Source organism: Streptomyces sp. NPDC090499, assembly GCF_044769305.1.
Lineage (GTDB): Bacteria > Actinomycetota > Actinomycetes > Streptomycetales > Streptomycetaceae > Streptomyces.
On record NZ_JBIVXP010000001.1, the window covers coordinates 1,108,127 to 1,165,797 of the forward strand.

Annotated in this window: 49 protein-coding genes and 1 pseudogene (2 of these 50 running past the window's edge); 29 read left to right on the forward strand and 21 right to left on the reverse strand. The window is 66.0% G+C overall.

The genetic code is table 11. From position 1 onward, the window contains the following. The 4 genes in view from ACIQVL_RS05145 to dpdD are tightly spaced (each overlapping or abutting the next) and all read left to right on the forward strand, a layout consistent with a single transcriptional unit that may run on beyond the window. A protein-coding gene (locus ACIQVL_RS05145) for a hypothetical protein (protein ID WP_403474434.1) crosses the window boundary here: on the forward strand, positions 1-495 show its 3' portion. It extends 192 nt beyond the left edge of the window; only the last 495 of its 687 coding nucleotides appear in the window; the start codon falls outside the window, past its left edge; the stop codon is at positions 493-495. Further along, positions 492-4,991 (forward strand): protein DpdJ, encoded by a 4,500-nt coding sequence (gene dpdJ / locus ACIQVL_RS05150; protein WP_403474435.1) that lies wholly within the window; start codon positions 492-494, stop codon positions 4,989-4,991. Before ACIQVL_RS05145 ends, dpdJ begins: the two co-directional genes overlap by 4 nt. Next, positions 4,988-5,506, forward strand: coding sequence for a phospholipase D-like domain-containing protein DpdK (gene dpdK / locus ACIQVL_RS05155; protein ID WP_403474436.1), 519 nt, complete (start codon positions 4,988-4,990; stop codon positions 5,504-5,506). The genes dpdJ and dpdK overlap by 4 nt, the downstream gene beginning before the upstream one ends. Then, positions 5,503-7,545 carry a protein DpdD gene (gene dpdD / locus ACIQVL_RS05160; protein ID WP_403474437.1) on the forward strand — a complete coding sequence of 681 codons (2,043 nt, stop codon included), beginning with the start codon at positions 5,503-5,505 and terminating at the stop codon, positions 7,543-7,545. Before dpdK ends, dpdD begins: the two co-directional genes overlap by 4 nt. A 56-nt stretch (positions 7,546-7,601) precedes the next feature. Here the strand turns inward: dpdD and dbpB (ACIQVL_RS05165) are convergent, their stop codons facing one another. From dbpB (ACIQVL_RS05165) to ACIQVL_RS05180, 4 genes are read right to left on the reverse strand one after another with little or no spacing between them, the layout of a single operon-like run. Then, entirely contained in the window at positions 7,602-8,696 is a 1,095-nt protein-coding gene (gene dbpB / locus ACIQVL_RS05165; protein ID WP_390696976.1) for a DGQHR domain-containing protein DpdB, read from the reverse strand. Positions 8,697-8,744: 48 nt separating this feature from the next. Further along, positions 8,745-9,989 (reverse strand): tRNA-guanine transglycosylase DpdA, encoded by a 1,245-nt coding sequence (gene dpdA / locus ACIQVL_RS05170; protein ID WP_403474438.1) that lies wholly within the window; start codon positions 9,987-9,989, stop codon positions 8,745-8,747. After that, positions 9,986-11,128 carry a DGQHR domain-containing protein DpdB gene (gene dbpB / locus ACIQVL_RS05175; protein WP_403474439.1) on the reverse strand — a complete coding sequence of 381 codons (1,143 nt, stop codon included), beginning with the start codon at positions 11,126-11,128 and terminating at the stop codon, positions 9,986-9,988. The genes dpdA and dbpB (ACIQVL_RS05175) overlap by 4 nt, the downstream gene beginning before the upstream one ends. Further along, the gene (locus ACIQVL_RS05180; RefSeq protein WP_403474440.1) at positions 11,125-11,907 is read right to left on the reverse strand and encodes a hypothetical protein; all 783 of its coding nucleotides are present in this window, start codon (positions 11,905-11,907) and stop codon (positions 11,125-11,127) included. Before ACIQVL_RS05180 ends, dbpB (ACIQVL_RS05175) begins: the two co-directional genes overlap by 4 nt. A gap of 218 nt (positions 11,908-12,125) precedes the next feature. Here ACIQVL_RS05180 and queC point away from each other — a divergent pair, with 218 nt between their 5' ends. From queC to ACIQVL_RS05200, 4 genes are read left to right on the forward strand one after another with little or no spacing between them, the layout of a single operon-like run. Continuing rightward, positions 12,126-12,836, forward strand: a complete 711-nt coding sequence (gene queC / locus ACIQVL_RS05185) for a 7-cyano-7-deazaguanine synthase QueC (protein WP_403474441.1) — start codon at positions 12,126-12,128, stop codon at positions 12,834-12,836. Positions 12,837-12,838: 2 nt separating this feature from the next. After that, positions 12,839-13,474: a 7-carboxy-7-deazaguanine synthase gene (queE, locus tag ACIQVL_RS05190; protein ID WP_403474442.1), complete on the forward strand. Its 636-nt coding sequence runs from the start codon at positions 12,839-12,841 to the stop codon at positions 13,472-13,474. Further along, positions 13,474-13,830, forward strand: a complete 357-nt coding sequence (queD, locus tag ACIQVL_RS05195) for a 6-carboxytetrahydropterin synthase QueD (RefSeq protein ID WP_403474443.1) — start codon at positions 13,474-13,476, stop codon at positions 13,828-13,830. Before queE ends, queD begins: the two co-directional genes overlap by 1 nt. Positions 13,831-13,832: 2 nt before the next feature. After that, positions 13,833-14,600 (forward strand): GTP cyclohydrolase I FolE2, encoded by a 768-nt coding sequence (locus ACIQVL_RS05200; protein WP_403474444.1) that lies wholly within the window; start codon positions 13,833-13,835, stop codon positions 14,598-14,600. Between the two features lie 575 nt (positions 14,601-15,175). Here the strand turns inward: ACIQVL_RS05200 and ACIQVL_RS05205 are convergent. Continuing rightward, positions 15,176-15,478, reverse strand: coding sequence for a helix-turn-helix domain-containing protein (locus ACIQVL_RS05205; protein ID WP_403474445.1), 303 nt, complete (start codon positions 15,476-15,478; stop codon positions 15,176-15,178). Between the two features lie 818 nt (positions 15,479-16,296). Further along, the gene (locus tag ACIQVL_RS05210) at positions 16,297-17,499 is read right to left on the reverse strand and encodes a helix-turn-helix domain-containing protein (protein WP_403474446.1); all 1,203 of its coding nucleotides are present in this window, start codon (positions 17,497-17,499) and stop codon (positions 16,297-16,299) included. 119 nt (positions 17,500-17,618) lie between these two features. Here ACIQVL_RS05210 and ACIQVL_RS05215 point away from each other — a divergent pair, with 119 nt between their 5' ends. Next, positions 17,619-18,095, forward strand: a complete 477-nt coding sequence (locus ACIQVL_RS05215; RefSeq protein WP_403474447.1) for an NUDIX domain-containing protein — start codon at positions 17,619-17,621, stop codon at positions 18,093-18,095. A 23-nt stretch (positions 18,096-18,118) separates the two neighbouring features. On the opposite strand, the gene ACIQVL_RS05220 is transcribed toward ACIQVL_RS05215, so the two are convergent. After that, positions 18,119-19,015: a hypothetical protein gene (locus ACIQVL_RS05220; RefSeq protein ID WP_403474448.1), complete on the reverse strand. Its 897-nt coding sequence runs from the start codon at positions 19,013-19,015 to the stop codon at positions 18,119-18,121. A 766-nt stretch (positions 19,016-19,781) separates the two neighbouring features. Here ACIQVL_RS05220 and aspS point away from each other — a divergent pair. Beyond that, complete coding sequence (aspS, locus tag ACIQVL_RS05225; protein WP_403474449.1) at positions 19,782-21,104, forward strand: aspartate--tRNA(Asn) ligase; 1,323 nt, start codon at positions 19,782-19,784, stop codon at positions 21,102-21,104. A gap of 50 nt (positions 21,105-21,154) precedes the next feature. On the opposite strand, the gene ACIQVL_RS05230 is transcribed toward aspS, so the two are convergent. The 4 genes from ACIQVL_RS05230 to ACIQVL_RS05245 are packed head-to-tail and all read right to left on the reverse strand — an operon-like array spanning position 21,155 to position 24,516. Further along, positions 21,155-21,940 (reverse strand): hypothetical protein, encoded by a 786-nt coding sequence (locus tag ACIQVL_RS05230; RefSeq protein ID WP_403474450.1) that lies wholly within the window; start codon positions 21,938-21,940, stop codon positions 21,155-21,157. A gap of 7 nt (positions 21,941-21,947) precedes the next feature. After that, entirely contained in the window at positions 21,948-22,856 is a 909-nt protein-coding gene (locus ACIQVL_RS05235; protein WP_403474451.1) for a radical SAM protein, read from the reverse strand. Beyond that, positions 22,853-24,154: a radical SAM protein gene (locus tag ACIQVL_RS05240; protein WP_403474452.1), complete on the reverse strand. Its 1,302-nt coding sequence runs from the start codon at positions 24,152-24,154 to the stop codon at positions 22,853-22,855. Before ACIQVL_RS05240 ends, ACIQVL_RS05235 begins: the two co-directional genes overlap by 4 nt. 5 nt (positions 24,155-24,159) lie before the next feature. Next, positions 24,160-24,516: a hypothetical protein gene (locus ACIQVL_RS05245; RefSeq protein ID WP_234543809.1), complete on the reverse strand. Its 357-nt coding sequence runs from the start codon at positions 24,514-24,516 to the stop codon at positions 24,160-24,162. A gap of 292 nt (positions 24,517-24,808) precedes the next feature. On the opposite strand from ACIQVL_RS05245, the gene ACIQVL_RS05250 reads away from it, so the two are divergent. Then, a complete protein-coding gene (locus tag ACIQVL_RS05250; protein WP_403474453.1) occupies positions 24,809-25,483 on the forward strand; it encodes a hypothetical protein in 675 nt (224 codons plus the stop codon). A 172-nt stretch (positions 25,484-25,655) separates the two neighbouring features. Here ACIQVL_RS05250 and ACIQVL_RS05255 read toward each other — a convergent pair whose 3' ends face one another. From ACIQVL_RS05255 to ACIQVL_RS05270, 4 genes are all read right to left on the reverse strand, one after another. After that, complete coding sequence (locus tag ACIQVL_RS05255) at positions 25,656-26,429, reverse strand: phosphotransferase family protein (RefSeq protein ID WP_403474454.1); 774 nt, start codon at positions 26,427-26,429, stop codon at positions 25,656-25,658. Between the two features lie 98 nt (positions 26,430-26,527). Then, positions 26,528-27,958, reverse strand: coding sequence for a helix-turn-helix domain-containing protein (locus ACIQVL_RS05260; protein WP_403474455.1), 1,431 nt, complete (start codon positions 27,956-27,958; stop codon positions 26,528-26,530). A 142-nt stretch (positions 27,959-28,100) separates the two neighbouring features. Further along, on the reverse strand, positions 28,101-28,829 hold the full coding sequence (locus ACIQVL_RS05265; RefSeq protein ID WP_403474456.1) for an HAD family hydrolase: 729 nt from the start codon (positions 28,827-28,829) through the stop codon (positions 28,101-28,103). Further along, positions 28,826-30,232, reverse strand: a complete 1,407-nt coding sequence (locus ACIQVL_RS05270) for a helix-turn-helix domain-containing protein (protein ID WP_403474457.1) — start codon at positions 30,230-30,232, stop codon at positions 28,826-28,828. Before ACIQVL_RS05270 ends, ACIQVL_RS05265 begins: the two co-directional genes overlap by 4 nt. An 855-nt stretch (positions 30,233-31,087) precedes the next feature. Here ACIQVL_RS05270 and ACIQVL_RS05275 point away from each other — a divergent pair. The 14 genes from ACIQVL_RS05275 to ACIQVL_RS05340 all read left to right on the forward strand — a co-directional run bounded on the left by ACIQVL_RS05275 (position 31,088) and on the right by ACIQVL_RS05340 (position 46,146). Beyond that, complete coding sequence (locus tag ACIQVL_RS05275; protein ID WP_362573765.1) at positions 31,088-31,282, forward strand: hypothetical protein; 195 nt, start codon at positions 31,088-31,090, stop codon at positions 31,280-31,282. 116 nt (positions 31,283-31,398) lie between these two features. Beyond that, positions 31,399-32,754: an ATP-binding protein gene (locus ACIQVL_RS05280; protein ID WP_403474458.1), complete on the forward strand. Its 1,356-nt coding sequence runs from the start codon at positions 31,399-31,401 to the stop codon at positions 32,752-32,754. After that, a complete protein-coding gene (locus tag ACIQVL_RS05285) occupies positions 32,741-33,217 on the forward strand; it encodes a roadblock/LC7 domain-containing protein (RefSeq protein WP_403474459.1) in 477 nt (158 codons plus the stop codon). The genes ACIQVL_RS05280 and ACIQVL_RS05285 overlap by 14 nt, the downstream gene beginning before the upstream one ends. Beyond that, on the forward strand, positions 33,214-33,576 hold the full coding sequence (locus ACIQVL_RS05290) for a DUF742 domain-containing protein (RefSeq protein ID WP_403474460.1): 363 nt from the start codon (positions 33,214-33,216) through the stop codon (positions 33,574-33,576). Before ACIQVL_RS05285 ends, ACIQVL_RS05290 begins: the two co-directional genes overlap by 4 nt. A gap of 40 nt (positions 33,577-33,616) precedes the next feature. After that, positions 33,617-34,159, forward strand: coding sequence for a GTP-binding protein (locus tag ACIQVL_RS05295; protein WP_403474461.1), 543 nt, complete (start codon positions 33,617-33,619; stop codon positions 34,157-34,159). Next, the gene (locus ACIQVL_RS05300; protein ID WP_403474462.1) at positions 34,156-35,475 is read left to right on the forward strand and encodes a cytochrome P450; all 1,320 of its coding nucleotides are present in this window, start codon (positions 34,156-34,158) and stop codon (positions 35,473-35,475) included. Before ACIQVL_RS05295 ends, ACIQVL_RS05300 begins: the two co-directional genes overlap by 4 nt. Continuing rightward, complete coding sequence (locus ACIQVL_RS05305; RefSeq protein ID WP_403474463.1) at positions 35,472-36,737, forward strand: cytochrome P450; 1,266 nt, start codon at positions 35,472-35,474, stop codon at positions 36,735-36,737. The genes ACIQVL_RS05300 and ACIQVL_RS05305 overlap by 4 nt, the downstream gene beginning before the upstream one ends. A 134-nt stretch (positions 36,738-36,871) precedes the next feature. Continuing rightward, the gene (locus ACIQVL_RS05310) at positions 36,872-38,161 is read left to right on the forward strand and encodes an SAM-dependent methyltransferase (protein ID WP_403474464.1); all 1,290 of its coding nucleotides are present in this window, start codon (positions 36,872-36,874) and stop codon (positions 38,159-38,161) included. A gap of 593 nt (positions 38,162-38,754) precedes the next feature. Next, entirely contained in the window at positions 38,755-39,180 is a 426-nt protein-coding gene (locus tag ACIQVL_RS05315; protein WP_403474465.1) for a hypothetical protein, read from the forward strand. A 648-nt stretch (positions 39,181-39,828) separates the two neighbouring features. Further along, complete coding sequence (locus tag ACIQVL_RS05320; protein WP_403474466.1) at positions 39,829-40,878, forward strand: phosphotransferase enzyme family protein; 1,050 nt, start codon at positions 39,829-39,831, stop codon at positions 40,876-40,878. Positions 40,879-41,229: 351 nt separating this feature from the next. Continuing rightward, positions 41,230-41,727, forward strand: coding sequence for an NUDIX domain-containing protein (locus ACIQVL_RS05325; RefSeq protein ID WP_403474467.1), 498 nt, complete (start codon positions 41,230-41,232; stop codon positions 41,725-41,727). 91 nt (positions 41,728-41,818) lie between these two features. Next, entirely contained in the window at positions 41,819-43,213 is a 1,395-nt protein-coding gene (locus ACIQVL_RS05330; RefSeq protein WP_403474469.1) for a phosphotransferase, read from the forward strand. Positions 43,214-43,240: 27 nt separating this feature from the next. Further along, the gene (gene fxlM / locus ACIQVL_RS05335; RefSeq protein ID WP_403474470.1) at positions 43,241-45,565 is read left to right on the forward strand and encodes a methyltransferase, FxLD system; all 2,325 of its coding nucleotides are present in this window, start codon (positions 43,241-43,243) and stop codon (positions 45,563-45,565) included. Beyond that, the gene (locus ACIQVL_RS05340) at positions 45,562-46,146 is read left to right on the forward strand and encodes a class I SAM-dependent methyltransferase (RefSeq protein ID WP_403474472.1); all 585 of its coding nucleotides are present in this window, start codon (positions 45,562-45,564) and stop codon (positions 46,144-46,146) included. The genes fxlM and ACIQVL_RS05340 overlap by 4 nt, the downstream gene beginning before the upstream one ends. A gap of 446 nt (positions 46,147-46,592) precedes the next feature. Here ACIQVL_RS05340 and ACIQVL_RS05345 read toward each other — a convergent pair whose 3' ends face one another. Further along, positions 46,593-46,988 (reverse strand): hypothetical protein, encoded by a 396-nt coding sequence (locus tag ACIQVL_RS05345; protein ID WP_403474473.1) that lies wholly within the window; start codon positions 46,986-46,988, stop codon positions 46,593-46,595. A 125-nt stretch (positions 46,989-47,113) separates the two neighbouring features. Here ACIQVL_RS05345 and ACIQVL_RS05350 point away from each other — a divergent pair, with 125 nt between their 5' ends. Further along, complete coding sequence (locus tag ACIQVL_RS05350; RefSeq protein ID WP_403474474.1) at positions 47,114-47,848, forward strand: DUF5677 domain-containing protein; 735 nt, start codon at positions 47,114-47,116, stop codon at positions 47,846-47,848. Between the two features lie 143 nt (positions 47,849-47,991). Here the strand turns inward: ACIQVL_RS05350 and ACIQVL_RS05355 are convergent. Further along, positions 47,992-48,308 (reverse strand): annotated as a pseudogene (locus tag ACIQVL_RS05355) (pyridoxal-phosphate dependent enzyme); the annotation flags it as partial. Positions 48,309-48,433: 125 nt separating this feature from the next. Between ACIQVL_RS05355 and ACIQVL_RS05360 the strand changes: the two are divergent. Together ACIQVL_RS05360 and ACIQVL_RS05365 are read left to right on the forward strand one after the other, a co-directional pair. After that, positions 48,434-49,312, forward strand: coding sequence for a hypothetical protein (locus ACIQVL_RS05360; protein ID WP_403474475.1), 879 nt, complete (start codon positions 48,434-48,436; stop codon positions 49,310-49,312). Beyond that, entirely contained in the window at positions 49,309-53,871 is a 4,563-nt protein-coding gene (locus ACIQVL_RS05365) for an AAA family ATPase (RefSeq protein ID WP_403474477.1), read from the forward strand. Before ACIQVL_RS05360 ends, ACIQVL_RS05365 begins: the two co-directional genes overlap by 4 nt. 468 nt (positions 53,872-54,339) lie before the next feature. Here the strand turns inward: ACIQVL_RS05365 and ACIQVL_RS05370 are convergent, their stop codons facing one another. The 3 genes from ACIQVL_RS05370 to ACIQVL_RS05380 all read right to left on the reverse strand — a co-directional run bounded on the left by ACIQVL_RS05370 (position 54,340) and on the right by ACIQVL_RS05380 (position 56,690). Beyond that, positions 54,340-54,750 (reverse strand): hypothetical protein, encoded by a 411-nt coding sequence (locus ACIQVL_RS05370; protein WP_403474478.1) that lies wholly within the window; start codon positions 54,748-54,750, stop codon positions 54,340-54,342. A 202-nt stretch (positions 54,751-54,952) separates the two neighbouring features. Next, a complete protein-coding gene (locus ACIQVL_RS05375; RefSeq protein ID WP_403474479.1) occupies positions 54,953-56,029 on the reverse strand; it encodes a ParB/RepB/Spo0J family partition protein in 1,077 nt (358 codons plus the stop codon). 487 nt (positions 56,030-56,516) lie between these two features. Next, positions 56,517-56,690, reverse strand: a complete 174-nt coding sequence (locus ACIQVL_RS05380) for a hypothetical protein (RefSeq protein ID WP_403474480.1) — start codon at positions 56,688-56,690, stop codon at positions 56,517-56,519. A gap of 248 nt (positions 56,691-56,938) precedes the next feature. Between ACIQVL_RS05380 and ACIQVL_RS05385 the strand changes: the two genes are divergently transcribed. After that, positions 56,939-57,445 carry a helix-turn-helix domain-containing protein gene (locus ACIQVL_RS05385; protein WP_403474481.1) on the forward strand — a complete coding sequence of 169 codons (507 nt, stop codon included), beginning with the start codon at positions 56,939-56,941 and terminating at the stop codon, positions 57,443-57,445. Positions 57,446-57,596: 151 nt separating this feature from the next. Here the strand turns inward: ACIQVL_RS05385 and ACIQVL_RS05390 are convergent, their stop codons facing one another. Next, a protein-coding gene (locus tag ACIQVL_RS05390; RefSeq protein ID WP_403474482.1) for a hypothetical protein crosses the window boundary here: on the reverse strand, positions 57,597-57,671 show its 3' end. The gene runs 96 nt beyond the window's last position; 75 of the gene's 171 nt are visible here — the last part of the coding sequence; the start codon falls outside the window, past its right edge — the gene reads right to left on this strand; its stop codon occupies positions 57,597-57,599.

The window sequence follows — 57,671 nt, forward strand, 5'->3', positions numbered from 1 at the left end:
AGAGCTGACCTGTCGGGTGTTGATTCCGCACGCAGCGCGTTCGAGCGCAAAGCTCTCAATGGTTTGCCTAGCGACACAGTCTTCAATACGGCCAGGAAGAAGGTCCAGGAGGCTGCGGCCAAGTTCAAAAGCAACAACGGTGAGGCCTGGGTCGCCTGGGCCACAGCACAACTCGCTGCTCTTCCTCTGGCCCGGATTCCGATGCTCTCGAGCGGCGAACGCGAGGGAGCGCGCAACCGGGAGAAGGAACTCCGCCAGGCGGTGACGCCCAAGAACCTGTCAACTTCAGACGTCACCCTCTTCACCAGCACGTTCGCCCTGCTCTCGGAGTCCCTGCGCGACAAGAGCGACCCCCCCAACGAGCTACTGGACCTGTTGGCACTGCTGGAGAAGCGCCCCAGCCCCACTTTGCGCGACCTCTCAGACGCCGACATCGCACTGCTGCGTCAGTTTGAAATGGATCTTCACATCACCCTGCAGAGGACCGGAGCGTGACAGACCAACTCGATATCCGCTTCGCGAACGAACTCCTGAACCGGCTGGAGGATCACGAACTGCCCTTGTTGTCGTGGGGAGTCACGGAGACCGCTCTCTCCGAGAGCGAGGTCATCGAGACTATCGACGATCTCTTGAACAGCCACGAGGCAGCGCCTCAGGCGATGTCTGCTCAGGGTGTGCTGGAGGAGTTCCTGCTCCGAGCCCTGCTGTTCGAGGTCCCCGTCCCAGTAACGTCGCCACCGCGGTACCGAACCCGCTTGGCGGAGTCGTTGAGGCTCTCATCTGGCCTGCGGCAGCTCTTCGCGCGGGGTGGCTGGGCTCATGAGGAGCAGCCTGGGTGGTGGCGGCAGCAGCGCCGGCTCGTCGCCGACTACCGCCTGCATGTGGCACCGCGCCGCTATCCCCGTCGAGACATCCCGGCAGCAGAGGCCATGCAGGAGCTTGAGCGCCTTCCACACTGGGGTGAGGTGCAGCGAAATGTAGCGGAAGCCCAACTACGGGGACGTGAACTGGCACGCTTCCAGTTGGACGCCACTCGGTCTGTTTTCGCCTCACTCAGTTCCGAGCGATCCAGGGGGATCATCGTCGGTGCTGGCACAGGCAGCGGGAAGACGCTCGCGTTCTATCTGCCGGCTTTCGCTGCCATGGCTGAGCAGGCTCATGGGGCAGCACAGCGTGTACACACGCTGGCGCTCTACCCACGCAAGGAACTCCTGCGCGACCAGCTTCGGGAGTCGATCCGAACGGTTAACGCAGTCGAGCAGGCTCTACGCACGAGCAAGCGGCGAACCATCCGTGTGGGCGCACTGTACGGGGACACTCCGTGGCACACCCAGGACAGGCGCCTGGAGGCGAACTCAGGGCTCGACAATGCATGGAAGCGCACTCCTCGGGGCGTCGTGTGCCCGTACTTGCCCTGCCCCGAGCCCGACTGCGGTACCGGGGAACTTGAGTGGAAGGACGAGGACCGCCAGAGGAAGCGCGAGACGCTGACCTGCACTAAGTGCGGCTACACGCTGGCCGAGGGGCGGGTTGCGCTCACTCGCGAGTCACTCAAGAAGAACCCCCCAGATCTGCTCTTCACGACCACAGAGATGCTGAACCGCTGCAGTGGTGACGCTTCCCTGGAACGTCTACTCGGCTGGCGGGGCAGCAGCACAGCCCCGTCACTCGTCCTACTCGACGAGGTGCATACCTACAGCGGTCTTCACGGTGCGCAGGTGGCACTACTGCTCCGCCGGTGGCGAGAGGCAGCACGGCGGCCAATAACGTTCGTTGGGCTGTCGGCTACCCTGCGAGACGCCGACAGATTCTTTGCACAGTTGGTTGGCCTACACCCGGGGGACGTCGACTCGATCGAACCCGCTGACGAGGCCATGAGGTCCGAGGGGCGGGAGTACGCAGTCGCGCTCCGCGGCGACCCCGTCTCCGGCGCGAGCCTGCTGTCCACGTCGATTCAGACGGCCATGCTCTACGGCCGCATACTCGATCTGGACAAGAAGCAGTATCTGTACGGCTCCACGGGCTTCCTGTTCACGGACGACCTCGACGTCACCAACCGCTTCTACAACGACCTGCGGGACGCGGAAGGCGGTCAAAATCGAACTGGCCGCCGAAATGGCGGAGGACGCGTACTAGCGGGTCTTCGCTCGTCCGAACGGAACGAACACGCTGCCCGGTACCTCGACGGACAGTCGTGGGACATCGTGGAGAAGATCGGGCACGACCTTGACCCGACCCTTCAACTCCATCACCTCCAGGTCGGCCGTACATCATCACAAGACGTTGGGGTCGACCACGATGCGAACCTGACGGTAGCCACCGCCTCCCTGGAAGTCGGCTTCAACGACCCACGTGTAGGCCTGGTCCTCCAACACAAAGCACCCCGCGACGCAGCAGCGTTCATTCAGCGCCGGGGCCGCGCAGGCCGAGAGCGCGGCACGAGGCCGATTACGGTCGTCACACTCTCGGACTACGGGCGGGACCGACTCGCCTACCAGGCATACGAAACTCTCTTCGCCCCGGAGGTACCTGCGCGCAGCCTCCCCATCGGTAACCGCTTCGTCCTGAAGATCCAAGCCACCCAAGCTCTCTTGGACTGGGCCAGCCGCAAGCTCCGTTCCCGAAACCAGTGGGCCGACCCCAGGAAGATCCTTCGAGCTCCCAGCGGCCATGTCGTGAAGGACGCCGACCGTCCAGGTCACGAAATGCTGACGTTGCTCCTGCAGGCCATCCTTGATGAGCCCGATCTCCAAGACGACCTTGCTCGGCACTTGATGCGGGCATTGCAGATCAGCGCCGATGAGGTCCAAGCACTGCTGTGGGAGCAGCCACGATCCCTGCTCCTGGCAGTCGTCCCCACCGCCCTGCGGCGGCTGCGTAGCGACTGGTCGTTTCAGCGCATCGACCCGGGCGCAAAGGAAGGCTCTCTGCTTCCCGAGTTCATCACCCGCTCACTCTTCGAGCCGCTGAACCTTCCCGAGGTCGAACTGCTCCTGCCCTTCAACGAAAGGGACACCCTGGAGCAGTTGCCCATCGCCAGGGCACTTCGTGAAGCCGTGCCCGGGCGCGTCAGCCGACGATTCGGGCACCGCCGCGACGAGCACCGCACGTGGCTGCCGGTAGGGCCCGCCGGCAGCAACACTCTGCCGCTGCCCCAGATCGTGCAGCACGCCGATCCTGAAGGAACATGGCACCCCACCGGGCACGACCCGCAGGGCCTTCAGGTCTTCCGGCCCACCCAATTGAAACTGCAGCAGCCGGACACAGAAATCTCTGACCGTTCTCAGGGCTTTCCCTTGTGGCGCACCGAGATCGTCGTGTCTGAGGAAGCACCACCGACCCAAGCGGACATCCCCAATCCATCTCGTTGGAGCGAGCGCGTCAGTAGCGTCAGCTTCGCGACTCACGCTGCCGGCAATCCCATCGAAATGCGGCGTATGACCATCGGTGCCGAATGCCAAGTCGCCTTTGAACGCGGAGGGAGCGAGACGCGCAAGGTCTACTACGAACTGCACGGCAAGCCGGCTGCCCTGGGCTTCAGGCTCGGCGTCGATGCCGTTCGAATCATGCTCCGTCCGCTGAACACCTCAGACCCAGTCATCCGGAAGTACCTGACATCTCCGGAATGGCGATCCCTCGCCTTCTCGTACTCCTTCGCCGAGGACCCCGTTCTCGATGATGTCGCGAACAAGTTCCAGCGCGCGTGGCTCAGTCAGGTCTATCTCACAGCCTTTGCCCTCGAAGGTCTGAAAGATGACTCACGCACCGTTGAAGAAGTGCGGACTTCACTCGCTAACGGCGCATGGTCGGGGGAACTGCCCCGCATCTTGAGCGTCCTATATCGCGACAACAGTGATCCGGACCAGATCGTCGACAATGTCCGGCTGATCGACGGGCTCACCGAACTGCTCCGGGACGGGCGAGTGCTTGCGGCGGTGGACCGGGCAGCGGAGCACCTCTTCGCGCCGGACGTCGCCACCCGAACTGAGGACTTGGCGCAGCGCGCATATCGCGACACGGTGGCCGCCGCCATTCTCGCCGCTGCACAGAGAGCTTGCCCGGACGCACAGGACGGCGACTTGATCGTCGACGTTCTACCCGGCGCTGCTGGCGAACCCACTGCCTTGTGGCTTAGCGAGACCTCAATCGGGGGCCTGGGCATCATCGAAAGTCTCGTCCGCTTCTACGGGGAAGACCCCCGCCGCTTCTGGTCGCTCGTCACCAGCGCAGTCGCGCCCAGTGACTACGAGTACGTTGACGCCACGCTCACCCGTCTGCTGCGTCACCTCGCTGAGGAACCCGGCGGAGATGCCGCCGAAGCCGTGCGCGCTTTGCGCGGATCCCAGGATGCCGAGACAGCGCAAGCCGCCCTGAACGACCTCCTTGCCGCCTGGGAACGGCTGGACGGCCGTCCCCGCCGCACAGCGGTCGCAGCGTTGTCGACCCGTCTCCTTCGCCCTGGCTCCGGCCCTGACACGGACGCACAGGTTCTCGCCATGGCGGATGCCTGGACGAAGTTGGAGGACAGGCTCGGAGTCGAAGTCGACGCGAACGTCATTGCCTTCGCCGTCGGCGACAAGCGACTGAACATCGGCGGGAGCAAGCAGTTGTCGGCTGACCAGGCCTTCAGCCTGCTCTGGCCGCGAGGACGGCAAGCCCGGACGCAGGACCTCCAGCACTACCAGCCCTATGCAGATGCCCCCTTGCTCGATCGGCTCCTCGTACGCCACGCGCACAGCGACCGCCTCCCCGAGGTCCTCGTCACTGCCAGCGACTGGACCACGGAGTACCAGAAAGCCATGGCCGACAGCGGTGCCGTGGAACTCACCTGCCCCGCTGACGAAGCACAGACACTGGCCGAGGCCCTCATCCGAGTGCCGGCGCTGACTGTGTACCGCGACGTGATGAAGGTCCACGGAGAGGTGCGTGGTTATGCCCGACACAGAGACGAACTGCGTGTGCGGGTCGAGTTGCGGGAGGCAACCCAGTGACTGTACTGACCAGAACGGTGCGCACCGGGGCTCGCACAGGCCTGAGTATCGACTCAATGCTTTCCGCCGCCTTGATGGCAGAGATGCTCAACCCCAGCAGTGACCTGTGGCTGGTCTCACCGTGGATCACAGATGTCCAAGTAATCGACAACAGTCACGGCACTTATGACGCCCTCTTCGGTGATGTGCCGCCCAGAGGATGGCGGCTGTCAGACGCACTTCTGCGCATCGCTGGAGCAGGGACCCGCGTCCATGTGGTCACTCGACCTGATCAACACAACGATCCGTTCCTGCGCCGGATCGAAGCTCCAAAACTGGATAATCTGTTCGTCCATCGCGACCCCGATGTTCACGAGAAGACGCTGTGTGGCCAGGACTGGATTCTCACCGGATCGATGAATTACACGGTGCGGGGCATGGCGAAGAATGATGAATTGGTCACCTACAACGTGGGCGGGCCGGATGCTGGCCAGGCACGGCTAGACCTGGCGCAGCGGTGGAGGAATAGCTCGTGACGCAGCCACGGGAAGAAACCCCAGATTCTATCGAGACGTTCTTGCACCGATTCTTCGGTGACGGAAACGCGGTCTGGCCTAACCTTGACCCGGCCTACCCCTACAAGGACAGGACTCTGCCGTTCGTTGAATCCCTTCGACGCGGCGATAACGCGCCCGTAGTCCTTCCGCGCCTGTACGCCGGCAGAGACCGCTTCGTCGTGTACGTCGTTGCGCGGGAACCCGGCGAACGCGCCAAGACGGCCGAGCTGATTCGGGCCTTTGCTGGCCCCACATACATCACGTACGACGAACGGGTAGGTATCCAGCCTGCCTGGCTGGACCCAGACGACCCCGTCGAGCAGGCCATCCGCGAGTTCGCTCATGGTCGCGCCACTTTCCGTCTGGAGACCGGGCGCACTCTTGAGCACCGCAGGAACCTGGCTGGGGCGCTGGAGTTGATGCAGAGGACCGAGGCCCGTCGGCCTCCCAGACTGTGGAAAATGGCCAAGCCAATCGGTCGTCTCCTTGCAGAGTTCGACGCGGCTCTCTCTGCAGGCGCTGAGGCAGCGTCCGAGGCGGTGCTCGATCAGCTCGCAGCGGCAGGCGGTGTAACCGCGGCTAACCTCGCGAATCTGCGGATTAAGCGGCTTGATCGGCTTGGCCGTGGCGAAGAGATCCTCCAACTGCCCGAACTCCCTGATGCTCTCCGGCAAGACCCTCCTCTCCCGGTGAAGGAGGCGGTCCTCAACGCCGTGTACCTGGGCATGGAAGGCCCCCTGGCTGAGGGCAATCTGCCGGATGCCCGGGCAAGCCTCGAGGAGAGGGGACGTTTCGTCCCCGGGCTCCTGGACACCGAAGCCGGCCCACTGGGGGTGCAGGCCATCACGGTGCTGCTGATGGCGGCCGGGGTTCTTGAAGATCTGCCCGCACTTCAGCGTCTGGTAACGAGTCTGGAAGGCGCAGGCCGCATTGGTGAACTGCCCTCACAGGTCTGGGAAGAAGCACAGCGCGTTCTTGGCATACCGGCTCAGGCTGAAGCGGACTCCGCGCCAGCGGAATCCGCTCCGCCTGCTACTGAGAAGACAGATGCTGAGCCAGAGGCATCTTCGGTCATCGACTCCTGGTCGTCCCTCCTCGGAGCACTGAGTATCAGCCCGGGCGAAGCCAAGTCTGCGCTTCTAGAGCGTAGTTGGACATCCTGGGCGTCGCCGGCAGCGCATGACTCTACTCTCGCTGAACTCCTGGACAGCCTCGAAGATCAAGCAGCGGAGGAGGCATGGCGCACAGTCGGTCCATTCATCGACGCAGTCGGCTACGACGCCCCGGCGAGCATGACCGCCCATGCCTTCATCCGGAATGCTGTCACCTTCGACCGGTTCGGCCCGGGGGACCTCGCTGCACTACAGGCGCTGACAGAGATCGCGCTCCGGGGCAATCCCTCAGAACAGGACTACCGAGACCTCCTCGACGAGATTGGGGCCTACCGCAATCGCTGGGTCTCACCCGAGCGGGCGGCAATCGCCCTGGACTTCGTCGACCGGTTGTTCCTGGCTGCGTGCCCGTCCCTTGAAGCCCGCCACACCCTTGCGTACGGGCTCTTGGAGCCGCTATGGCGGCATCAAGGTCGGCTGAACGAAGCCGACCTCGCCTTCGCGAAACGACTCTCGCGGGAACTCGAGGTCGACTTCCCATGGCAGGAGCGAGTGGGCTCTGACGGCGAGCAGGAGGCGCCGCTTGCCGCGCTGCCCTCGACGAATGTGCTGCTGTACTCCTTGGATGAGGCTGTCCTGGCACGTTGCGCGGAGGAGATCGGACGTCTCGCCCCTGCTGTGAACACGGCCATCGCATGCGATAAGGCCGGGAGTACTCAACTCCGCCACAAGGCAAGGACGGCCGACCTGATTGTTCTCGCGACTCGCTGTGCCAAGCACGCAGCAACCGGATTCATCACCCAGCACGCGAACACCAAGTACATCCACTACGCCGACGGAAGCGGATCAGCGTCCATGCTGCGAGCAGCGGTCAACGGCCTTCGCGCCGTAGCAGCAGGTTCTTGACTGAAGGGTGGCCACCCAGATCACTGGGCGGCCACCCTTAAAGGAACGTGTCAGCTCTACTTCGAGACGAGGGCCTGCAGGTGGCTGGTGAGCAGCCGCACGTCATTGGCTGTGTTCTGAAGGCTGTTCCAACGCCGCTCCTGACCGTCCGAGAACCGCCACGTGCCAGAGGTCCAGGCGACGTGGTCCTCCAGCCCGCGCAAGGTGATACGGATCTTGTCCCAGTTGACCTTGTCGTAGGGGACATCCGTGGTGAGTTGGTCCATGACGAAGCCCATGGCCTGGATACCCACGCCATGCGTGAGCCTCGACTCCTTGGGAGGCCTGCCCCACGCGTCTTCGAAGAGGAGCGACACCGGCTTCCAGAAGGCAAGCAGGTGGGCCAGCATCGCCTCTTCGTCCCCAGTGCCGTCGTCGGCGTTCCGGTATTGGTACAGGGCGCCCTCGTAGATGCTGTGCTCCAGCATCCTCAGCACGCTGTTGTCCTTGATGTTGCCGCCCGGCGACGTGGGGCTGGCGATCCTTCCGCCGAAGGGGCCGTCGCTCATATTCAGAAGGACCATGATCTTCGCGGCAAGTTGACGGCGCGCGTACGAGCGCGGCAGCTGGCCGGTCGTCTCCGGCAGAAGTTCGTACACGAGCCCCTTGGGAAGCGGCTTGGTCGAGTTGACCAAGATGAACTGCGACCGCTGCTCTTCCGGGGTGGCGATGAAGCCTACGGCTGCCACGGGGAATTCTCCGAGGTCAGCGTCCCTGATGGCTGCACTGCGCTGCTGTCCGTCCACGAGCCAGGCTGGCTTCTCTTCGTCGGCAAGCGACTCATCCACCGGGATGATCAGTTCGCCGGGGATGGAGTACGTCACGTCTCCGCCGCGGGCCGCCGGCTTAAACGTCACGCGCTCGTCGAACGCGAGAACGACTGCGTTGGGGAGCATCGCCCCCTCTGACTCAAGGTAGCGGCGGATCGAACTGATGTGGCTGAGGACCTCGGGCCGCTGGTACCCCTGCAACCGCTTCTGATCATCGCGGCGGACGCGCGAGACAGAGGCAAAGTCGTGCAGTTTCTTGCCGTCGACAGCGAAGCAGTAGATCTCTTTGCTGCCTTGAAGCACCTTGAGCGCGGGAACCTTCAACACGTAGCGGTCGGCCACATCATCTCCTGTTTGAGTTGCTTTACGTACTATGCGCGGTCTGGGCGATTATGTGAGCGGCAGCTTGCGCATCTTGGCTTCGAGTACCGTCATGTTATGGAACCCGCGGCGCTTGTTTCTCTCTGTTCCACGGAAGATGACTATCTCGATCTTGTGCTTCCTGCAAAGAGCGCAGGGGCAGTCCTTCCACGGCCGGGCGACGAGGGTCTTCCTATACTTCTCGACTTTCTCAAGCTTCTTAGGATCACCTAGAAGTGCTTGATAGGCGCGCAGGGCATCCATGACGGGCTCTACATCAGCACTCTCATCTTCGTCATACTCGCGAAGCAACCTGAGACATTCCCGTTCGGCCTTGATTGCCGCTGACTGGGACACAGTCCCCGCCAAAATCATTTTCTTGAGGGTGAGGTTACCGTCAACCTGGGGAACTCTGATCGCCATGAATGAATCATCGGCAGTATGATAGTTATTCCGCTCATCCATGAAGGCCTGTCGGAATGCCGATGTGCTGTCGAAGCTACTGACGTGATATTTGACGAAGCGTTCCATGCTATCGATGCGTGTAATTCCCAGCAGATGGAAATTAACACCATCCTTGCGCTCTTCAGAGATCCTCTGGAGGCAGGCAATGATCTCCGGGGTCTTGAGCGGGACCATGCCACCGAGAGCGATCCTCTTATATCCCATCTCCTGGAGCCTAGCGACGCTATCCGCGTAACTGTCGGGGCTCCACCCCTGGGCCGCACCAACCGGCTCCAGCCTTCTTCCGCCCACAGGAATGAGTTTATTGCGCCGCTTGACGGCATCGATGAATTTCTCTGCCAACTCAAGCGAAATCTCGCGGCGCTTCACCCATGCCGGATCCGCCTCTTTCTCCGAGTCATTAGGCTGGTACCCAAAAATCACATGGTCGATACTGATGCCAGCGTCAAATCCGCACTCGAAGTAGAATTCGAGAACACTATCGATAGTGTACGGCGGGCGCTCCTCATCGATGTAGTTAAATGCACCACAATCGCCGAGACTCGTCATCGTTTCAGGTAGGCCGAAAAACCTCGAAACACCGTCACGATAAAGTCGATTTCGTTGGGGGGTACTATATTTCCCGGCACCCTTGACTGACCCGTCTACGATCGCCTTACTAACCAGTATCCCGTCGTACGGTGCCGGAGTCACCGCCTGATGGGCATACAAGTCATCCCTCTGCCGGACCCGGTGATCTGGATACTCATCCCTTTTAAAGTCGTACTGTGGACTGATCTGGTCCTGACTGTCCGGAAAGTAGAACTTCACGACGCGCTCATCCTCGACTGAAGGTAAATTCGAATCAAAAGGTTTGACAGGGTACTGATATGGCGAGGCGTGTTCTGCAACTCATTCCAGGGAATGTTGAGCTCTGGCCAGCGGCCCTTTGTCCAATGGCAGTGGGGCTTGACTAGCTCCAACTCGGTCATAGCCTTGTCGTAGGCATCCTTAGACTCGATATCTGCACTCACCAGTACACGGTCCATTATCCGGTCCATGAGGCGCCCCATTGATCGGATTCCCACACCGTGCATGAGGCGACTTTTGGCTGGCGAGAGCCCCCAGGCTTCCGGGAAGGTGTCTCTAACGGCTGTCCAGTAGACGACGAGAATGTCTCTCATCGCTGATGTATCGGTTGTTCCGTTGGAAAGGTTTTTGTATGGAAAGAGAACCCCGGAGGGGGAGAGTGATTCTTCGATGGCAGAGATGAGGCTGTTGTCCTTAACTACTGCCTCAGATTTCCTATCGCCCACGCTTGAAGCCTGCTTGATCATTCCCCTGAACGGCGAATCATTGTCCAGGTTCAGGGCATTAACAAGCGCGGATGGGAGTTTCCGAGCAGACAGCCGGGTTGGTAGCTTTGTGTTGACTTCGGGGAGAAGTTCGGAAACGAGGTTGGTAGGAAGAGGTGACACGGTGTTGACCCGGAGGAACTGGTCGCGCTGGATCTCCAGATCTTCAGCAACAAACCCAGCAACGGTGATGGGGAGCTTCGACCGCTTGGTGCGGGCAAGAGCAAGGCTTCGCTGCTGTCCGTCTACGATCAGGGCCGGCCGAGGAGCGTCGTCGGATTCCGGCAGCGGGATCTCGATGGTCCCGATTGTCGCCAAGCCATCGGTGTTATTGGGCCCTCGGCTGCCCTTCCAACGGACCGAGGCGGGGAGGGCGAGGATGAGACCGTTCGGGAACAGGACGTCTTCGCTGTCCAGGTAGTCAAGGATCTGCTTGACGTGCTGCTTCTTCTCGGGCCGCTGGTAGCCGAGAAGTTTCCCAGCCTCGTCACGGGAGATCCTTGCTACGTCAGCCACACGATCCACCTCTCCGGCCTCCAGGGCGAAGAGGTATAGCGGGATGCTCGGGTTCTGTTCGATGCGTAGAGCTCTGCGTCGAATTGGATTCTCTGTCACGACACCCTCATGGCCTTGATGTACAGGTTGGCGAAGCGACTCTGTTCACAAGCCTGGCCTCCGTCTCTCAGTCGACGCAGCAGCCGTGTCCGCGAGATGCCCGGCTGGGATGCAGTCTGCTGCCGGATGAAGGCGATTACCTCGTCATCCGTCATCGGCTGGCGGTTGTGAATTTCGGGTCTGGATTCGCTCGCCGCCCACTTCTTCCAGGAGTCGGTGGTGGCCGTTGACGTGAGCTGGTTGTCCTGGCAGTGCTGGAGCCACGAGGTGGCCATGCGAACGTTCAAGCTCGTCAGCGTTCCGCCCAGAACCCGTCTCAGTCCGGCGTCCGCTGGGACTCTGTGGATGCCGGCGACCTCGTCGACGCCACCGAAGAGGAGAACGTCGGGCGCGACTTCGGCCAGGGCGCGCAGTTCCACTTCCATGGCCTTCGCGTAGGCCTCGGAGAGAACCATCAGGACAGGGCTTGCCTTACCGAGTTCCTGCAGCGTTGCTCGACCGGTGTCTTCCTGGAGCTGGCCCCACCACTGGGCACTGTCTTCTGTTGTGGCGGCTACCGAGTCCGCGTGTCGGGTGCTGAAGGTCGCGGCGTACGAGGGAGCCGACGCTGATACTGGCTGAAGGCCGAGGCCGGCGGAAGCCACCCAAAGTTCCGCTTTGAACCCGGCTTTGGTGGCTTCGTCACGGAGCCGCTGTGCCTGCGTCCAGTGGTCGCCGCGGTAGAGCCCAGTGAGCGCGTGTGTTGGCGGGGCGTTGTTGACGCGCTCGTTCCAGAGCATCGCGCGCTCCTTCACGGTCCCTGCAGGGAGGGATCTCGCGTGCAGTGCGGCCTCTGGCACGGCAGCCTTGCGGTCTGTGCAGGTGACGACCACCGTTAGTTGCTTCACGCAGCCCCTACTCCCCGGCGAGTATAACTAGCAGTTTGCTGTCGTTACTCTACCTGCCGGTTTCCGCTAGGGTTTCACCCGTACACATAGATCTAAGTAGGGAGCAAGGCATGGCGGAGCGTCCCGCGATCGTTCTACTGAGTGGCGGACTGGACTCGACGACCGTCCTGGCGATCGCCAAGGACCAGGGCTACACGCCGTACGCACTGAGCTTCCGGTACGGCCAGCGACACAGCGTGGAACTTGAGGCTGCGAAGCGCGTGGCTGCGGCGCAAGGGGTCGCACGCCACGTCGTCGCTGACATCGACCTGCGAGTTTTTGGAGGCTCGGCGCTCACGTCGGACATCGACGTTCCGAAGCACGAGTCCCTGGATGACGCCAGCAGCAAGGACTCCGACAGCAGCGTGCCCATCACGTACGTTCCTGCACGCAACACGATCTTCCTGTCCTTCGCGCTGGCCTACGCGGAGACGGTTGGGGCGAGCGACATCTTCACGGGCGTGACAGCCGTCGATTACAGCGGCTACCCGGACTGCCGTCCCGAGTACATGGAGGCCTACGAACGGATGGCCAACCTGGCCACCCGCGCTGGAGTTGAGGGCACGCAGCGGCTCAAGCTGCACTCGCCGCTGATCTCCATGTCGAAGGCGGACATCGTCCGCGAAGGCCTGCGGCTCGGCGTGGACTACTCCCTAACGTCCTCGTGCTACGACCCGGACGAGCAGGGGCGGGCCTGCGGACACTGCGAAACCTGTCTGCTCCGCCTCAAGGGCTTCGCCGAGGCTGGCGTCACCGACCCCGTTCAGTACCAGGGCGCGTGAGAATGACCTACCTGGTCAAAGAGATCTTCTACACCCTGCAAGGTGAAGGGAGCCACGCAGGCCGCCCAGCCGTCTTCTGTCGCTTCTCGCGATGCAATCTGTGGACGGGCCTGGAGAAGGATCGGCACCGTGCGATCTGCCAGTTCTGCGACACAGATTTCGTCGGAACTGACGGAGAAGGTGGCGGCAAGTTTAGGACCCCGGACGACCTCGCTCAGGCAGTCGAAAATGCCTGGCCGTCGTCCTCCAGAGAGCACCGGTTCGTGGTGTGCACAGGCGGGGAGCCGCTCCTGCAACTCGACGAAGCAGCGATCGGCGCCCTGCATGCCCGCGGTTTCGAGGTAGCAGTCGAGACCAACGGCACACGTGTGCCCCCTAAGGGCATCGACTGGCTCTGCGTCAGCCCCAAGATCGGCTCTGAGCTGGTCGTAACCAGCGGTGACGAGTTGAAGTTGGTCTACCCCCAGTTGGGAGGTGACCCCCGTCAGTTCGAGCAGTTGGACTTCCGGTACTTCCGGCTCCAGCCCATGGACAACCCTGACGTTGAAGCCAACACCAGGGCGACGGTCGAGTACTGCATGAAGAACCCGCGCTGGATCCTCTCTCTCCAGACGCACAAGTATCTGGGAATTCAGTAATGGAAATCTTCCGCGAGTTCACGTTCGAAGCCGCGCACCGCCTGCCCAAGGTTCCCGAGGGGCACAAGTGCGCTCGCCTGCACGGCCACTCTTACAAGGTCATCGTCCACGTAGAGGCGCCCGTCGACCCTGAGGCGGGTTGGGTCATGGACTTCGGGGACCTCAAGAAGGCCTTCAAGCCCATCGAAGCGCAGCTCGATCACTACTACCTCAACGACATTGAGGGCCTGGACAACCCGACCAGCGAGGTCCTTGCCCGTTGGATCTGGGATCGGCTGAAGCCTGCTCTGCCCGACCTCTCTGCACTCACTGTCCGCGAGACGTGCACCTCCGGCTGCACCTATCGGGGCGAGTGAGCATGCACGACATCCAGAACGAGACCGATGCCCGCAGCATCGAGATTGACGACGTCGGCATCAGCGGCCTGCGCTACCCGCTCTACTTCGAGGATGGTCACCTCCGCCAGGAGGGCATCGCCGAGATCGAAGTGACCGTGCGGCTCCAACATGACCGCCGCGGCACCCATATGAGCCGCATGGTGGCACTTGCCCACGAGCACCTTCGCCGGTTCGATCCACGCAAGTTGCCGCAGGTCCTGAAAGTCGGTGCGGATCTGCTTGACGCGCCGGCGGTAGCAGTATCGGTCGCCCTCCCCTTGAGTACGACCGTCATCGCGCCCGCGAGTGGTGCCGAGTCGTGCCAAGTTCACGATGTTCGGTTCGACGGTCGCTGGGACGATGGGGGCACGACGGTGGTCACGTCGGTGACCACTGAGGTGACCAGTCTGTGCCCGTGTTCGAAGGCGATCTCCGACTACGGTGCCCACAACCAGCGCAGCCGGGTCACGCTGGCCGTAACGGGACGCGGGGACGCTCCCTACCCCTTCGGGGTGCAACAGGCTGTGCGGCTGTTGGAGCAGTGCGCGTCCGCTCCAGTGGTGCCCTTGGTCAAGCGTCCCGATGAACGCGTTCTGACAATGCAGGCTTACGACCACCCGGTGTTCGTCGAGGACATGGCGCGCGACGTCAGCCGGGCTTGCCGCGACCGAGGACTGGCCCACTCGGTCCGCGTACGCAATCTTGAGAGCATCCACAGTCACGATGCTGTCGCGCATATCTCCGGGTGACGGCCGCTGAGATCCGTTCTGGCGCACTAATCGATGTGCTGCTAGCGCACATACCGCTCCTTCTGGGAAGCGGCAATCGAGTGTCCGCTGCGGTGTGACCGTCACCAGTGTGGTGCAGAGTTGGCCATTGTTTCCTGAATCCCTATGTCCACGGCCATAGGGATTCAGGAAATTAGGTACCGAGATTGAAAGCTCCCAGCCTAACCTCTCTGCCGTCGCGGTGAAGTCACTCAGGCGAGCAGCGAGTACTGGGACCTTGCCGCATTTCAATGACTCGTCCAGCCCGGTATTGCGGTGGTGATATCGCATACCGGCTGATCAGTACGTGACCACGGCCCTGTCGCCTCATCGAGGAGGACGGGACCAAGCGTCGTGGAAGCACAACGTGTCGAAGCGGGCCGACGTCTCGTACGCCGGCTTGGACGTTTCTGGCGGAGCGATGCGCCCAGGCGAAGGTCCGTGCCCGGCGGGCGGGCGGCTGACGAAGATCTTTCGACGAGGTCCGTATAGCCGGGTGAACAGGGCGCCCTCTTCAGGCGTTCCTGAAGACCTTCAGTTCTCGAGAATCTCCCGGCCTAGCTGGCGTGGTAGGCCTCTCCGGCCGACTCGGTCGTTGGCAGGAGCGTGGGGCCAGCGAGGTCGGCCGGGATGTTGAGTCCTGCCAGCAGTTCGACGATCTTGTCGATGTTGGTCAGCCGTCTTCCGCCGGACTCCAGCATGGACAGGAATGCCTGGCTCAGTCCCGTGAGGTCGGCCATGTCACTCTGGCGCAGTCCGGTCGTGATGCGAACGAGGTGACACACCTGGCCGAAGTCCCGCGCGAAGAGCGCCGTCCGAATGTCGGCACGATTCCATACCTCGGCTGGCACAGTTGGCACGACCCGGGGCTTGCTTGGTGCGTTGCGGGCACAACTGCCACAGTATGAACTCTCGTTGTAGCGGCTGAGAAGGCACTGGCAGCGGCGGCAGCGCCGAACGGAGCGTCCACTCGGATCCGTGTCCGTGTCGTGGGCGCGTAAGCCGAACCCCTTCCAGACGCCGGTTTCGCGTTCTTCGCTTCTACCACTGGCGGAAGCGGGTCGAACCGGTATCTCCTCGGCTAGGACGAACAGTTGGTGAGCCGGTCGGTCAGCGGTCATCGCAGGGCCCCCTCCGGAAGTCAGGGGCCAACTCCGCCCAAACGACCAAGCGGTTTCCTGCTCGTTGGGCCGCGCCACAACGGTGGGTCAATGCCTGCAGGAGTTGCGACCCGAACTCGTCCTGCAGAGCGGGCCTTTCAGAAGCCGGTTGGTAGTGGCCCTCAGCGTCGTCGTGGACTTCCAGTCGGAGGCCATCACTGGTGCGTATGTACCGGGACTCGATCTCTCTGCCCGGTGGTACTCGAACGTGGCGTACGACGTCGCTGAAGATCTCCGAAAGCACGAGTACGGCCGTGTCCTCCATGCGGGACAGATCCCACCCACGTAGTGCACGGCGTAGTTCGTTGCGGGCGAGTCCGACGCACCGTGGGTGGCCACTCCAGCGCAGCACCACCGTGTCGTCGATGCCGTCGGATCCATTTTTGTCGTCCAGTCGGCGGACAGACACCCTGTTGCCTCCCGTTCAAGCGACGCTCGGTGGTCAAGACCGTAAGCGCGCACGCGGGAGTGGACCCGGAGGAAAATTCCGGGTCCATCGGTGTGTCTGACCTGGGCCGCTACTTGATGGCCCCAAGGTTCAAGGCGAGATCCTGAACGTCCCGGCGACGTGAGAGCTTGTGCAACCGGCGCGCCAACTCGCGGGCGAACTCGTGGGCCCGCAGTTGCTCGGGCGCGATGCGGAAGGCGCGCTTCAGTTCCTCAGCGGCATCGTCGATACGTCCGGCTTCGGCATACGCGCGGGCTACGTCGAGCCGGGCACGGGCTCGCCGTTCCACAGGAAGTCCGGTGGTTCGGATGTGTGGGGCCATGTCCACGGCCAGCTGGACGTCCTCGAACTCAAGGGCGAGCGCCAACCGATGGATCTCGACGTTGGTGGGGCCGAACGAGGTCCACAGCTCGTTACGGTCACTCCCGAGCCGCTCCGCTGCCTCGTGCGCCTTGCCCATCATGTGATCGGCCAGCGCCCGGTTCCTCATCCTCGCCGCGGCTACCGCTCCGTTGAGGAAGAGGGTCCCGTACAGGGAGAGGGCGGACGGGGCCGATGACCACCACCCGCGTTCGAGGCCGTCGGCTGCGTCCAGCGTGACGTTGACCGCCTCCGCTGGCAATCCGGCGCCGAGCTGCACGTGCGCGATGCCCCTTCGGAGAGCGAGCACGACGGACGGGTCTCCCGACTCCACCGCGGCCATGTCGCCTTGGTCCACTGCGGTCCACGCGAGATTGGTCTCCCCCAACTTCCGCAGGAGTACCGCCGCCACATGACACGTCAACGCGAACAGCCGTAGCGACTCGGATCTCTCACGACCGGACGATCGCTCCCGCGTCGCCAGACGGGCGTCAGCGAGGACCCCGGGCACCCGCTCCGCCAACTTCGCGAACCGCCCACTCTGGTAGAGCTGCCAGGCTTCGTCGACCTCCAAGCGCAGACGTTCCAGACGGACCGATTCACGGTCGTCGTAGAGGGAGCCCGCCAGGTGGCGCGACTGCATCAGCGCCGCCCGGATCGCCGGCACGCTGCCTGTGTCGCGTCCACGGTCTTCCAGCAACCTCGGCGTGCCCTGAAGGTCCTCCAGGTGCACACGCAGAGCCTGGGCCAGGTCCGCCAGCATCTTCACGTTGTTGACCGGGATACGCCCGGACTCAATCCGGTACATCCAGTCTTCGGAACGTCCCAGGAGCTGACCGAGCTGCCGCTGGCTCAGCCCGCGGCGCTGCCGGTAGAACCGCACGCGCTTACCGAAGGGCAGATGATCGGTCATACCTCGCATGGGCTCGCTCCCGTCCCGCCACTGCCGGGAGTATCCACACGCGGTGACCGCCCGCGCCAGGCGAGTAGCCGCGCGAGGACGCAGCGGACCCGGATCGTAGGCTGAGGTCCATGGCCCTCAATGAGCAGGAACAGCGCATGGCGCGGCCCCGTATGGCGGCCGGTGCACTGTTCTTCAACGCCGACGGACAAGTCCTCCTCGTCCAGCCTTCCTACAAGCCCATGTGGGAGATCCCCGGCGGTTACGTCGAGCATGCGGAGTCGCCCTTGGCGGCCTGCCGACGGGAAGTGGAGGAGGAGCTCGGAATCACTCCGCCGATCGGCATTCTCCTCGCTGTGGACTGGGCTCCGAGTGATGCCGAGGGTGACAAGGTTCTGTACGTCTTCGACGGTGGGGAACTCACCCCAGAGGACTTCGCTTCCATCAAGCTCGCTCCCGACGAGCTTCTCGCCGCCGAGTTCTTTCCTTCCGGGCAACTCGACGAGCTCCTGATCCCGAGGCTGTCACGCAGGGTGAAGGCGGCGATTGCATCGCGAGCCAACGGTGGCCCCGTGTACCTGGAACACGGGGAGCAGCCGAGGACTTAGTTCTCCTGCGGCGGGCGATCGGCTCAGCTCATGGTCTCGGCTTGCCCCGTACGGCTGACTGGCGGAGCGAGATCCAGGATCTCCGAACGCAGCTGACCGCAGGCGGCGACCGCCTCGCGCCCGGCGGAAAGGTGGTGCGAGACGACCCAGCCCTCCAGATCGCGGGACAGCGCGGCGATGAATTTCGCTTCCCTGACGCTCGGGCGTAGGGGGCTGCCGTGCACGGGGTTGATACTGGAGAGCCGCAGCAGAGCGAAGCGGCCGGCGTACGGAGCGAGCAGCTGTGTGAGCGCGACCTCGTCCGCCGGCCGCGTGTTGTGCTCGCAGAGGACGTAGTTCACCACCACGGGGCGTTGCTCGGCAACGGCGGCCCACAGCGGTAGGACGGTCGCGGGATCGTCCGCGCGGGGGATGATCGCGCGGCGCTGAGTCCCGGTGGCGCCGTGCAGGGAGAACATGAAGCGATCCGGTAACCAGGCGTCGGCCCGCAGGAGCCTTCGAACCCATGCCTGTGGGGCGATGCTGGTCACCTTCACCTGCTTCGCCAAGCCACGGTCCGCAATGGTTCTCGCCGCTGAGGTGACGTGGGTCCAGTTCGCGGCGGCATCCCCGACTCCGGCGAAGTCGACCCAGACGAGGGGGCCTTGCGGGGTACGAACGGGATCCGCCACCGCTTGCACCGCCGCGGTGATCTCCTCCGGCCGTAGATTCCGCACGAAGGGTGTACGCGCGAAAGTGGTAGCGCAATGAGTACAGCCGTACCTGCATCCCGCCTGGGCGGACATGCACACCGAGTAGGCTTCCCGGTCGCCTTCCCAGAGCCGCACTGCCTCGAAAGTGGACCTGTCGGACGTTCCGAAGACGTACTTGGTGCTCCTGCCGGGCGGCACGTTGAGGGTCGAGAGGATCTCAACGGGCACTCCGGCACGTGAGGTTCCATCCATCGTCAGGATGCCCTTCCGTAAGAAGCACGGCGGAGTTCGGTGATAAGGACGCCAGAATTGCTCGGCGTATCGCTTGATCGCGTTAACCGGCCAAAGGTGTGGGTATCTCCGTCTGAATTTCTTCGAAGCGTAGGATTTTATCGGTGATGGACTCAAATCACACGGGTGATATATCCATCCGATCACGATCAGCCCAGGTGCCCATCCCTCTCCGTCGCCCGTCTTGAGACGATATGAGGCGTTGGCCCGACCTGGGGTCGCACGATGGATGTTCCCTCCACAACCCAGAGTGACGCTTGGCGCGACCACAACGAGACTGGCCTTGGCGACCGCCGTCGGCATGGTGCACGCACCCGCGCATGAACCTGGTCGGCTGGGAATGGGGGTGTCGAGAGGCGATCCGTCGCTGACGCACCGACTCTGGCGTGATCTTGCCTCCCTATCCCTGGGGTTCCCGCTATGCTCATTGGCAACGCGTTGATGGAGACGAGTAGCTTCGGGATCACGTGAGCCGAGAGAATTGCCGGTAGCTGGGAAGGCAATCTCGCGCCCCGATGCGAAGACACTCCTGAGCGCGGGGAGGAACGGTCTTACGACCCAATGCCCCGCCGGCTGGCCCCCGTCACGGGCATGAATGAGGCCGCCGCTCTCCCCGAGTGGCGGTAAAGGCGCGGTGGCACCGCGAGTACCCTTCTCGTCCGCGCCCCCAAGGGATCATGACGACGCCCCTGGGAGGGCTGCGATGATCCACACGACTAGCCGCGTACTGGTCTCTGACCTGCGAGAACACGTCGGGCAGACCGTATCCGTGTCGGGCTGGGTGAACACGCTCCGCCTGCAGAGCAAGATGCAGTTCGCTGTCGTCCGTGACCACACCGGCATGGTGCAGGTCACTCACAAACGCTCGGGTGAAAGCGACGAGGTCGAGGCAGCACTGGAGGGACTGACCACGGAGTCCGCCGTCCGGATCACCGGCCGCGTAGTCGAGAACCCGATCGTGAAGCTCGGCGGCCTTGAGGTCGTTCCCGAGTCGGTCGAGATCCTGAACCGGGCTGAGACGCCGCTGCCCATCGACGAGCACACAGGGCTGGAGCACCGCCTCGACTGGCGGTTCCTGGACGTACGGCGCCGGCCTCAGGCGCAGCTGTTGTTCGCCGTGCAGACCACGTTCGAGCGGGGAATGCGCGAGTACGCCTACACGCAGGGGTGCACCGAGATGCACACGCCGAAGCTGATGGGCACGGCGTCCGAGTCCGGAGCCGAGGTCTTCGAACTCGGCTACTTCGACCGCTCCGCGTATCTGGCACAGTCGCCACAGTTCTTCAAGCAGATGGCCATCGCGGCCGGCATCGACAGGGTCTTCGAGATCGGGCCCGTGTTCCGTGCCGAGCCGTCGTTCACGTCCCGGCATGCGACCGAGTTCACAGGAGTGGACGTCGAGCTTGCCTGGATCAACGGCGTCGAGGACGTGATGACGTTCGAGGAGCAGATGCTCACGCACGGCATCGCCAAGGTCGCCGACTTGCACGGCGACGCGATCAGGGAGACCTTCGGCGTCGAGGTCGTGGTGCCGCAGACGCCGTTCCCGCGCGTCACCATGGCCGAAGCGCAGAAGATCCTGCGGGCGAAGGGCTGGGACCCGGAGGGAGTGAAGGAGGACTTGGACCCGGAAGGCGAGCGAGGTATCGCCTCCTACGTCAAGGAGCAGACCAGGCACGAGTGGGTGTTCATCACCCACTATCCGACGAGCATCCGGCCCTTTTACCACATGAGGCCGGCGGACAACCCGGGCCTGACACTCAGCTTCGACCTGCTGTGGAAGGGGCTGGAGGTCACGACCGGCGCCCAGCGTGAGCACCGCTACGACGTGCTGCTCAAGCAGGCTGCGGAGAAGGGCATGAGCACAGGGCCCATGCAGGACTACCTGAACTGCTTCCGCTACGGTTGCCCGCCCCACGGCGGTCTGGGTATGGGGCTCGGCCGCGTGCTGATGGTGCTGCTCGGCCTCGACTCGCTTCGGGAAGCCACGTTCCTCTTCCGGGGGCCGAACCGGCTGACTCCGTAGAGACAGGGAACCGGGTCAGCCCCTCTAAGAGGCTGACCCGGTTCCTGCTGTCAGTAGCGGACGTTGCGCAGGTCCAGTTTCCACGCCTCTTCGGGATGCCTGTCCCAGTATGCGCGGAGCGCCAGCTCCCGCTCCGAGAAGCGGCCCTGATGGCACAGGCCTCCGTGCGCCAGAGTGACACTCATGGCCACCGGGGATTCGGTGGTGACCCAGTGCGGGGTGAGCACGTGGCTCCACAGCCGGTCGCCTGGGTCCATCCGCACGGACTGGCGATCAGCAGGATCGTGTTCGGGGGGTTCCTCTCCGGTCGTCTCACTCACGACGGCGGCTTCGGCGCTGAGGTGCTTGTCGGGGTCTTGGTAGCTGTGGAACGTCTTGGTGCCCTCGATCTGCCACACGAGTCCGTGCGAGTTGTCGTTGTGATAGGTCGAGGACACCCCGGCCGTGGAGAAGAAAAGGATCGGTGCGCATCGCTGCCATGTGAACCCCCAACTGGACATCTGGGTCCGCCACGGGACCATGACGTGCTGTTGGAACCCGCTCAGGAGGCCGTCGTAGAAGCGGCTGAGGTCGAAGTGAACGAGGCGGAAGCTCCACGAGAGCACTTCTTCGATCGGGGCTGTGCGGAAGGCCGCCGTACGGTCCATACGCACGGACCAGTCCTCGTCACCGAGGATCGTGAACCGTACCTCTTCGTCCCGCCGGATGACGTCGAGGACGTCACGCGCGGGAGGGAAGGCATATCCGGTGCCAGCCAGAGTGCCGCCGACGCGGAGGTTGGGGGGAGTGCGCCATCGCTCGGTGAACTCTCCGACTGTGGTGACGAGCGTCGTCATGGGCCTCTCACCAGGTCTCGTCGGCACGGCAGACGGCCGCGCACTCAGGCGTGGTCCGATCCTGGGGATCGGAGTTGAGGAACTGGGTGATCTCCGCTCGGGGCGCTTGGACGTTCACTCCTGTACTGCCGTACGGGCAGCGGCGGATGTCGCCGCCTGCGGACACGTACAGGGAGGCGGATGAACAGAGGGGGCGGCCCTCGGGATGGAGGTGCATGGTCCGGAGCCCCGTCAGGTACTCCAGGAACCTTGGCGTGAGGTGGAAGTAGCGACGCAGGTGGGTGGTGTCGGCTCTCTGCTGGTCGATGTAGCTGTGGACGGTGTGACCGGCGCGCCGTCGACCCGCGTCATCGAGGGCGACGGGGCTGAGCTGGATCTCGACCCCTGCCGCGGCGGCGCGTTTGTAGATGTCCTGACTCTCCTGGTCGCTGAGCTTCCAGTACGTGAGGTGGAGGACCTGCTGTTGTGCGGGGACCTGCTTCAGGGTCGCTATGGCTGAGCTGACGGACCGGGTCGTGCGGCCGAGTTCCATGGCGCCGGCCGAGTCCGCGGAGACGGTGACGTTCGCGAGCAGGTGGGCCAGGCCGACCAGACGGGCCACGTCCTCGGGATCGCGGGCGGAAGTGACCACGGACACCGGCAGGCCGAACTGGTGGGCAAGTCGAACCAGTTGGCGTAGCTCGGGGTGGTGCGCGGGTTCGCCCCCGGTGAGGCAGATTCCCTCGACGCCGATCTCCCTCAACCGGGACAGGGCCCGGGTGTAGGTGGACACGCCCAGGAACCCATGAGCGCGGTCGGCGCGGAAGCAGAACCCGCAGGCGATCCTGCAGTGGCCGGCGGTGCTGACCAGTGCGGTTCGATACCGCCTGAGAGGTGGCGCGCTCGGCGCTTCGGAGTGCGCAACAACCGCGCTCACTGGAGCCCCGTGCTGTCCCATACGGCGATCTCCACCGTGCCCTGGTAGAAGGCGCACATCTGTGGGTCCGGCCGGTCCCCCGCGATCAGGAGCTGTTCGTTGCGGGAGGGACCGCCGCAGATCGCGAGGGCCGGGCACTCGCCGCACTCGGGGACCGGGGCGATCTCTTTGGCAATGCCGCCCAACAGTGCCGGGTCGGCCCGCAACTCCTCAAGGGTGTACAGGAAGGCCGGCTCGGTGAAGTTGATGTCGCACAGGCTGACGCGGCTTCCGGGGAGCAGGGCGGCGTTGAGCGTGCGGTCGTTCTGCATGTGGTCGAAAAGCATGGGGCGGCGCCTGTCGAGTGCCTGGAACGCCCGGTCGAGGACGGAGAACATCATCCCGCCTCGGCCGAGGGCGACGAGGCGCGCCTGGTACAGCTCCTCGGCGAGTTCCGCGCCGTCGACAGTCCAGCGGCCGCCGGCGGGGATGGGCGTGTTGGCGTAGATGAACTTCAGGCCGAGCTCGTCGATGATCCATTTGACGGTCTCGGCCAGGCGCCCGATGTTCGCGGGCGTGGGGGTGAGGTTGCAGCCCACGTGGATGCCGTCCGCACCGAGGAGCTGGCCTACGTTGCGCCGGATGCGGTCGTCGGCCGACTGGCCGCCCAGCAGTCTCCGGTGCTCGGAGTTGACCGAGGGAGGGCCGTCGACGGATATCCCGACGCCGTAGCGGTAGCGGGAGAAGTGATCGATCATGGCGTCGGTGATTCGGGCGCCGTTGGTGACGACGGTGCGGCGGACGCGCTGTACGCCGTACTGCTCGGCCAGGGCATCCGCGAGTTCGTCCCCGCGTTGCATCAGGTCGAACCGAGTCGTCGGTTCGCCCCCGAACCACTGGACGGCCACCTCGTCTTGGCCGGCGTTGGTCTCGAAGAGATAGGTCAAGCCGTCAGCGAGTTCCTGCTCTGTCATGTCCGGCTTGCCGGTGTTCGTGTCGACGAAGCAGTAGCTGCACTTCATGTTGCAGGCGTCAGTGAGGACGACCCGGAGACCGCTGATCCGTACGGGTAAGGGCTCCAGACCCAGTCTCCGGAGTCGGTTGCGGAGTGCTTCGCGCTGGTCGCGGTCGGGACCGTCCGGCGAGAAGCCGAGCTCGGCGAGAGCTGTGTGCGTCGCGGTCGGGGGAACCGCGGAGAGATCGGTGACCTCCCCGCGGTCGAGGTACACGCTGTCCAGCGTGACCGGGTCGAGGAGGGCGACCTCGCCGTCCCGGTCGTACCGGATGTACTTCCCCCACAGAAGCTGCGAGGAGGCCACTGTTGTTACGCGGCTTCCTCTTCCAGGATGCCGCGCTCGGCCATCAGCTTGCGGACGAGTTCCTCCCCCGTGGCCTGCAGCTGTGCCGAGGCCTCCGGGGAGCCGCCGTCCGCCAGGACGATCACGCCCGGAAGGGTGGGGTTCGCGGCGATGATCGTGATGCCGGCGGGCTCGGTGCTGACCACCATGATCGCGTTCTCGACGGGCACCCAATCGGTGTTGTCCTTCAACGCCTCCAGGATCTCGGCCTGCTTGGCCTGGAAGGCATCGCGCTCGCCCATCCAGACCCCCGCCTTGCTCTTGGAGTCGACGACGTCGGCGTAGATCAGGTGATCGCCCTTGGTGCGCCGGGGAGTCGGCATGACCCTCTCCTTTCCCGTGCTCGGCTTGTGTCGGCTTCGGTGGTGCCATGCACAACGAGAGGTGTGCGGGGAGCAGCCTTCCGCGTCGCTGGGCGGACGGCACATTTCGTGGGTGATATAACCCGAGAGATATACGGTCCGTGCTGGCGGAGGGTAAAAGGGGCAACCCGAGCCTGGGGGGGGCGCTCAGACGTCGCCAGCGGGTCCGCGCCGCTGGTGGTGGGGCCCGCATCTGAGCTGACAGAAAGCGCAAGGCAGAGCTGGTCACGTCGGCCCAGACGGATAGATAAGCATGCGAAGCCTCTGGTGGAGAGGGTTTCTGTTGGATGTGACGACACTTGCGGTCGCGCTCATCAGCGTCGCAGGAACGTTGGGCGGGACTCTGGGTGGAGCGGTGCTCAGCCAGCGTGCAAGCCGCGCCGAAGCAGCGGAGCAGAACCGGCGTGCGGATCGTGAGCGGGAACACGAGCGTGATGAGCGAACGCTGCAGGCGAAGCGTGATCTCTATGCCCGTCTCAACACCACGGCCCGCGCTTACCGGGTCGCCGCCCGAGACGCCGTCCTGGCGTCCGAACGTGGCGAAAGTGTCGATCCGGCAGTTCTCGACGCAGCCAAGGAGGCCTGGGCCGACCAGTACTCCCAGGCCCAGATGGCGCTGGCGAAGAGTGTCCTGGAGGTCGCCTCGACGCTCAACAGGTCGCTCGGTGTCGGGTACACAGTTGTGAAACAGCTACCGGGCAGCCGAGACCTCGACGAGGTGTACCAGCGGGCCAAGGAATGGTTCAGCGGTCCGTTGTCCGATGGTGTCTACCTGTTGCGGGTCACGCTGCGGCATGACCTCGGTATCGAGGTTGATTCCCACTTCGACCAGACCCGCACGCAGATCCTCACTGCGCTCGACAGCGCGCGGGACAACCTTGACCGTCTACTTGCTGCGGAACGAGCACAGTCCGCCAGGTCCAGCTGACGGGCAGGAAGGCAGACGGTGGTAAATGCGCCGGGGTGATCCGTCACGGAATTGCAGTCACTCTCGGCAACCAATTGCGTGCAGGTCGATAGGGGCCAAGGCGTGCATCAGTGCATGCCCAACGAACCTGTAGGGGACGTGCCGCCCTCGACCGATTCCCGAAAGCCCCGGGTCAGGCTGTACTCCAGGAGGCCGTTTCTCTCCCGTCCATGAGCGTTGCGACTCGGTGTGAAAGCTGCTCTCCGGCCGCCTCGTCCCCTCGATCCGCGCGTCGTATGAAGGCGCCGAGTGTGTGCAGGTCCCGAATCGCTCGCAGGACGGGCAGTCCATCCCACTGCCGAATGTCGTATCCGTACCGACGGCTGAATTCGTCGAGGTCTGCGGCAGTGCGTCCGAAACGGACCCCTTGGAAGGTGTTGGCCAGATCGATCTCGCGAGGGCCGAACGCTGCCTCGTCCCAGTCGCCGAGCCGCACGCCGTCACCACTCCAGAGCGTGTTTCCGGGATAGGCGTCGGCGTGGATGTGACCTTGGCCCAGAGGGAAGTCGAGCCTGTCGTAGATGTCCAGAAGCTCCTCCCGCCGCGCAGCCAACCACTCACGCTGGGCCGAGGTCAGGTAGCAACTCGACTCCACGGAGCTCTTGAACGAGGTGAGGGGCTGAAACCGGGGAAGCGGGATCGGCGGCGCTGGCAAGGAGTGGAGTTCACGTAGCAGGGCGCCCAAGGGGCCGGCCGGTGGCCCGCTGCCTTCTGGCTGCGGGTAGTGGTGCCAGAACGTCACCGCGTGCGGGTCGTAGACGAGCGGCTGGGGAAGATCCGCGGGCTCCGTCGCCGGGAAGCCGTTCGCGACGAGCCAGCGGGTCAGCGACACCGCCGTATCGAGACGTGGCCGCTGGGAGACGGGACTGACGCGTACGACGATGCCTTCGTCGGTGAGGAGGAACACGGCCGTGGCGTGGTCGTGGAGTCGGGTTAGTGAGTGGTCTGCCAGGCCTGACGCTCGGCAGGCCATGCGGGCGGCGGACTCGGGAGAGACCGTCGTCGTCATGGGGCAAGGGCCTTCGTTCGGGTGTCTATCGCCTGATAGCCGCGGGCCGCGTCGGCGAGTTCACGCGCGACGGGGTTCCGGGCGAACCGTGGTTGCTCCAACAGCCTAGCCACTGATTGCACGGCGTCGCCGAGCTGCCGAATGCGTCGGTCCGCCGGCAGATCCAGGACGGGCCGAAGTTGCTCTCCGGCTCCCTCGATCTCCCCTGCAGTGATGCGCGCTGTCGCGATGTCGAGGCGCGCCAGGGCCTCATCGCCGTACGACCGCTGCTCGGGAGGGCCGGCCTCGTAGAGTTCGATGGCCGTGGTCGCGTGCTGCTCGGCAAGTCGGTGCTCCCCAAGGAGCGCGAATGTTCCACCGATGTAGTAGTGCTGCTTCGCCTCTGGGAACGTGAGCAGGCCTCCGAACCGGGTCAGCGTGTCTGGAGCCCCATGCCGGTCCCGGGCCCGTTTGAGTTCCTCGACGGCGGCCGTGGCAGTCCGGCGGTCGCCGATACGTGCCGCAGCCCGGGCTTCGATCGCCGCTATCCGGATACGGGTTTCTCCACCAGGGGACAGCAGGGCCGCCTGCCGTGTGTAGTCGAGAGCGGTCTGCCTTCGCGACGACCACTCGGCGATCAGGGCGGCCGTGCCTTTTACCCAGGCTCGCAGGTCGTTGTGATCGGACTGTTCGGCGAACGTCCAGGCCGTTTGCAACTGTGCGACGGCGGCGTCCTCGGCGCCCAGGTTTTGCGACGCGTGAGCGAGCAGCAGGGAGCTGGTGCCGGCGAGCAGGAGGAGGCTTCTGGTCTGGCCGAGAGGCTGGCGGCCGTTCAACAGGCCGAAGAGATGATCGCGTGTGGACACGAGGTCCGCGAAGATCCGGTGCAGCGGTGCGTGGACGTAGTCGCCGGCGATCCCGGCGAGGGTGGCCTCGATCCCTTCGAGTTCTACTTCACTCACGTTGCTCTTCGTGATGTCGCCTGCGAAGTGCAGGGACTGCGCGGCGGCCTGGGCCGCCAACTGGTTCAGGTCGGTGGTCTCGGTCACGCCGGGGGACACGTCGACGGGCGCCCATCCGGTCTGTGCGGGGACGGAGACGTCGTACGTCCCCTGTTCGCGAAAAGGCGGGGCCAGTAGGGCGTCCGGCGTTCCGATGCCTTCGAGGAACCGTGCGACCTTGTCGAGGTTCGTGAGACGACGGCTCCCGGCTTCGAGCATAGACAGGAAGCCCTGACTCAGGCCGGCCATGGACGCCATGTCTTCTTGCCGAAGACCGGCCCGCTCCCGGATGAGTCGGCTTGCACGGCCGAAGTCCCAGGCCACGATGGCGCTTTGGATGGCGCGGTCGGTCCACACCGCGTCAGGGATGCTGGGGGCCGGTTGCGGTTCCCACTCCTTGGTACGGGCGCATGCCGCGCACCGTTCGTCGAGGTTGTACTGGCTCAACCGGCATCCGCAGCCGGCGCATGTGCGAGGGTTCCTCGGCATCGCGCCCCCGTTCATCGTCTGCGGACGGCAGCGTAGGTGCGGGCGCTCGCCGGCGGGTATCACGCCGGTGATACCCCATCTGGTGGGCGGCGGGGTGTGCTCAGAGGCCGGAGCGGGTCAGCGTCGTGATCGCTTCCAGAAGCCGCGGAACGTCTTCGAGGCTGTCGAGTACGACGTCGGCTCCGGCCGCCGCCAGATCGTCGGCGGAGGTTTTGCCGGAGGCGACTGCGATCACAGGTGCTCCGCCTTCGAGGCCCGTGCGGACGTCTTCAAGGGAGTCGCCGATGATGACTGTGTTGGAGCGGGAGAAGCGTGTGCCGTACTTGGCCCGAGCGCGTGTCTGGGCGACGGCTACGAGACTCGGGCGGTGGTCGTTGTCGGACGAGTACCCCCCGATCTCCGTGTCCAGGAAGCCGGTGAGGTCGAACGCCTGGAGCTTCAGAAGGGCGTTGGGCTTGAGGTTTCCCGTGACGACCGTCGGTACGTATCCCGGTTGGGCCTGCACGTTCTTGAGGGCGGAGACGGCTCCGGGCAGGAGGACACCTTGTCGGCGAAGGTCATCCGTGTGCGCGGCGAGACGTCGGGGGAGGAGTTCCACCATGCGCGGCAGCAGGTGCGGCACCTCTGCCTCGGGGACGCCGTTGTCCGTCAGGAGGGAGCGGATCGCCAGGGGCATGGTGACGCCGGTACCTCGTGCCGGGAGGCGCTCCGCGGGGCGACCGACGATCTCGGCGAAGGTCTCCCGGTAGACCTGTCTGTCGATATCGCCGACGTACAACAGGGTGCGGTCGATGTCCCACAGGACGAGGGTCCTAGGTGCGGCGGTCAAGTTCGGCTCCTTGTTGCCGACATGGCGGCGTGTCGCTCCAGTACGGCCTGAGCGTACGGGCTGTGGGCGACCTGACGGAGCCCATGGATCATGTCCGCGACGTGGCTGTCGAACCGGGCCGACCGGAGCTTCGCGGCCAGGTCGAGGACCTCGTACGCCGCAGCGGCCCCGGCTTCTACGTCGCCTTGCTCGACGTGGGCGGTGGCGGCACGCGAGAGGAAGAGGCCCCGGGTCCGGTGGTCCGCCGGGTTGAGCGCCTGCCGTGCCTTGGTGAAGCTGACGGCGGCGCTGCTCGGGTCGCCGAGGTCGAGGTGGCAGCTGCCGGTCTGGCCGTGGATCTCACCCTCGTTGACCCAGTACAGCCAGTGCGGATCGTGTTCGGAGCGGCCCTGGGCGCAGAGTTCGGCCGCTCGTCCGAGTGCGGTGAGGGCGGCTTGGCGTTCGCCGAGTTTGGCGTGTCCGCGGGCCTGCCGCGTCAGGAGCATGGCTTCGAGTGCCGGTGTACCGAGGTGCCTGACCCTGTCCCGGGCACGCTGGGCCGCGGCCACGGCATGGTGCGGGGCCCCGGTGGAGTAACCGTGGATGGCTATGTAGGACAGAGCACCGGCGCCGAGCCGTACGTCCTGTGAGGCTTTCGCCGCGCGCAGGGCCGCGTACAGGTAACTGAGTGGACGGTCCCGGTCGCCGGAGTCGAAGACGAACCAGCCGGTCTGCGTCGCGGTGTCGGCGATGATCGCAGCCAGGCGGCGTCCGGTCTCCTCGTCGTACGACGTCTCCTCCAGCAGGTGCTTGAGGAACTGGAGGTGGCTGTTCCCAAGAGCGGTGAGGGTTCCGCTGCCGTCGCTAGCGTCCATGGCGCGGAGGCTGTCGGTGGTGCGTTGCAGGGCGTCCAGGAGGTCGCCGGTGAGCTGGCTCCCCTGTGCTGCCCTGGTGAGGGGTTCGGCTTCGGCGGTGTCCCAGGCGTTGACGAAGGTGGTGAGGGCGACGCCGCTCGCGGTGAGGAATCGTCGACGGTTCATCGCGTTGCCTCCTACCGCGCTGCTCAGTGCTTCCACCATACGGGCCGAGGTCCAGGGGAGGCTCGGATCGGCGTCGCCGGCGAACGGGACCTGTGGTGCTTGCTGGGCTGGGCCGTGAGCGTGTGGGAGAGGGAGGGCGACCAGGTCGGCCGGCACGCCGAGGCCTGTCAGGAACTCGATGATCTTGTCGATGTTGGTGAGCCGTCGGTTGCCCGACTCCAGCATGGACAGGAAGGACTGGCTCATCCCGGTGAGCTGGGCCATGTCCTCCTGACGAAGGCCGCTTCGGAGCCGGATGAGGCGGCTGGCCCGGCTGAAATCCCAATTGCCAAGGGCACTTCGGACTTCGGTGTCCGTCCAGACATACTCCGGGATGAACGGCATGAAATGGGCTTGCCTGGGTTGCGAGCGGGCGCAGGAAGCGCACAGGGAATCCGGGTTGTACTGGCTCAGGGAGCAGCCGCATCGATCACAACGCCGTTGTGCCTGGCGAGGCACCCTTCCCTCCCCCGAGCGAGATTTACGGTTCTCCGGACTTCATTTCGCGGAGCCGGAATCACCTTAGTGATATCACCTTCGGCATGTGCGTAATCACTGTTCAGTGAACAGTCTTGGGGGCCAGCCCGCGTTCCGGCGACAGAAGTCGCCCGGTCGAGCGGCTCAGTCGGTCCGTTCGGACGCACAGGAGTCTCCCGATGATGTTCGTTTCAGGTCGAGTTGGCGTTGCTACTGATCACTCCCAGCCGCAGGGGCCGGCGGGTCCCGTGGAGCTGTCGCACGGTTGGAACTCTCCGCCCGGCCGACCCGTACTGTCGCAGGCGCGGTCGCCGTCTCCCACGCAGTCCGAGTTGAGCTGGGGGGTTCAACTGGCGGCGTTCCCGAGGCCACGGCTGGGCGCCGTGGACGTCGTGCAGGTCGGGCTTGGGGTGGGACTCCGTGCGGTGGAGGGCGTCCGGCAGGACGGCCTTTCGGTGGGCCCGGTTTTCTGCTGTGAGTCGCACGCCAGGATGCACATCCCCGTCGAGTCGGACACCGCCTACCGGTGGCACGCTCCACAGACGCTGTGCCGCCCGGGTGTCTGGGAGTGCTCGACCGGCGAACCGCCGACACCGCAGTCGCGTTGCTCGGGGGTGTGGCTGTTTCCGCCCGGCCCGCGGAACACGAGGACCCACTCGTCCGCGCTCCTTCACTGGCTGTCCCTGACACGGTCCGCCGGGGTACGGAACGTCGAGGTCCGGCATGGCGGTTAGTGTCTCGGCCGTCGTCCTGCTGGGGTTCATCACTTTCCTGCTCGTCAAAAAGAGCGGGCTGAAGGCGGGCCACGCGGTCGTCTGCACGTTGTTCGGCTTCTACCTGGCCGACTCCTCGATCGCGCCCACCGTCACGCAGGCCGTGACGAGCCTTGCCCAGATCGTCGGGAAGATCAGTTTCTAGCCGACGGTTTCACGCCGCCGGGCTGAATCGCAGATGTGTCATTCGTCCGGCACCGCGTGGCATCGGGGGACCGATGCCTCCCCATCGCCAACCTTTCTTTCTACTTCGGGGATTTGATGACCTCGCGCGTATTGGATCCGGTCCTTTGGCTGTTGGCCCTGGCTGCTGTCGCAGCCGTGGCCGTGGCCGTGCGCTTTCGTGCCGCGTCGCTCGACGGAAAGCGTCGCGTCGCCACCCTGGAGACGTCCTTGCGGATGGAACGGCAGGCGGTCGAAGCCCGTGACGACGAGGTGCGGCACCTCGCTCAGCAGCAGGTGCCCCACCTGATCCACACCGTGCTGAGCGGCCAGCAGGCAGCGGCTCCGCCCTCGCTCCACCCGGAACTCAGCAAAGGCGAGTTCGGCCGGGCTCTGGCGGAAGTCCTGCGCACGGTGCACGAGACGACGGTCCAGTCCGCCGACCGCGCGGAGAACGTGACTCGCACGACTCTGGGCACCTTCATCCGTGCCATCCAGCCGCTCGTGAACGAGTTGCAGGGCGCGGTGGAAGCCATGGTCGAGCGTCACCACGACCCGAAAGTGCTCGCAGACGCGATCGAGATCTCCCACGGCGGCAACCAGTTGGCCCGGCGCCTTCAAGCCTTCAGCGTGCTCATCGGCTCCTGGCCCGGGCGCCAGCGCGACCCCGCACCCCTGATCGATGTCGTGCGCGGCGGCGTCTCGCGAATCCGCGACTACGACCGCATCGAGATCACCGGCGAGGCTCCCTTCGCCGTGACCAGCCGAGCGGTGGAACCCATCGTCCTGAGCCTGGCCGAGTTGCTGGACAACGCGGCCCGCCACTCCGAGCCGGGCACCAAGGTCCAGGTCTGGTACGTCTCGGCCGCCAACGGGGTGACCGTGTTCATCGACGACGCGGGCATCGGGATGACGCCCGAGAACCGCGCGAACGCGGGCCTGCTGCTTGCCGGTGGCCAGCAGATCTGGATCACCCAGATGCGCAACCCGCCTCAGCTCGGGTTCGTGACGGCCGGGCAGTACGCCGCGCGCTACGGATTCCGGGCTGGCGCCGACCAGGTATCCGCCACAGGCGGTGTGCGGGCTTGGGTGTTCATCCCGCAGGAGCTGCTGGTGCCCCTCTCAGACGTGCCCAAGGGGGACGAGCAAGCTCGGCTGCGCCCGCCTGTCACCGCCTCCGCTCCGGCGCCGCCGGCAGAGCCGGCCTCAGCTCACGACGTACCGCCGCAGTATCCGACGCGCCCCGACAGCGGCCTCCCGCAGCGCACCCGGCAAGCCCCCGGACCGCGGCATGCCGCTGCCCCTGTTCACGAGACCCAGCCCCCGAGCGACGGCGGCCGGGCCGTAGGTGCCTTCCTGCGCGGCGTCAAACGCGCCGGCACCCACGGCGGCCACCCCTCAGGCCCGGGCCCCCACCTCCCCGAAGAAGGGAACCACACCGATGACGACCGTTAAGAAGAAGCTCGACATGCTGAGCGGGCTGGGCTGGATGCTGGATGAGGAACTCCTCGCCCAGCCGGGTGTCCTGCGTGCCATGGTGCTGTCGGCCGACGGACTGCCGATCGTGTGCTCCAAGGACATCGACCGGAGCCAGGACATCCCCAGGGCCATGTCCGAGCGGGTGGCCGCAGCCGTTACCGGACTGCAGGCCGTCAGCCAGGAGTCGACCGAGTTCGCCAGCAAGCCGCGGAGCAGCGAAGACGAGCCCTTCTCCGCTGGCCCGTGGCAGCGGACTTTGATCCAGTACGAGCACGCGTACATCATCATCATCGCTGCCCGCGAAGGCACGTATCTGGCCGTGGCCATGAGCCAGAAGACGGACATCGAGGCCGTGTCGTACCAGATGGAAAAGGTCGTCGACCGCATCGGCGATCACCTCGGTCTTCCCCCGCGGCAACCGGCACCGTCCGCGTCATGACCGCGTCCCGGCGCGTCCGGGGGCCGGGCCTGGTGGGCCTGCACGTCGTGACGGGCGGGCGCTCGGAGCCGAGCCGCAACCACTTCGACTTCGTCACGACCGTGCGCATCGCCAGTCCGGGTCTGGAGCGCACGGGCCTTTCTCCGGAACAGCGCCGCGTGCTGGAGCTGTGCCAGCCCGGGGCACTGACCGTGGCCGAGATCGGGGCGTATCTCATGCTTCCCCTCAGTGTCCTGCGGGTCCTGCTCGCCGACCTGATGGAACGCGGCCACATCACCACCAACGGAAAGTTCTACGCCGTCCAGGCGGCCGACCGAGAGGTATTGGAGGCAGTCCTTGAGGGGCTCCGCAAGCTCTAACCCCGCCGAGGGGACCCATCTGCGCGGTGACGAGACCACCGTGAAGATTCTGGTCGCGGGCGCCTTCTCCGTAGGCAAGACCACCGTCATCGGCACCATGTCGGAGATCCGCCCCCTCCGGACGGAGGAGGTGATGACCGAGGCCAGTGTCCCCGTCGATGACCTCACCGGGCGCCCCGACAAGAGCGACACCACGGTCGCCCTCGACTTCGGCCGGCTCTCCCTCAGCCCTGAACTCGTGCTCTACCTCTTCGGCGCGCCCGGGCAACAACGGTTCTTCCCCATCCTGCGCCATCTCGCCCACGGCGCACTCGGGGCACTGGTCCTGGTGGACACGCGCCACCTCGCGCAGAGCTATCCCGTCATCGGCACGGTGGAGGAACTCGGGCTGGCCTACGCCATCGCGGTCAACGAGTTCCCCGACTCCCCGAAGCACACCGCCCAGGAGCTGCGGGCCGCGATGGACCTGTCCGAGCAGACCCCGCTGGTGTTCTTCGACGCACGCGACCGTCCCAGCTCCAAGAACGCCCTGATCAGCCTCGTGTCCTACCTCCTCACCCTGTTGCCGGAGCCAACGCGATGACCACGCCACCTCCCGGACCCACGCCCCACTGGCCACCTGCGGCCGGCGGCTGCCCCTACAGCCCGGCGGGATACACACCCACGCCCGTCCCGCAGCACCCGCTGCCGATCCACGGGCCCAAATTCAGCACGAACCCGCGCCTGACGTACGAGCAGCTTCGGGCGCAGGGCCCCATCGCGCCATGTGAAATCGACCACGGGGTCTACGGCTACATCACCACCACCTACCGCTCCGCCCTGTACCTGCTACGCAACACCCCGAGCATCTTCCGCAAGGACCCCCACCATTGGCAGGCCCTGCGCGAGGGACGCGTGCCCGCCGACGCCCCCGCGCTGATGATGATGCGACCGCGTAAGAACGCGCTGTGGCTCGACGGCTACGACCACGCCCGCCTGCGCAGCGCGGTCACCGACAGCCTTTCCTGGGTCGACACCCACGCCCTGACCGCCAGCGTGTCCCGCATCGCCGACGGCCTTCTCGACCGACTCATGGGCCAGGAACACCCCGACCTGGTCGCCGACTTCGCCGACCCTCTGCCGATGCAGGTACTGATCGACATGTTCGGCTGCCCGCCCGACATCGGCCAGACCATCGTCACGTCGATCGCCAAGCTCTTCGACACCACCCAGGACGCCGCCCGGGTGAATATCGAACTCGAAGAGGCGTGCCTGGCCCTGGCCCGGCTCAAACGGCACCGGCCCGGCTACGACGTGACCTCCTGGCTGGTGTCCCACCAGGCACAGCTGTCGGACGAGGAGATGATCCAGCAGATCCTCCTGCTGATCGGCGCCGGAACCACCCCGTGCACCAACCTGATCGCCAACGCCCTGCTCCTGCTCATCACCGACGACCGGTTCAGCGGTGACCTGCACACCGGCGTACGGCCCATCTCCGACGCCCTCGACCAGGTGCTATGGGACGACCCGCCGGTGTCCAGCTACTGCCCCCTCTACCTGCTCGAAGAACACACCTACGAGGGCATCCGGCTGCTTCCCGGCATCCCGATCCTGGTGTCCTTCGCCGCCGCCAACAGCGACCCCGCCCTCGCCGCCGGCTCCGACCGCCGCTCCGGCAACCGGGCCCACCTCGCCTTCAGCGCAGGCATCCGCGCCTGCCCGGCACCCGACCTAGCCCGCGTCATCACCGAGACCGCCATCGAACGCGTCATGGACCGGATCCCCGACCTCACCCTCGCCTGCCCACCCGCCCAACTTGTCCGCCGCCCAGGCACCTTCCAGAGCGGCTGGACGTATCTCCCCGTCGCTTTCCCTCGCACGACCTCCACCATCCCGAACCCCAGCAGAGGACCGCAATGACAACCCAGCTTCCCCCGCCCAGCTGCCCGTTCGCGATCGACCCGGCGGGCTCCGACCTCCACGCCGAGGCGCGCCGACTGCGCGCCCTCGGCCCGGCCGCCAGGATCGAGCTCCCCGGAGGCGTCGCCGCCTGGTCGGTCACCGACGCGGGCCTGATCGAGCGCCTCCTTCTCGACGACCGCGTCTCCAAGGACGCCCATCAGCACTGGCCCGCCTTCATCGACGGGCAGATCCCGGAGAAATGGCCCCTGCGCCTGTGGGTCCAAGTCCGCAACGCATTGACCGCCTACGGGCCCGAGCACAAGCGCCTGCGCCGCCTGATCGGCACCGGCTTCCAGATCCGCCGCGTCCGCGCGCTCGCCCCCGCCATCGAGGACATCGCCCACTCCCTCCTCGACGACCTCGAACACCACCGGGGCGCCGGCAGCCCCGTGGACCTGCGGGACCATTTCGCCTGGGTGCTGCCGCTGCGCGTCGTCAACATGCTCCTGGGCGTCCCGGACGACCTCCACGACACCTTCCGCGAGCTGATCGGCGGCGCTTTCGCCACCGACATCACCGAGGCTGAGGCCGATGCCCGCAACCTCGCTCTCTACAAGGCCCTGGACGGACTGGTCACCGTCAAGCGCGAGACGCCCGGAGACGACGTCACCTCCGACCTGATCAGGGCACACGACTCCGCCACCGGCACCAGGCTGTCCCACCAGGAACTCGTCGACAGTCTCCTGCTGCTCATAGGCGCCGGCCACGAGACCACGGTCAACCTGATCGACCACGCCGCGGTCAACCTCATGGCCCATCCCGGCCAGCTTGCCCTGGTCACGGCCGAGGAGGACGGCATCACGATGGACGACGTCGTGGACGAGACCCTGCGCCACCAGGCCCCAGTCGCCAATATCCTTCCCCGCTTCCCCACCGTCGACATCTATGACGCCGAGACCGGGGTGACCTTCGCCGAAGGCGACCTGATCGTCATCAACTACGCGGCAGCCAACCGCGATCCCCGTACCCACACCGACCCGGATCGCTTCGACGTCACCCGGCCCACGCGCAAGGACCACCAATCATTCGGCGTGGGAGCGCACTACTGCCTCGGCGCCGGCCTCGCCCGCCTCGAAGCCCGCATCGCGCTCACCTCCCTCTTCGGCCGCTACCCCCGCCTCACCCTGGCTACCGGTGCCGAGGACTTGCGTCCGCTCGCCTCGTTCATCTCCAACGGCCACCAGCAACTCCCCGTCTACATCGACGGTGCACCGGCCTAGCCCACGCCCCCTGATCACCCCACGGCACGCGCCCACCAGCAACTCCCGGCCGAATACCGTCCCCTGCGCCCGCCAGGGCGCCCGCTGCGCGACCTGATCCCTCAAACCCCTACAGGACCGTACGGAGCACTCCCATGACGATCACCACTCCCGCCGCGAGCACGAAAGGCACCGACGCGTCCACGCTGCTGATCAACGCGCGGCGGGAGCTGGACAGCATCTCCTTCCGCGTCCCGACCGCTCCCCTGGCCGTCGCCGCGACCCTCACCTCCCTGGCAGCACTCGCACTGCGCCTCGTGACAACCGATCCGCTTGCCGACGGCACCGAGGAAGAGAAGCAGACGGAACTCCGGGCGCTGATCGGCCTGGTCGAGGAACGTGCCGGTTCGAGGCCGCGTCCGGATCGAGCGTACGAACACCTACTGGTGCTGCTCAGGCAGACACAGCAGTTGCTGCGCTGGCTGGAGCAAGCACACGGCATCGAACCGCCCCGCATACAAGCCGCATCAGCCAAACGTCGCAACCGGGCGACACGCCATGTCGTCCAGCCTGCTCCGGAGAGCGGAAGCGCACCCTCCCGCCACACCGTCGGATCGACTGCCCAGATGCCGACGCTGGGCTCGGCGATCGCTCTGCGGCAGCTGACCGCCAAGCCGAGCTCGGCAAGGATCCAGAACTGCCTCCGACGCGGCAAAGACCACTACCCCGTCGACATCAAAATGACCGAGCAACTCCTCGCCGTCGCCCCGTTCCTCCGGGACGCCGTCGCCATCAACGACACGTTCGCCCGCCGTACGGTCGCCCTGCTCGCCCGCCAGATGGGCATCACGCAGTTCATCGACCTCGGATGCGGGCTCCCCACCTACCCGACGCTGTACGAGACCGCCGTCGCAGCCCTGCCCCGAGGACGCAAGATCGCCGTGGCCTACGTCGATCGCGACCCGATCGTCATAGCCCATGCCGCCACGCTGCTCACCGCGCCACGCCCACACCGCACCGCGCATGTGCATGCCGATCTCGCCCAGCCCGACAGCATCCTCACCGACCCGAACCTGCTCGACGCTCTGGACCTGTCCCGGCCGGTGGCCGTACTCGCCCACGCCGTCCTGCACGAACTGCCCCAGCACGCCGCCTACCCCGCCGTCTCCGCTCTCGCCAGCCGCCTGGCCCCGGGCAGCGCCCTCTCCATCACCCACCCCACCGCCGCACTGCACCCAGGCATGATGAAGCGGGTCGGCGACCTGTACACCGAGTCGATCAGTCCCATCACCCTGCGCAGCCCTCATGAAGTCGGCCGCTTCTTCGACGGATGGCGCCTCCTCGAACCCGGACTCGTGGAAACCGCCCACTGGCACTGTGTTCCAGGCCCCGCCTATCCCCCTGGCGCCTCAACGGCATTCGCGGCCATCGCTGTAAAGCCGTGACCTCGACTTCTTCCGCGCTGGCCAGCTGACCGATGCGCCAGCCCCACATGCCATCCGTCTCGTGCATGCCCCGCCGTCGCAGATGGGACGGGCTCCGTGTCCAGCCACCCTCTTTGGAGAACCTCCTTGATCGTCGATGACACTGCCGAACTGCGTGTCGCGTGCTGCAATGTGGACCATAACGGGCGCGGCCGGGACGGCAAGAGGGATGCGCGTCGCGAGTACCGGCGCTTCCTGGCTGCCGTCAAGCCGCACATCGTCTTCCGGCAGGAACTGACCGGCGCCTGGGAGAACGGCTGGTTCGACCTGCACGAGGAGGCGCAGGAGCTGGGCGGCCTGCTTCCGTTCATGCCGGATCCGGTGCCGAACCGCAGCCGCAATCTCCCCGGGATCATGGTCGATCCCCGGCTCTTCGAGGTCGTCTCGCACACCCATTACGACCTGCCGTGGAAGCCGTTCTGCAAGGTACGAGTACGCCTGAGGGGATGCCCCGAGCCCCTCGAACTCCTCTCCGCACACCTGTGCCACTTCGACCCGATCCTACGTGCCACGGAGGCCCGCTGGCTCACCACGGCCGTACCGTACTCATGGGCTTGGACGGCAACAGCTACCCGCACCGGACCAGCGACGAGATCGCCCGACACCTCCTGTGGGCCCAGGTCGACGACCCCGTCCACTACCAGCACCGCACCATCGTGCGGGACGGCAAGCGAGTCTCCGACACACAGCCGAGCGAGATCCTCACCGGCGGCAAGCACGTATACATCGACCTCGCCCACCACGCTGGCACGGTCCTGGGACAGCGCGAAGCCCTCACCCCGACCGCGAGTCTGACCCGCACGGACCAGGGCCCTGCCCAGCGCATCGACTGGATCCTCTCCACCCCCAACCTGGTGCCGGCAGTGCGCAGCGTCGAAGTCGCGGCCACCGAGGAGGTGTCGCAGTGGACCGACCACGGATTCGTGATCGCCCGCTTCGGTCTCGCTGACCTAAAGCGCATCCTCACCCCCGGCCACTGACCGTTCAACTGCAATGTGCAGGCGCATGCCAGGGAGGAGATCTTTCGTGACGGCTGAGACTGGACACTTCTTCGGCTGCAGCGGGCGGGTGCCCCAAGACCGGTTGTCTCACCAGTCCCATGGGTCACTTGCATATCCGCTCCCGGCGATTCGGCCATGTTCAATGTCCCGAGAGCCGTACTGGACGGCGGCCGACGGCCCGCAGCCCCCGAATTCATGGGGCGGGGATCCGACTCAAACACGCGTGTTCGAGTCGGGGTACCGAGTCGTTGTCCCGGTCATCATCAGTCATCCCCAACACGGTTCAGATGTCGCGCTGTTGGCGCCTACCGGGGACAGCCGTGCCTTCAGAAATCGCCGACGCCCCGCCGTGTCTTCGCTCACCCGACCGCTGGAGGACTCCATGAATCGCACCCTTGTACCCCGCCTCGCTCATCAGATCCCCGCACACCCCGAGGCCCTCTGGACAGTCCGTCGGAGCACCATGACCACCGGGGCTGGCCGGCAGTGCCTCGACGTACGCCCTGGATACGCGTCGCCCGACAACCCGTCCCCGCTACGCGGGCTTGTCGCCCAGTCGAAGGACAGGCCGTTCACGAAGACCCGGATGCGCGCCGCGCTCCAGCCCTCACCCTCCAGGGACCGGTCATGGACATGAGTGACGCAAACCCAGGTGCGGCGCTGGTGGCGGATGTACTGGAGGATCGATACGGGCTCGTCGTGGATGTCATCGAGCCGGTGCCCATAGGGACGGACACGATCAATCGACGGGTCCTGACCATGGACGGGCTGCGCCTGTTCGTCAAGGAGTACCGATCCACGGCAGATGTAGACGCGGCACGGGCTACCTGGGATATGTCGGAATACTGCCGTGCTGCGCAGCTTCCCATCCCTCGCGTACGGCCGGACTTGGACGGCGATCTCGTCACGATCGCTGAAGGCAGCGCCTGGGCTGTGACCGACGAAGCTCCCGGCCGGGTGGCCACCTCGGCGATGACCGTCGCTCTCGCCGAAGACATCGGCGTCGTGATGGGACGAATGCACCGGGTGCTGGCCGCCTACCCGATGCCGCAGCGGGTGCAGCAGTCCCGTTGGCGCACCATCACCGCGACCGAGGCAGCCGCGAGGTGCACCAAGGTCCTGGCCATGGCGGCTCGACATGGACACGACCAGCTTGAGCAGTTACGCAGCGACCTCGACCAGCGGCGGGAGGACCTGCAGAAGCACACCTCCCGCCTGAGGCAGCGCCTGCCTCACACGCTGGTGGAACAGGCTCTGCACGCCGATCTCACCCGCACCAACCTGATCGTCCTCGCCGAGTCCGTCACCGGTGTCATCGACTTCCGCGGCGTACGCGCCATGCCGGCCTGGGAGTTGGGACGAGCCGCCTTCGACCCGCGCACGGTCGCCCACAGCACTGAGTGGATCGCCTGCGTCCAGGCGATGGTGGCCGCCTACTGCTCGGAAAACCCCAGCCTTCCCCTACCGGAGGTACGGGCCTGCGCCCGGATCGCCCTGCTGTACTTGCTGTTCAGCTTCTACGGCGCGACCACGACGGAATACGGGCTGCCTCACGAGGCAGAGACCGATCTCAAGCAGCACTGGCACGACCGGCAGAGCACCATCCGCCTCCTGCTGAACCACCTCGACGACCTCGACGACGCGCTCTCCGCTCTCGCGCCGGGAGGCCGCTCGTGACGCACTCGCCTCGTGCCACGCCAACAGCCTGCACGCCGACGGAGAGACAACCCGTACTTCGCCCACCGGGGGATGCCTTGGACCACACCGCGAACGGCCCACGCGCGACGTCCGCAGCCGACGGACTGTACACCGTGCATCCGCCACACCGGCCGACACCGTGGGAGGGACAGCCCCGATGACGCACCGGATCGCGGAACAGGGCACCTATGACGCCCTTGCCGCCGGCGGCGGCCTCTTCTCCAAACTCCTGACCCTGCCCACCAACCGCTGACACCCCGGCGTCGCGCCGCTTCCGGGCCGGGGCGCCCCGGTTCCCGTCGCACCTCGTCTGTCCGTGTGGAGAATCCCATGACTGAGCCGCCCCCGGGCGCCCCGTTTCCCATGCTGCGCGTCCGAGCCCAAGAGACCAGGACCGTGGCCAACGTCGTCGGCGTGCACCTGTATGCGGAGCGCGATCGCCACGTCCTGCTCGGGCTGCGCCACCCCGACTCCCCGTACGCGCCGTCGCACCACCACTTCCTGGCCGGGCACTGCGAACAGGAGTCCGCCATCGCCTGCCTGATCCGCGAAGCCCAGGAAGAAGCCGGCCTCGGTATCGCGGCCGACGACGTCGAGTTCGTCCACGCTGTCCACGTCCTGGACGCGCCGGGCACCCAGCCGCGTATGCAGCTCGTCTTCCGGACCCGAGCGTGGGTGGGCGAGCCCCGCGTCATGGAACCCGACAAGTGCGTCAGCTGGGACTGGTGGCCCGTGGATGCTCTCCCGGAGCCCACAGTCGGGTACACCCGCGCCGCGATCGACGGCATCTGCCACGGCCGCCTCTACACCGAAATGGGCTGGACCTGAGGTGTCATCCCGCGCCGCATCTGAAGACGACGACAACCATGCCGCTGACCCGTCACGCGAAGGACGCACGGCGACCGGGCCGCACAGCACCGTGAAGAACACGGAGTACACGCTGGCGGTCGACGTCCACATGTTCCTGCGCCAGCAGACTCCAAGCCCGCTGGTGCTGCTGTCCCGGCGCGCGGGCCCGGTCTACGCGACGGGTATGTGGCACGCCCCGTCCGGCCGACTCGACGGTCCACACGAGGACGTGGTCGATGCGGTCATCCGCGAGACCCGTGAAGAGACCGGTGTTCTCGTTGACCGTCGGGACGTACAACCGACGGTCACCGTCCACCACCGCGCACCCGGTGGCACGGCGCGCATGGGGGTGTTCTTCGAAGCCCGGCGCTGGCGGGGCACCCCGCAGATCATGGAGCCAGACCGGTGCGACGCGATGGACTGGTTCGCCCTGGATGCGCTGCCCGAGCCGATGGTGGCTTACTGCCGAGCGGGTATCGACGCCTACCGCGCCGGGGTCACCCTCGCCGTGCACTTTCAGGAGAGCGACGACCCGATCGCCTACCAGCCGGCCAACGACCGGCTAACCCTCGCCACCAGTCTTCCGACCGACGACGCAAAAGGTCCGGAGGAGGCCGTGTGTGATTTCGTCGAGCGGGCGGTCGGCCCCATCGCCGCCTGGTCGGACCGCTCATGGCTCCGGCCGGAAAGCCGGGTGTGGCGGGTCACCGGGGCACGCGGCGGCGCCTGGTACGTCAAGCAGCACCAGAACCAACGGTTCCATCAGCGTGAGGTACACGCCCTGCGGAACTGGACCCCCGCACTCGGGGCGTGTGCCCCGCGGCTCGTCGCAGCCGACGACACGCACCGGGTGGTGGTCCTCTCCGAACTGCCGGGGCAGCCCCTGCGCGGGCAGGTCCTCACTCCCGAGGTGGAGCGCGAGGTCTACCGGCAGGTCGGCGAACTCACCGCGCTCTACCACCAGGCAGCCGCTCCCGCCCCGGCTCCGTCTCCAGGGCCCGGCAAACTCCACCGCCACCTCGACGCTGCCCGGCCTCTGCTCGCCGACGGCGACGAGGACCTCGTGCTCACCCTGGCCGCCCTGCGTGACACCCTGCCCATACAGCCGTGGGTACCGACCCTGGGCGACCTCCAGCCCCGCAACACTCTCATCACCACCACAGACGCCGCGTCTCCTGCCTCCGTGCGGGTCGGGCTGATCGACTTCGAACGCAGTGAGCTCGGCCCTGCCGCCCGCGACTTCGTCCGGCTGGCCGACGCATGGCAGGGCCGGCCGGACCTGTACGAGGCGCTGTTCACCGGCTACGGCCGCCCCCTGACCGGCATCGAGCTTCAACGCCTTTGCTGTGAAGCGGCGTTGGACGCAGCGAGCGGCATCGCCTATGGCCGCGCTCACGACGACCCCGAACTCATCGAACGCGGACTGCGCACCCTGCGCGCCCTGCGCACGCACACCTTCACCTGACCCCATCCCAGGCAAGGAGCCTTCCCCGTGGCCTTCACCACGCCCGACGAGTGGGACGCGCACTACACGAGCGGCAAGACCTTCCGGCCGCTCGGCGACGCCGAGCGCCGGCTGCTGACCGAGCACACTCCGGCCCCCGACCAGGGCCTCGCTCTGGACGTGTGCTGCGGCACGGGGGAACTCGCCCGCCACCTCGCCGTCACCGGCTACACCGTCGACGCCATCGACTTCGCCCCCGAAGCCCTCACCCGCGCCCAGACCCACACTCCCGCTCTCACGCCCCGGGCGGTGACCTACCTGCTGCACGACATCGAGCGCGACGGCACCGAGGGCCTGCCCCACCAGGCGTACGACCTGATCACCATCCGTCTGGCCTGGGCTTTCGTGGGCGACCGGACGCGCGTGATGAACCGGCTGCGGGAACGCCTGCGCCCCGGTGGCGCCCTCGTCGTCATCACCCCCGTCACCGCGAACGTCCCCGCGGACCGACGCAGCATAGCCCTGGACGAGGACGAACTCGCGGTGCTGGGCGAGGGCTGGCAGACCGCCGAACGCCACGACGCCGACGGGCTCGCCGTCCTCGTCCTGCGTGACCCTTCTCCCGTCCGTCCCGCCTGTACGGAAAAGGGGGAGCCCTCCTCCAACAGACTCATCGGCGGCGGCGCCGTTGTCACCGACCAACCGGGGCGGATCCTGCTGGGCTGGTCCGCCCGGCACGGCGTCTGGGAGCTGCCCGGCGCAGGACAGGACGCCAGCGCGGACTTCCTTCATGGCGCCGTACAGGCGGTTCAGGAGGAGACCGGCCTCACGGCGGATCCGGCGGGGGCCCGGCTGCTGGCCCTGTTGGCGGACACCGTCCACGGTGTCCTGCGCCTGACCGCCGCGGTCCGCATCACCGCCTACGAGGGTGAACCGGCGGCCAGGCAACCGGACGTGATCAGCCGCTGGGAGTGGCACGAGGTCGCCGACCTGCCGCATCTGTCACAACCGCTGTTCACGCCGAGCGCCCAGGTCATCGACACCGTCTGGCCCGGCCTGCTGGCCGGGCTGCCGCCCGTGAACCGCTACCCCGTCACCGTGCCCGAGCCGCCCGGGGCCGCCCGGCAGACCGAGCAGGCAGCCCGGCTGCGTACAGTAATGACCGACCGGCTGATCGACGCCGACTGGGTCGACGGCGGCAGCGCGATCGAGGACGCCTTCCGGTGCGTGCCCCGGCACCGCTTCCTGCCCGGCTTCCCCCTCACCGACGCCTACGACCCCTTCCCCGTGGGGGCAGTCGTCACCAAACGCGACTCCGACGGCCGTGCCACCAGCAGCGTCTCGGCGCCCTGGCTGCAGGCCGACATGCTCCGTGACGCCCGCCTGCGGCCCGGCGACACAGTGATCGAGATCGGTTCCGGCGGCTACAACGCCGCCCTCGCTCAAGAAATCGTCGGCCCCGACGGCAGCGTGACGAGCATCGACATCGACCCCTGGGTCACCGAACGTGCCCGCCGCTTCCTCGACGACACCGGCTACCACCACGTCCGCGTCCACCTCGGCAACGGCGAGCAGGCTCCGGCCGAACTCGCCGCCCCCGGCAGCGTGGACGCTGTCATCGTCACCGTCGAAGCCCGCGACATCCCGCCCGCCTGGACCGACTGCCTGACCGACGGCGGACGCCTCATCGTCCCCTTGCGCATCCACGGCTACACCTGGTCCATCCCCTTCACCCACCACGACGGGGTACTGACCGCCGACCGGTTCGAGGTGTGCGGATTCGTCCCCATGCAGGGACCCGGTTACCGCGAGGACCAAATCATCCAGCTGCGCGGCGGTGAGATCACCGTCCGGTTCGCCGACGGCACCCCGACCGACACCAGCCGCCTGGAAGCGGCCCTCGCCATGCCCCGCACCGAACGCTGGACCGGCATCACCATCCCCGGCAAGACCCCGTTCGACATGCTCATGCTGTGGCTAGCCACCCACCTCGGTACCCGGTTCGCCCGCCTCGCCGTCGACAAGGACCTCGATACCGGTCTACTCACCCGACCCGACGGCTGGGACGCCGCCACCCTCGTCCGCGACGACACCCTCGCCCACCTCCTGATGCGCAGACTGGAGAACCCCCAACCCGGCAGCAGCCTCTGGGAGTTCGGCATCCACGCCTACGGCCCCGCCGCCGACCGCCTCGCCGACACCATGGCCGACTGCGTCACCGCCTGGGACCGCACCGCCCGCCGCACCACCCCCACCCTCACCATCTACCCCGCAGACTCCCCTGCTCCCGCCGAGACGAGTGCACAGGTGATCACCAAGCCCCGCACCCGCCTCGTCTTCACCTGGCCGACCGAAAACGGAGGCACGGAATGACGGATACCGCGGAGTCTGCCAACAACAGTGCGTGGACGGCGTACGGCGCCCATCACCTCCAAAGGGGCACCCAGCCGGCGGAGATCGACCGGATCGACTGGGGCCCCGGCGGCACCGGACCTGGCAATCAGCCTCTCGGAGATCTCGCTGGCAAGCGCGTGCTCGATCTCGGCTGCGGCACCGCAGGGCATGCCGCCCACCTCGCCCGCGACCACGGGGCACAGGTGGACGCCGTCGACTCCTCCGCCCCGCAGATCGAGCGTGCCCGCGCCCACTCCCACCAGCAACCCAGGCTCACCCTGGCCGTCGCGGACGCCGTCGCACACCTTCAGACGTGCGCACCGTACGACGTGATCTACTCCGTCAACGCCGTCCCCTACCCCGACCCGCACCTCCTGCTACCCGCCTTGGCCCTCACACTCAAACCGGGGGCCGCCTCGTCTTCACTGTCCTGCACACAAACTCCCGCGGCGACGGGCCGGGCAGAACGACACGCTCACTGTTGTCGACTGTGGTCGGAATCTGCAGAAGGTTGGTTGTCCCCGATGCGGCGCGTCGATCGACACCGAGTGGTGGGCTGACCTGTTCGAAGCTCACTGCGACGACGGCTTCGCAACCCTTGCTGTGGTGGTCCCTTCTGTGGCACCGCGACCTCGCTGGATGCGCTGGAGTATGACTGGCCCTGTGGCTTTGCCCGATTCGAGATCGCCATCTGGAACCCAGAGCGCGCCTGGTTCAGCGACGAGGAACTGACCGCCATCGGGAACGCACTCGGACATCCAGTGCAGCAAGTCAGGGCCCACATCTGACGTACGTCAGCCCGCGAGGAACCCGACATCCCGAGTTCAATTTCAGTAGCGAGGCCGCCGTGTCGTAGCAGCTCGGATTCTGCCACGGTTCCGAAGACGACGGGCAGCCACGCCGCTCCCTCCGGCGGCGAGAGAAACCGCAGGTCAGCACCGATCCGACCGTTCTGCAGCAGCTCCGTCGGCACTGCACAGGGATGAGAGGCCGCACTGCCCTCCGCTCAAGCTGCGGTCTCGTAGAGCCACCGGCGAACCACGGTGTAACCGTCAGGAAGCTCATTCCCTGTCAGTTCCCTGTACCTCGCCTTGGCCTCTTCGCTGGCGTGCTGGCCAGCGGGGAGCCTCCGCAGGAAGGGGTCACGGTCAGGATCGAGGAAGGACTGACGAGATTGGTACGCCTCTTCAGAGGCTGAGGGCGGCTCCCAATCCTCGACCTCGTACCTCTCGGTGTCCCGCCCTTCGATGCGACTGGCGATCACGGCGGCCAGGATCACGCCGCCGATGGCCAGAGTTGCGCCGCCAGCGGCGCGGAACTTCGACTCGTGCTTCTTGCACCAGTTCTTCCCCTTGGCGAAACGGGTGGGCTCGCCATCCTCGGGGGGCGTGGAGTCGTTCACGCGAACATATCTACCGGACCCATCCCTCACCTGTCAGACAATCACCCGACATCGCCCGATCAAGTTCAGTAGCGTCGACCGCTATGACCTACGCATATCGGGCGGATGCCAAGACCACCAGGCGGGTGCGAGCCATCCTCCCCAAGCTGATCGCCGGGGCTAACGAGGCCATCACTGTGCAGTCCCTCCCATCCACCGAGGTATCAACCTCCCTCTTCGCCGTTCTGGCGGGGTGGTGGCGCTTCACCAACCGGACCGCGGAGGCCCTCATCGCCCTGTACGACGCGGGCTTCACAGTCGAAGCGGCACCGCTGATGCGCAACCTGGTCAATCACGCGTACGCAATCAACTGGCTGGCCGACAATGGCGAGGACGGATACAAGGCGCTGGTCGACGAGTCGTACGAGTCGCGTCGCAAGCTGCGCAACAATCTGCAGGCCCTGAACTGGCAGTTGCCCGACACTGTGGACATCGGCGAGGCCCCCGACTTCGGTCACACCACCGAGGAGGAGGAGAAGCGCCATAAGCGGCTGCGCGGCGAGCTGTCGAACTTCGAGAACATGGTCAAGGCGTACGGCACGCCGATGATGTATCCCGTGTACCGGAATCTGTCGTCGTTCTCGCACACCACCGACCTCACCGCCGCGGCGTTCGCCTCGTTCGACGACGAGCAGCGGGTGACGGTGTACGGGAACGGGCGCCACGACCGGCTCGCGGACTTCTGCTGGATGCCTGTGCCCCTGCTGCAGGCGGCGAGCGTCATGAGTCCTCTCCTGAAGGGGAACCCCATGAAGAAGCAGATCAGCCAAGCGTGCCGGGACTTGGGACTGCCCGACGACCTGGTGGCGAAGCGCCTTTGACCGTCACATGATCTCAGTGAGGATCCGGATGGTGAACCATCCGGAGAATCCGAACCAGCCGACGGCGAATATGGCTCTGCCGACCTTGCTCGTGCGCGTGCGGAACAGACGTCGGAAGTTCCCAGAGAGAGTGTCGTCCTCCCAGCCTTCACTACACGAGCCGCGTCGGAGGCCAGTGCCCCACCGCCGGAAGCGATCAGGACCGCGTCGAACGACAGGGCAGTGTCCACCAATTCCAGCCTGATGGTCGCGGTCTCGATGTCCAGGCTGTCCTCGACCAGCCGGATGCCGTCACGGCGCGCGATGGCCGCGGCCCACTCGCGCGCCGCCTCGTGATCGCCGTCCACCACTTCCACCTGGCGACCAGTGCGGGGATGCGGTCGAGCTTGGCCGTAGTCGCGAAGCGGGATGCCACGACGGTGACGTCGAGCCCGCGGCCGCGACCGAAAATTGCTCTCGCTCCCTAACTTGTGAAGTGCCCCTCTGTCCACATCATGTGCAGCACAATGGTCTTCAGCCCGGAGGGGGCAGCAGCACATCCGCGGCTTGAATACGAACATACGGCGGAGCGAGGCGGGGCAAGACTTGCAGACAGTACAGGTCGTCGGTGTGCACGGAATCGGCCAGTCGAAAACTTCCCAGCATCAGCTGACTGTCGACTGGGGCCGGGCCCTCCAGCGGGGCATCGACTCGCTACCCGACGTAGCAGCCTGTGCGGCATCCCTCGAAGTGCCACACTGGACAGCACTCCTAGCGAAGGGAACGGATCGACTTGGCCCCGAAGACGACCTCTTCAGCGACTCCGTGCCGATGGAGCCAGCAGAAGAGGAGTTCGTCGCCGAGGCCCTCGCCGAACTTGTACGCCCCGAGGACGTAGCCTTCGCCGATGCCCTACCCCTGGCCACCCTGGGGCTGCCGAAGCTGTGGTCACCGCGCTTGACCCGGCTAGCGATGGCCTATGACCGCCGTTTCCCAGGCGGTGGCGCGCAGTTCCTCGTCCAGCGCATGCGTGAGGTGCGCATCTACCTTACGCGGCCTCCCCTGGCCGCCGAGGTCCGGGCGTTCGTCCGGGACAGGTTCACGCTGGATACCGCCGTCGTCATCGGTCATTCGCTCGGCAGCGTGATCGCCTACGACCTGCTCCGCCGCAACGAGGTCGGTGCTGCGGGCACGCCCGGCTGTGCCCTACACACGCTAGTGACCTGCGGCTCGCCGCTGGGCATCCCCGCCGTGCGACGGCTCATGGGAATAACCGACGGCACGGACCTCCAACTCGACTCGCACATCAGGTGGATCAACGTCTTCGACCCCGACGACTTCATCACCGGGGGCGCAGGCCTATCCGCCGTCGCGCGGAAGATCACTGAAGCCCAGGTGAACAACGGTAACGGCGACCCGCACAGCGCCCTGCGATATCTCCGCAGCGTGCCGGTGGCCCGAGCCGTGGCGGGTGGCCAACCGTGACGAGCGCGTCAGCCCCCGGTACCTTCGCCCGCCGCCTCGTCGTCATCGCGGTCTCGGAGTACGACAACGGATCTGCCGCCGCGCAGGAAGCCTTCCGCAAGGAAATCACCGCGCAGGTGACGACGGTGAAGGACTGGTGGGCACACCCCTCTCTCGACAACGGACGGCGTTTCAAGCCCTCCGAAGCCAAGCAACTCCACAACCTTCGTGATTTGCGAACCTTCCTCATGGATGAGGACCTCGGGAACGCTGACGACGACGAAGCCCTCGTCGTCTACATCACTGGGCACGGTTTGGCCCCGACGAACTCCCCCCAGCATTTCCTTCAGCTGCGGGACACCTACGAAGACAGACCGTACGCCACCGCCTTCCCGACTGCTGAGATCATCACCACTGTGCTGGACTCCCACGCCACGCACGTCCTGGTGATGGTGGACTCATGCTTCTCCGGCAAGCTTGAAGCCGAGCTCAAGACCATGCTGAAGGGCCTGCGGCAGGAGCGCCGCGCTCTCGCCTCGCTGGTCGTCCTCGTCGCCGGCAACGACCAGAGCACGCCCCACACGAACGCCTTCGCCAATGTCCTGCGCGCCGTACGTGCACACTGCGAGGACAAGACCAACGGCTTCGCCGACGCGCACCTCAGCTGGCAAGAATGGAAGGGCATCGTCCGCATGGTGTTCGACCCGAGCACCATGGCCAACCTCGAGTACGCCTGGCCCACGCCCTCGGCCAGCGTGGAGAGGGCGCAGGAACAGCTGAGCCCCTGCCTGCCCAACCCCGGATACACGGGGAGCGAACCGGTACTGCAGGCTTCATCCCGCCAAGTCGGGTGGACGCGGGCCCAGCTCGACACGTTCTGGATCTCCCGTGCGGCCGGCACCTCCGAACCGAAGAGTCCTGGCTGGTACTTCACCGGCCGCACCGAACTGGTCAAGCGCATCCTCGGCTTCTTGACCGGCTCCGAAGGCGTACTGATTGTCACCGGGGTCGCCGGCTCCGGAAAATCTGCCCTCCTCGCCCGTACCGTGACCCTCAGCGACACCCGCTTCCGGGCCGATGAGAGATACCGGACGCTGGTCGCCGAAATCCCGGAGGAACTCCAGGTCCCGGAAGGCTCCGTGGACGCCGCTGTTCTCGCCCGCAACACCAACCCGGACGAGCTCGCCCGTGTGCTCTGCGAGGCCCTCGGCGATGCCCCGGGCCACGCAATCCCATCCCTGGCCGGCGAGTACGAGAACGGACACCTCTCTCGGCTGCGGAGCCTGGTGCAGAGCACTGCTCGGCAGCGGGGCGAGCCCCTCACTCTCGTCATCGACGGCATCGACGAAGCCAGGAACCCGACACGCACGATCACAGACTTGCTGCGACCGCTGGCGGGTCTGCGGATGCCGGACGAACGGCCTGCTGTCCGGCTCCTGCTCGGCATCCGCAGCAGCCAGCTCGGCACGACGGCCGCAGCCGATGTTCCCGTCGGCCAGTCCCAGGCACCGGACCTCCTCGACCTGCTGGTACGGGCCACCGCCGCCGGCCTCCCACTCCGTACGGACGGTTCCGACGCCGCGGTGGACATCGCCGCCTACGTCCACGCGCTGCTGGAAGCACCGTACGAGGGCCAAGAGGACGGAGAGGTGTCGGCGGCGGCGCCGCACGGTCGATACGGAGAACTGGCCGAGACGGTGGCCCGGGAGGTGGCTCCTTCCTTCCTGGACGCCCGCATCGCCGCCCAGCGGCTCCGCGCGCGATACACCCTGCCGGATCCGAATGACCCTGAGTGGCTCGAAACCTTGCGTCAGGGCACCGAAGCCCTACTGCGGGAAGACCTTCGTGAGGTCGCCGACACGCACTCGACGGCCGCTGAACAACTCATGTCCGCACTGCGCGCCACCGCGTTCGCGTACGGGGCCGGTCTGCCATGGGCCGACATCTGGCCGACCGCTCTGGAGTGCCTGTCACCGACCTTCGGCACCGACCCGGACGAGGTCATCCGCAAGGTGTGGGACAGTCGGCTCTCCGGCTACCTCATCACCGCCGTCGAGGACGGTCGGACCGTATACCGGCCGGTCCATGAGCGAATCAGCGAGACACTCCGGTACGAACCGTACACACTCGTTGACGCCCCGGAAACCGGCGAGCGGGAGAGGCTCTCGGACGAGGAGATCTCGAACACCCACCAGGCACTGGTCGAGGCATTCGAGCGCCTGATTCCCCGCGCAGGCAGCCATCGGGCGCCGCACCCGTACCTGCGGCGCCACCTAGTGGCCCACGCCGCAGCCGCCAAGGGCCTCGACGCCAGCCGTGTTCCGGCGCACTTTCTCCCCTGGGAGACCAGCGGCGCCGTACGGGGCGCTCTCGGGCTCCCGGCGAACCCAACGTCGCAGACACTGCACCTGGCCTCGTGGGCTCGCATCGAGCCTTACCTCGCCGATGCCCCGCACTCGGCACGTGCCGACAGCCTGGCCCTAGCCGCCCTCGGAATGGCCCGCGACTACGGCGGCACTGGATCCAGCGGGCAGGACGTGACGGCGGATGAAGCCGTGTCGGTCTCACGCGACGAGCACGATACGGCGCCTGCACAGCCGCGTCTCGCCCCTCAGTGGAACGAACTGCGGGTGGCCGGAAACCTGCTGGGTCGTTCCCAGGCAGCGGTCTCCTCCCTCCTGTCCTTCACCCTGCCCGACGGCACCCCGCTCGTGGCAGCAGGGGATACCAGCGGCGAGGTTCGCCTGTGGGACCCGCTTTCCGGTACCGACTTCGGGCTGCCCGTACGCCGCGCTCCGTATGCACGCGCCCTGGCTGTGCTGGCCGGCCACCGGGGACAACCCCTGCTTGCGGTCGGCTACGCCCAGGGCGCGTGGCTCTACGATCCGCAGAGCGGCCGGATCGACCACCTCCCCGTTTCGGACGCCGTGCACGCCCTGTCCGTCTTCACCACGGCGGGCGGCAGCACCCGGCTGGCGCTGGGAACCACCGAGGGCCTGGTGATCTGCGACCCCCTCGCCCGGCAAGTGCTGTCCAGAACACCCCGTGCAACCATATGGGGCGATACGGTCAGAGCCCTTGCGACACTGCGACTTCCCACCGGGCAGACCCTGCTTGCCGTCGGTGGAGAGGGCAGCACGGTCGAGATTCTCGACGCCGAGTCGCTCAGGCCGGTCAGTCAGGTCATGGGGCAAGGGCGGGGGGTTTCCGCGCTCGCCCTGTACACCGACCCTGACGGCGAGCCACGGCTGGCTGCGGCCTCACGGTCCACAGGGTTCGTGCGTAACTACAACGCGCGGACAGGCGAGGAAACCGCACCTGTCATCCGCGAGTCTGCCGTGGCCATCTGCCTATACCCCGTCGGCCCCGCTCCCCGCAGGGGAACGCTGCTTGCCTTGGGACCCAGCCGGGGCGGGCCCGTGTGCCTCTGGGATCCGGAAACCGGGTCAACGGTAGGTGAGTTCACCGCCGACCACGACAGGCGGGTCAAGGGCCTGGCCCTCCTCGACACGGGAGGGAAGGCGCCGCTGCTGGTGTCCGGATCCGACGATCACGCCGTGCGGGTCTGGGACCCCTCAGCCCCCGCATCACGGCGAAGCAACCTTGAGGAAGAGCACGGTGACGCTTCGGTGTTGGCCCCGCTGCCCGTGCGCGGAGGTGCAACCCGCCTTCTGAGACAGACCTCCACGCACTCTCTCAACGTCACCGCATCCACCACCGGAGAAGTGCTGCAGCAGTTCAGCGTGCCCGACGAGGTGGCACCCAAGGGGCTGAGTGCTGTCACCAGCCATCTGTGGCCCGATGGATCGGTATCCGTGATCGCGGGCACCTACGGTGGCGGAGTCATCCGCTGGGACCAGGTGGACGGAAAGTTCCCCACACCTGAGCCAATCTGCACGGTTTTGTCGATGCCAGAGCATGATCTGACGCGGATACGTGCGTTGACAACGTTCCGGGACGACCGCACAGATCAGGTGTTCCTGGCGAGCGGTACTAGTTCAGGCACCGTGGCCTTCCACGATTTGGTCACCGGGGAGCCATGGTCCGGCGTCCGCGCGCCAAGCGCCATCCGCGCCCTGGCAGCCTTGCCGAGTGCCGAAGGCACCATGGTGGCCTACTCAGCCGCTGCAGCCGTACGGTTCTGCCGTCCCGGACGGCCATCCGCACTGCGCCTTCCCTCCCGTATCGGTGTCATCGGCTGCATGACCACCTGGACGACGGAGGATGGCACCGTGCTCCTTGCCACCGGCGGCTCCGATGGCACCATTCGGTTCTGGTCGCCAGATACACCGAGACAGGAGGCGCTTCCCGTACTGCACGGCCATCAGGGCCCGGTTACTGCCGTCACGAGCTTCCAGGCTTCGCCCATCGCTCCACCACTCCTCGCCACGGTGGGCGAACGAGATACCACCGTGCGGGTGTGGGACCCTTGCACAGGCGATGAACTGATGCGTGTCGTCACCGGCGCTCCTCTGACGTCGCTCTGCGCCCTGTCCGCTGGGAGCGATCTGCAGCTCACGGATCCGGTGCTCGCCTTCGGCGGACCGGCGGGTGCGGGTGCGGTCTCGGTCCGGCTGTGAGCCAAGCAAGTTCCTATGCCCACACCGGCGGGCCGCCGCAGACTTAAAGAGACTCGACCAGCCAACCTGCGGCGATGCACCGAACCGGGCAAGGCTCTTCGTGTGGCAGCCCGCGAGCTTAGACCGCGGACGCGGGCGGCTGGCTGGCGGCCACCCGCACTCCACTGACCCCGGGCCGGCCGAGCTACTCGGGCCCAACATCTTCCGGGTGCTTATCCCGTCTGGCAGCCATCGGTGAAGTCCCGAACGCGGTCGCAAGCATCCCAACAACATGCGACCGTCGCCCGCGACTATTTACCCCCTCTGGGCGTACGCACCTGCACACCGCCTTGATCGACGCCTACGACCAAGAAATGCGGCGGTGCCCGCCAAGTGGACGCTCGGCGGCCACCGCGGCACTACTGCACCAAGACAAGCAAATCACTGGGCGGTTGGATTAACGATGCTCAGGCATGGTTTCGGTTGCGGTCACAACAGGGTTCCCTGTTCATAGTGGTCGGCCATCGGCCCCAGTTCGCGTACGACATCGCCTGTGAGGTCTTTCCACCACGAGGCAAAGATTCGCCGGTGGCACCAAAGGCCCGGTTCCGCCAGATCCTCGAAGCAAAGCAGAACCAGACGGTGATCGCCCTCGGCCTCCGCGATCTGTCCGAGGCGCCCGGCGATCGACTCGGGCCCGAGTTGGTCGAGGTCGGCCCGATACGCCGTAGTGAACACCGGCTCGGGCTGGGAGAGGTAGTCCCGACGTGGCGCGAGCTCCCGCACCGAGTGGGTGAGGGAGTAAGGAAGCTTGAAACGGGGAGCGCCCAGGGTGATGCGCACCGGCACTCCCTGTGGGGGCTGGAACGCCTGGAACCGGTTGGTGAACAGGGTGAGCACGTGGTTTCCTTTCGTGGTGCTCAGCGACCGGGCACCCCGTCGGGGCTGCTGGCGGCGCGCCCGGATGTGATCGGTGCCCCCGCTCAGGCCGTTGAAGACTGAGCGACACCGGGTGTGCAGGGAGCAGGTCCCTGCACACCCGGCCGGGGAGTTACACACGTGCGCGGAGGGGGCCCGCTGGCTCCGGGCCCCCTCCGGCTACTCACTTCCCTGCGGCTTCGGTCTTCTTGGCGGGCGTCCGCCGTGCCGGTGCCTTGGTGACCGCTCCGGTCCGCACTGCGGGCTTCGGAGCGGCGGGCTTTGCAGTCGTCTTCTTGGCCGTCGGCTTCGCCTCGGCCGTCTCGCCCTTCTTCTCCACGGCCTCCTGCTGGACTTCAGCAGCCGCCTTGTTGAACTCCGCCTCCATGGCACGCTGGATGCCCTGAGCCTTGCTAAGCAGGTTCCGCACCAACTGCACCTGGTTGTAGATCTTGCCGACGACGCGCACGTAGCGGTCGAGGTCACTGCCCAGGATGACGGCCAGGTCCTCGGGCTTCTTCTCACCGAGTTCCTCGAACAGCGGGATGAGGATGTCCTCTGCCTTGCCCAGGCCGTCCTTGGCCTTGGCCTTGGCCTTCTTCCGTTCCTCCTGTACCTCGGCCGTCGGCGCCTCCTCGCCGGTGAGGGAGGTCTGCTTCTCCATCATCTTCAGCCCGTTGGCGAAGTGCTGGGCCTCGGCCTCGCTGTCGAAATCGCCGCGCACGTACCGCATGGCCGCGACCATCTGGTTGGCCGGGCTGAGCTGGGCGATGTGCCAGGCCAGGTTGTTCTTGATCTGGCCCTTGTCGACCATCTCGGCGACCTCCGGGCGCAGGGTGAGCAGGCCCAGGCGCCAGGTGATGTGGGTCTCCGTCTTGCCGAACTGCTTGGCGATCTTGGCCGGGGTCCAGCCGGCCGCCTTGAGGTCGGCGTAGGCACCGGCCTCCTCCATGATCGTCATGTCTTCGCGGTTGACGTTCTCGGCGATGCTGAGAACGTACGCCTTCTCCTCGCTGGCGCCCTCGATGACCTTGGCCGGCACGACCTCCAGACCGGCATCCTTGCAGGCCCGCCACCGGCGCTCGCCCGCGATCAGCATGTAAGGCGCGTCCGCGCCTTCGACCGGGCGGACCACTACCGGCTGAAGAAGGCCATTCTCCTCGATGCTGCCCGTCAGCTCCTCGTGCTTCGCCTTGTCGAAGAACTTGCGGGGCTGGTCCGGGTTCGGGGCGATCTCCGAGAGCTTGAGGTTAACGAACATTTTCCCGCACCTTTCAATTCCCAAGGAAAGCCGTCCTTTTCGGCTTTCCCTTTTTCCTTATGCTTATATCTTAATCGCATACACCGCTAAATCAAGTGGGTAATTCTTTTTAATTTGGGGAATTCAATTCCGAATTCCACAATCGCATTCACACAATGCACCAAGAGGGTCGACCGGCCACCGAACCCCGATGTCGCGCCACCCCGGAAACAGGACGAGCCCGTCGCGACCTCGCGGTCCCGACGGGCCCTGCTCCCATCACGCACCCCAGTGGTCGCACCAATGCGACCGCTCCTCGCGGGTGGGGCGCGGGGGGGTCGGCCACCCGCGAGGAGCAGGGAAAAGCGCCGCTCACGCGACGCCGTCGGACGGGTCCCTATGACTGCTGCACCCGCCGAACGAAGAGGAATGTATCGCATCCCTTCGAGTAGTGCCACCTATCTATGCTCGGGTTCACTGCGCCCCTGGCCACCCCATCCTGCGACCCCTAGCGCCACTTCAGCAGCGCAACGACTTCCAGAACCTCGCGAGCCTCTCGGGGTGCCGAGACATCCTGTTGCGACTCCGCCACCACATGGGGGGCTTCGTCCGCAAGGCGACGTATCCGCTCCTCGTCGAGCCCCAACTCGCCGTCAGGCGCACCCGACTGCGGGATCTTCACGAGCTCCTTACGCCTCCCACCCGGAAGCCTCGACGTATCACCCACGAACCGGTCGGTAGCTTCTCTTTGGCAACCCACACCGACTTCTCACCCTCCGAAGCGATCCACTCTGACCCGATGTCACGCACCCACCCGCTGCCCAGCCATCGCCGAGCCCGACCCGTGCCCCAACTAGGCAAGCTTGCAGTATAATGCATGAAGGTTGAATCATACTGCATGCCAGCAAGCGCCAAGGGGGACGAGACCTGATGAGCGAAGACCGCCGCGTCGGTGAACCAGAACTTTCGCGTGACGAGCTGATCCACAGCTCAAAACGCGCGGTAGCTGAGCGGCTGCGGCACATTCGCCAGCACCATCCCGAGGGACCCTTCACCCTCGCCACGCTCGCGGAGAGGGCCAGCGTCTCGGCACGCACACTCGCCCAGGCGGAGTCCCAAGAGGGAGCCAACGTCACCCTGGAAACCCTCGCGAAGGTAGCTCACAGCCTGGGCATTAGGCGTATCGCCTACTTCCTTGACGAGTCCGTCTTCCAGCAGGTCAACGCCGAATTGGACACGCTGGCCCAACTGCGGAAACAGAAGGTCGAAGGAGTCTCAGCGCGCAGGTCCGCCCCCACCGGCCTGCCCCCAGCCTCCGTGGAGCAACTGGCCCAGTTGCTCAGCGGGATCCTCGCCAACGCGGAGCAAGCACGCGACACCCTGCAGGAGCTCCCGCCCACGGGGCCGCCCATCCCCCCACACGAGAGCGGCAGTTAGCGGCACGATGTCCCCACGATCACGCCGGAAGAAATCAAAAAGCGACCGTCGCAACGGCTTCAAAGAACGTTGCGAAGAGCGCGTCCGGTCTCTCGGTCTCCCAGAGGGCGGACTCCTGACGGTCCCTTCCCTATGTGAACGGCTCAGTCGACTACGCGGCCGGCAGCTCCAGGTTCTGGCCCTGGAACTGCCGCACGGAAGCCCTGACGGGCTGCTGATCGAGAGT

What these genes read in the sequence shown, in the direction of transcription:
- ACIQVL_RS05180 (WP_403474440.1), bottom strand. Translation starts at nt 11,907, where the DNA reads ATGCTCTGGAACGAGCGCGTCAACAACGCCCCGCCAACACACGCGCTC.
- queC (WP_403474441.1), top strand. Translation starts at nt 12,126, where the DNA reads ATGGCGGAGCGTCCCGCGATCGTTCTACTGAGTGGCGGACTGGACTCG.
- queE (WP_403474442.1), top strand. Translation starts at nt 12,839, where the DNA reads ATGACCTACCTGGTCAAAGAGATCTTCTACACCCTGCAAGGTGAAGGG.
- queD (WP_403474443.1), top strand. Translation starts at nt 13,474, where the DNA reads ATGGAAATCTTCCGCGAGTTCACGTTCGAAGCCGCGCACCGCCTGCCC.
- ACIQVL_RS05200 (WP_403474444.1), top strand. Translation starts at nt 13,833, where the DNA reads ATGCACGACATCCAGAACGAGACCGATGCCCGCAGCATCGAGATTGAC.
- ACIQVL_RS05210 (WP_403474446.1), bottom strand. Translation starts at nt 17,499, where the DNA reads ATGACCGATCATCTGCCCTTCGGTAAGCGCGTGCGGTTCTACCGGCAG.
- ACIQVL_RS05215 (WP_403474447.1), top strand. Translation starts at nt 17,619, where the DNA reads ATGGCCCTCAATGAGCAGGAACAGCGCATGGCGCGGCCCCGTATGGCG.
- aspS (WP_403474449.1), top strand. Translation starts at nt 19,782, where the DNA reads ATGATCCACACGACTAGCCGCGTACTGGTCTCTGACCTGCGAGAACAC.
- ACIQVL_RS05230 (WP_403474450.1), bottom strand. Translation starts at nt 21,940, where the DNA reads ATGACGACGCTCGTCACCACAGTCGGAGAGTTCACCGAGCGATGGCGC.
- ACIQVL_RS05245 (WP_234543809.1), bottom strand. Translation starts at nt 24,516, where the DNA reads ATGCCGACTCCCCGGCGCACCAAGGGCGATCACCTGATCTACGCCGAC.
- ACIQVL_RS05250 (WP_403474453.1), top strand. Translation starts at nt 24,809, where the DNA reads ATGCGAAGCCTCTGGTGGAGAGGGTTTCTGTTGGATGTGACGACACTT.
- ACIQVL_RS05270 (WP_403474457.1), bottom strand. Translation starts at nt 30,232, where the DNA reads ATGCCGTTCATCCCGGAGTATGTCTGGACGGACACCGAAGTCCGAAGT.
- ACIQVL_RS05275 (WP_362573765.1), top strand. Translation starts at nt 31,088, where the DNA reads ATGGCGGTTAGTGTCTCGGCCGTCGTCCTGCTGGGGTTCATCACTTTC.
- ACIQVL_RS05280 (WP_403474458.1), top strand. Translation starts at nt 31,399, where the DNA reads ATGACCTCGCGCGTATTGGATCCGGTCCTTTGGCTGTTGGCCCTGGCT.
- ACIQVL_RS05285 (WP_403474459.1), top strand. Translation starts at nt 32,741, where the DNA reads ATGACGACCGTTAAGAAGAAGCTCGACATGCTGAGCGGGCTGGGCTGG.
- ACIQVL_RS05290 (WP_403474460.1), top strand. Translation starts at nt 33,214, where the DNA reads ATGACCGCGTCCCGGCGCGTCCGGGGGCCGGGCCTGGTGGGCCTGCAC.
- ACIQVL_RS05300 (WP_403474462.1), top strand. Translation starts at nt 34,156, where the DNA reads ATGACCACGCCACCTCCCGGACCCACGCCCCACTGGCCACCTGCGGCC.
- ACIQVL_RS05305 (WP_403474463.1), top strand. Translation starts at nt 35,472, where the DNA reads ATGACAACCCAGCTTCCCCCGCCCAGCTGCCCGTTCGCGATCGACCCG.
- ACIQVL_RS05310 (WP_403474464.1), top strand. Translation starts at nt 36,872, where the DNA reads ATGACGATCACCACTCCCGCCGCGAGCACGAAAGGCACCGACGCGTCC.
- ACIQVL_RS05320 (WP_403474466.1), top strand. Translation starts at nt 39,829, where the DNA reads ATGGACATGAGTGACGCAAACCCAGGTGCGGCGCTGGTGGCGGATGTA.
- ACIQVL_RS05325 (WP_403474467.1), top strand. Translation starts at nt 41,230, where the DNA reads ATGACTGAGCCGCCCCCGGGCGCCCCGTTTCCCATGCTGCGCGTCCGA.
- ACIQVL_RS05340 (WP_403474472.1), top strand. Translation starts at nt 45,562, where the DNA reads ATGACGGATACCGCGGAGTCTGCCAACAACAGTGCGTGGACGGCGTAC.
- ACIQVL_RS05375 (WP_403474479.1), bottom strand. Translation starts at nt 56,029, where the DNA reads ATGTTCGTTAACCTCAAGCTCTCGGAGATCGCCCCGAACCCGGACCAG.
- ACIQVL_RS05385 (WP_403474481.1), top strand. Translation starts at nt 56,939, where the DNA reads ATGAGCGAAGACCGCCGCGTCGGTGAACCAGAACTTTCGCGTGACGAG.